At 46.2% G+C, this 54702-nt stretch carries 68 protein-coding genes and 1 tRNA gene (2 of these 69 running past the window's edge); 53 read left to right on the plus strand and 16 right to left on the minus strand.

All coding sequences use genetic code 11. The features are described 5' to 3' along the window. The 3 genes in view from parC to rraB are tightly spaced (at most 15 nt apart) and all read left to right on the plus strand, a layout consistent with a single transcriptional unit that may run on beyond the window. A protein-coding gene (gene parC, locus CWC33_RS08760) for a DNA topoisomerase IV subunit A (RefSeq protein ID WP_100691629.1) crosses the window boundary here: on the plus strand, nt 1-1624 show its 3' portion. The gene continues 614 nt to the left of window position 1, outside the view; only the last 1624 of its 2238 coding nucleotides appear in the window; its start codon lies off the left edge, out of view; it ends in the stop codon at nt 1622-1624. 15 nt (nt 1625-1639) lie between these two features. Beyond that, entirely contained in the window at nt 1640-2365 is a 726-nt protein-coding gene (locus tag CWC33_RS08765) for a 1-acylglycerol-3-phosphate O-acyltransferase (RefSeq protein ID WP_100691630.1), read from the plus strand. Next, on the plus strand, nt 2362-2745 hold the full coding sequence (gene rraB / locus CWC33_RS08770; RefSeq protein ID WP_100691631.1) for a ribonuclease E inhibitor RraB: 384 nt from the start codon (nt 2362-2364) through the stop codon (nt 2743-2745). The genes CWC33_RS08765 and rraB overlap by 4 nt, the downstream gene beginning before the upstream one ends. Nucleotides 2746-2765: 20 nt before the next feature. On the opposite strand, the gene CWC33_RS08775 is transcribed toward rraB, so the two are convergent. The 4 genes from CWC33_RS08775 to pepA all read right to left on the minus strand — a co-directional run bounded on the left by CWC33_RS08775 (nt 2766) and on the right by pepA (nt 8142). Then, complete coding sequence (locus CWC33_RS08775) at nt 2766-3203, minus strand: hemerythrin domain-containing protein (protein ID WP_100691632.1); 438 nt, start codon at nt 3201-3203, stop codon at nt 2766-2768. Between the two features lie 125 nt (nt 3204-3328). Beyond that, the gene (locus tag CWC33_RS08780; RefSeq protein ID WP_100691633.1) at nt 3329-6178 is read right to left on the minus strand and encodes a valine--tRNA ligase; all 2850 of its coding nucleotides are present in this window, start codon (nt 6176-6178) and stop codon (nt 3329-3331) included. Between the two features lie 7 nt (nt 6179-6185). After that, nucleotides 6186-6635: a DNA polymerase III subunit chi gene (locus CWC33_RS08785; protein WP_100691634.1), complete on the minus strand. Its 450-nt coding sequence runs from the start codon at nt 6633-6635 to the stop codon at nt 6186-6188. A gap of 1 nt (nt 6636) precedes the next feature. Next, nucleotides 6637-8142 carry a leucyl aminopeptidase gene (gene pepA / locus CWC33_RS08790; protein WP_100691635.1) on the minus strand — a complete coding sequence of 502 codons (1506 nt, stop codon included), beginning with the start codon at nt 8140-8142 and terminating at the stop codon, nt 6637-6639. Nucleotides 8143-8277: 135 nt separating this feature from the next. Between pepA and lptF the strand changes: the two genes are divergently transcribed. Beyond that, nucleotides 8278-9384, plus strand: coding sequence for an LPS export ABC transporter permease LptF (lptF, locus tag CWC33_RS08795; RefSeq protein WP_100691636.1), 1107 nt, complete (start codon nt 8278-8280; stop codon nt 9382-9384). Between the two features lie 2 nt (nt 9385-9386). Further along, complete coding sequence (gene lptG, locus CWC33_RS08800; RefSeq protein WP_100691637.1) at nt 9387-10457, plus strand: LPS export ABC transporter permease LptG; 1071 nt, start codon at nt 9387-9389, stop codon at nt 10455-10457. Between the two features lie 20 nt (nt 10458-10477). Here lptG and CWC33_RS08805 read toward each other — a convergent pair whose 3' ends face one another. Next, nucleotides 10478-10987, minus strand: a complete 510-nt coding sequence (locus CWC33_RS08805; RefSeq protein WP_100691638.1) for an RDD family protein — start codon at nt 10985-10987, stop codon at nt 10478-10480. 205 nt (nt 10988-11192) lie between these two features. On the opposite strand from CWC33_RS08805, the gene CWC33_RS08810 reads away from it, so the two are divergent. The 9 genes from CWC33_RS08810 to CWC33_RS08850 all read left to right on the plus strand — a co-directional run bounded on the left by CWC33_RS08810 (nt 11193) and on the right by CWC33_RS08850 (nt 19295). After that, nucleotides 11193-11277: transfer RNA gene (locus CWC33_RS08810), tRNA-Leu, on the plus strand. Between the two features lie 186 nt (nt 11278-11463). After that, nucleotides 11464-12150, plus strand: a complete 687-nt coding sequence (locus CWC33_RS08815) for a hypothetical protein (protein WP_100691639.1) — start codon at nt 11464-11466, stop codon at nt 12148-12150. A gap of 29 nt (nt 12151-12179) precedes the next feature. Continuing rightward, nucleotides 12180-13079, plus strand: a complete 900-nt coding sequence (locus CWC33_RS08820) for an LPP20 family lipoprotein (protein ID WP_157803486.1) — start codon at nt 12180-12182, stop codon at nt 13077-13079. Continuing rightward, nucleotides 13076-14203 (plus strand): hypothetical protein, encoded by a 1128-nt coding sequence (locus CWC33_RS08825; RefSeq protein WP_100691641.1) that lies wholly within the window; start codon nt 13076-13078, stop codon nt 14201-14203. The genes CWC33_RS08820 and CWC33_RS08825 overlap by 4 nt, the downstream gene beginning before the upstream one ends. Then, nucleotides 14200-15585, plus strand: a complete 1386-nt coding sequence (locus CWC33_RS08830) for a hypothetical protein (RefSeq protein ID WP_100691642.1) — start codon at nt 14200-14202, stop codon at nt 15583-15585. Before CWC33_RS08825 ends, CWC33_RS08830 begins: the two co-directional genes overlap by 4 nt. Before the next feature lie 9 nt (nt 15586-15594). Further along, nucleotides 15595-16881, plus strand: a complete 1287-nt coding sequence (locus CWC33_RS08835; protein WP_232709782.1) for a hypothetical protein — start codon at nt 15595-15597, stop codon at nt 16879-16881. After that, nucleotides 16878-17594, plus strand: coding sequence for a hypothetical protein (locus CWC33_RS08840; RefSeq protein WP_100691643.1), 717 nt, complete (start codon nt 16878-16880; stop codon nt 17592-17594). The genes CWC33_RS08835 and CWC33_RS08840 overlap by 4 nt, the downstream gene beginning before the upstream one ends. Then, nucleotides 17557-18684 (plus strand): transglycosylase SLT domain-containing protein, encoded by a 1128-nt coding sequence (locus tag CWC33_RS08845; RefSeq protein WP_198511817.1) that lies wholly within the window; start codon nt 17557-17559, stop codon nt 18682-18684. The genes CWC33_RS08840 and CWC33_RS08845 overlap by 38 nt, the downstream gene beginning before the upstream one ends. Nucleotides 18685-18686: 2 nt before the next feature. Next, complete coding sequence (locus tag CWC33_RS08850; RefSeq protein WP_100691645.1) at nt 18687-19295, plus strand: hypothetical protein; 609 nt, start codon at nt 18687-18689, stop codon at nt 19293-19295. Between the two features lie 35 nt (nt 19296-19330). Here the strand turns inward: CWC33_RS08850 and CWC33_RS08855 are convergent, their stop codons facing one another. After that, the gene (locus CWC33_RS08855; protein ID WP_100691646.1) at nt 19331-19918 is read right to left on the minus strand and encodes a hypothetical protein; all 588 of its coding nucleotides are present in this window, start codon (nt 19916-19918) and stop codon (nt 19331-19333) included. A 576-nt stretch (nt 19919-20494) separates the two neighbouring features. On the opposite strand from CWC33_RS08855, the gene rnr reads away from it, so the two are divergent. The 11 genes from rnr (at nt 20495) to dnaB (ending at nt 29113) form a co-directional block, all read left to right on the plus strand. Further along, complete coding sequence (rnr, locus tag CWC33_RS08860; RefSeq protein WP_100691647.1) at nt 20495-22786, plus strand: ribonuclease R; 2292 nt, start codon at nt 20495-20497, stop codon at nt 22784-22786. Between the two features lie 3 nt (nt 22787-22789). Next, nucleotides 22790-23536, plus strand: a complete 747-nt coding sequence (rlmB, locus tag CWC33_RS08865; protein ID WP_100691648.1) for a 23S rRNA (guanosine(2251)-2'-O)-methyltransferase RlmB — start codon at nt 22790-22792, stop codon at nt 23534-23536. After that, nucleotides 23526-23957 (plus strand): signaling protein, encoded by a 432-nt coding sequence (locus CWC33_RS08870; protein ID WP_100691649.1) that lies wholly within the window; start codon nt 23526-23528, stop codon nt 23955-23957. Before rlmB ends, CWC33_RS08870 begins: the two co-directional genes overlap by 11 nt. Before the next feature lie 136 nt (nt 23958-24093). After that, nucleotides 24094-24444, plus strand: coding sequence for a 30S ribosomal protein S6 (gene rpsF / locus CWC33_RS08875; RefSeq protein WP_088767680.1), 351 nt, complete (start codon nt 24094-24096; stop codon nt 24442-24444). A 19-nt stretch (nt 24445-24463) separates the two neighbouring features. Further along, nucleotides 24464-24763, plus strand: a complete 300-nt coding sequence (gene priB, locus CWC33_RS08880) for a primosomal replication protein N (protein WP_100691650.1) — start codon at nt 24464-24466, stop codon at nt 24761-24763. 10 nt (nt 24764-24773) lie between these two features. Continuing rightward, the gene (gene rpsR, locus CWC33_RS08885) at nt 24774-25001 is read left to right on the plus strand and encodes a 30S ribosomal protein S18 (RefSeq protein WP_011235166.1); all 228 of its coding nucleotides are present in this window, start codon (nt 24774-24776) and stop codon (nt 24999-25001) included. A gap of 41 nt (nt 25002-25042) precedes the next feature. Continuing rightward, complete coding sequence (gene rplI, locus CWC33_RS08890; protein ID WP_100691651.1) at nt 25043-25495, plus strand: 50S ribosomal protein L9; 453 nt, start codon at nt 25043-25045, stop codon at nt 25493-25495. A 133-nt stretch (nt 25496-25628) separates the two neighbouring features. Next, complete coding sequence (locus tag CWC33_RS08895) at nt 25629-26153, plus strand: RNA polymerase sigma factor (protein ID WP_100691652.1); 525 nt, start codon at nt 25629-25631, stop codon at nt 26151-26153. Beyond that, nucleotides 26146-26661, plus strand: coding sequence for a hypothetical protein (locus tag CWC33_RS08900; RefSeq protein ID WP_100691653.1), 516 nt, complete (start codon nt 26146-26148; stop codon nt 26659-26661). Before CWC33_RS08895 ends, CWC33_RS08900 begins: the two co-directional genes overlap by 8 nt. 13 nt (nt 26662-26674) lie before the next feature. Next, nucleotides 26675-27637, plus strand: coding sequence for a DUF4097 family beta strand repeat-containing protein (locus CWC33_RS08905; protein WP_100691654.1), 963 nt, complete (start codon nt 26675-26677; stop codon nt 27635-27637). Nucleotides 27638-27721: 84 nt separating this feature from the next. Continuing rightward, entirely contained in the window at nt 27722-29113 is a 1392-nt protein-coding gene (gene dnaB / locus CWC33_RS08910; RefSeq protein WP_100691655.1) for a replicative DNA helicase, read from the plus strand. A 13-nt stretch (nt 29114-29126) separates the two neighbouring features. On the opposite strand, the gene CWC33_RS08915 is transcribed toward dnaB, so the two are convergent. The 4 genes from CWC33_RS08915 to zur are packed head-to-tail and all read right to left on the minus strand — an operon-like array spanning nt 29127 to nt 32893. Beyond that, on the minus strand, nt 29127-29597 hold the full coding sequence (locus CWC33_RS08915; protein ID WP_100691656.1) for a chemotaxis protein CheX: 471 nt from the start codon (nt 29595-29597) through the stop codon (nt 29127-29129). Between the two features lie 3 nt (nt 29598-29600). Continuing rightward, complete coding sequence (locus CWC33_RS08920) at nt 29601-30107, minus strand: DUF6702 family protein (protein WP_100691657.1); 507 nt, start codon at nt 30105-30107, stop codon at nt 29601-29603. Next, the gene (locus CWC33_RS08925; protein ID WP_100691658.1) at nt 30097-32427 is read right to left on the minus strand and encodes a M1 family metallopeptidase; all 2331 of its coding nucleotides are present in this window, start codon (nt 32425-32427) and stop codon (nt 30097-30099) included. The genes CWC33_RS08920 and CWC33_RS08925 overlap by 11 nt, the downstream gene beginning before the upstream one ends. 25 nt (nt 32428-32452) lie before the next feature. Beyond that, nucleotides 32453-32893, minus strand: a complete 441-nt coding sequence (gene zur, locus CWC33_RS08930) for a zinc uptake transcriptional repressor Zur (protein WP_088767689.1) — start codon at nt 32891-32893, stop codon at nt 32453-32455. A gap of 216 nt (nt 32894-33109) precedes the next feature. On the opposite strand from zur, the gene dusA reads away from it, so the two are divergent. The 15 genes from dusA to CWC33_RS09005 all read left to right on the plus strand — a co-directional run bounded on the left by dusA (nt 33110) and on the right by CWC33_RS09005 (nt 42652). Beyond that, nucleotides 33110-34069: a tRNA dihydrouridine(20/20a) synthase DusA gene (dusA, locus tag CWC33_RS08935; protein WP_232709871.1), complete on the plus strand. Its 960-nt coding sequence runs from the start codon at nt 33110-33112 to the stop codon at nt 34067-34069. 180 nt (nt 34070-34249) lie between these two features. Continuing rightward, a complete protein-coding gene (locus CWC33_RS08940) occupies nt 34250-34516 on the plus strand; it encodes a hypothetical protein (protein ID WP_100691660.1) in 267 nt (88 codons plus the stop codon). A gap of 168 nt (nt 34517-34684) precedes the next feature. Then, nucleotides 34685-35905 carry a dipeptidase gene (locus tag CWC33_RS08945; protein ID WP_100691661.1) on the plus strand — a complete coding sequence of 407 codons (1221 nt, stop codon included), beginning with the start codon at nt 34685-34687 and terminating at the stop codon, nt 35903-35905. Nucleotides 35906-36127: 222 nt separating this feature from the next. Continuing rightward, nucleotides 36128-36439: a 30S ribosomal protein S10 gene (rpsJ, locus tag CWC33_RS08950; RefSeq protein WP_008488677.1), complete on the plus strand. Its 312-nt coding sequence runs from the start codon at nt 36128-36130 to the stop codon at nt 36437-36439. A 38-nt stretch (nt 36440-36477) separates the two neighbouring features. Continuing rightward, nucleotides 36478-37116 (plus strand): 50S ribosomal protein L3, encoded by a 639-nt coding sequence (rplC, locus tag CWC33_RS08955; protein ID WP_088767693.1) that lies wholly within the window; start codon nt 36478-36480, stop codon nt 37114-37116. A gap of 18 nt (nt 37117-37134) precedes the next feature. Next, nucleotides 37135-37740, plus strand: a complete 606-nt coding sequence (rplD, locus tag CWC33_RS08960) for a 50S ribosomal protein L4 (protein WP_100691662.1) — start codon at nt 37135-37137, stop codon at nt 37738-37740. After that, nucleotides 37737-38039: a 50S ribosomal protein L23 gene (gene rplW / locus CWC33_RS08965; protein ID WP_088767695.1), complete on the plus strand. Its 303-nt coding sequence runs from the start codon at nt 37737-37739 to the stop codon at nt 38037-38039. The genes rplD and rplW overlap by 4 nt, the downstream gene beginning before the upstream one ends. 14 nt (nt 38040-38053) lie before the next feature. Further along, a complete protein-coding gene (gene rplB, locus CWC33_RS08970; RefSeq protein ID WP_088767696.1) occupies nt 38054-38878 on the plus strand; it encodes a 50S ribosomal protein L2 in 825 nt (274 codons plus the stop codon). 16 nt (nt 38879-38894) lie between these two features. Next, the gene (gene rpsS, locus CWC33_RS08975; RefSeq protein ID WP_026860408.1) at nt 38895-39173 is read left to right on the plus strand and encodes a 30S ribosomal protein S19; all 279 of its coding nucleotides are present in this window, start codon (nt 38895-38897) and stop codon (nt 39171-39173) included. Between the two features lie 13 nt (nt 39174-39186). After that, complete coding sequence (gene rplV, locus CWC33_RS08980) at nt 39187-39519, plus strand: 50S ribosomal protein L22 (RefSeq protein WP_053954203.1); 333 nt, start codon at nt 39187-39189, stop codon at nt 39517-39519. 10 nt (nt 39520-39529) lie between these two features. Next, nucleotides 39530-40210: a 30S ribosomal protein S3 gene (rpsC, locus tag CWC33_RS08985; protein ID WP_088767697.1), complete on the plus strand. Its 681-nt coding sequence runs from the start codon at nt 39530-39532 to the stop codon at nt 40208-40210. Nucleotides 40211-40221: 11 nt separating this feature from the next. Next, nucleotides 40222-40635 (plus strand): 50S ribosomal protein L16, encoded by a 414-nt coding sequence (gene rplP / locus CWC33_RS08990; RefSeq protein ID WP_053954205.1) that lies wholly within the window; start codon nt 40222-40224, stop codon nt 40633-40635. Continuing rightward, nucleotides 40635-40826 carry a 50S ribosomal protein L29 gene (gene rpmC, locus CWC33_RS08995; RefSeq protein ID WP_053954206.1) on the plus strand — a complete coding sequence of 64 codons (192 nt, stop codon included), beginning with the start codon at nt 40635-40637 and terminating at the stop codon, nt 40824-40826. The genes rplP and rpmC overlap by 1 nt, the downstream gene beginning before the upstream one ends. Beyond that, nucleotides 40826-41089, plus strand: coding sequence for a 30S ribosomal protein S17 (rpsQ, locus tag CWC33_RS09000; RefSeq protein WP_058576141.1), 264 nt, complete (start codon nt 40826-40828; stop codon nt 41087-41089). Before rpmC ends, rpsQ begins: the two co-directional genes overlap by 1 nt. A 156-nt stretch (nt 41090-41245) precedes the next feature. Next, nucleotides 41246-42652, plus strand: a complete 1407-nt coding sequence (locus CWC33_RS09005; RefSeq protein ID WP_100691663.1) for a hypothetical protein — start codon at nt 41246-41248, stop codon at nt 42650-42652. Between the two features lie 33 nt (nt 42653-42685). On the opposite strand, the gene CWC33_RS09010 is transcribed toward CWC33_RS09005, so the two are convergent. From CWC33_RS09010 to CWC33_RS09035, 6 genes are read right to left on the minus strand one after another with little or no spacing between them, the layout of a single operon-like run. Beyond that, complete coding sequence (locus CWC33_RS09010; protein WP_100691664.1) at nt 42686-43063, minus strand: Na+/H+ antiporter subunit G; 378 nt, start codon at nt 43061-43063, stop codon at nt 42686-42688. Between the two features lie 12 nt (nt 43064-43075). Beyond that, nucleotides 43076-43345 carry a K+/H+ antiporter subunit F gene (locus tag CWC33_RS09015; RefSeq protein WP_088767700.1) on the minus strand — a complete coding sequence of 90 codons (270 nt, stop codon included), beginning with the start codon at nt 43343-43345 and terminating at the stop codon, nt 43076-43078. After that, nucleotides 43339-43827, minus strand: a complete 489-nt coding sequence (locus tag CWC33_RS09020; RefSeq protein ID WP_100691665.1) for a Na+/H+ antiporter subunit E — start codon at nt 43825-43827, stop codon at nt 43339-43341. Before CWC33_RS09020 ends, CWC33_RS09015 begins: the two co-directional genes overlap by 7 nt. Next, a complete protein-coding gene (locus tag CWC33_RS09025) occupies nt 43820-45343 on the minus strand; it encodes a monovalent cation/H+ antiporter subunit D (RefSeq protein ID WP_100691666.1) in 1524 nt (507 codons plus the stop codon). The genes CWC33_RS09020 and CWC33_RS09025 overlap by 8 nt, the downstream gene beginning before the upstream one ends. Then, nucleotides 45343-45678, minus strand: coding sequence for a Na+/H+ antiporter subunit C (locus CWC33_RS09030; protein ID WP_058576147.1), 336 nt, complete (start codon nt 45676-45678; stop codon nt 45343-45345). The genes CWC33_RS09025 and CWC33_RS09030 overlap by 1 nt, the downstream gene beginning before the upstream one ends. Further along, on the minus strand, nt 45678-48467 hold the full coding sequence (locus CWC33_RS09035) for a monovalent cation/H+ antiporter subunit A (RefSeq protein ID WP_100691667.1): 2790 nt from the start codon (nt 48465-48467) through the stop codon (nt 45678-45680). The genes CWC33_RS09030 and CWC33_RS09035 overlap by 1 nt, the downstream gene beginning before the upstream one ends. 276 nt (nt 48468-48743) lie before the next feature. On the opposite strand from CWC33_RS09035, the gene rplN reads away from it, so the two are divergent. The 13 genes from rplN to rpsM form a co-directional block, all read left to right on the plus strand. Further along, nucleotides 48744-49112 (plus strand): 50S ribosomal protein L14, encoded by a 369-nt coding sequence (rplN, locus tag CWC33_RS09040; protein ID WP_053954214.1) that lies wholly within the window; start codon nt 48744-48746, stop codon nt 49110-49112. Between the two features lie 10 nt (nt 49113-49122). Continuing rightward, nucleotides 49123-49437 (plus strand): 50S ribosomal protein L24, encoded by a 315-nt coding sequence (gene rplX, locus CWC33_RS09045; RefSeq protein ID WP_088767704.1) that lies wholly within the window; start codon nt 49123-49125, stop codon nt 49435-49437. Between the two features lie 20 nt (nt 49438-49457). Continuing rightward, on the plus strand, nt 49458-49997 hold the full coding sequence (gene rplE, locus CWC33_RS09050; RefSeq protein WP_088767705.1) for a 50S ribosomal protein L5: 540 nt from the start codon (nt 49458-49460) through the stop codon (nt 49995-49997). Nucleotides 49998-50008: 11 nt separating this feature from the next. Beyond that, a complete protein-coding gene (rpsN, locus tag CWC33_RS09055; protein ID WP_053954217.1) occupies nt 50009-50314 on the plus strand; it encodes a 30S ribosomal protein S14 in 306 nt (101 codons plus the stop codon). A 26-nt stretch (nt 50315-50340) separates the two neighbouring features. After that, on the plus strand, nt 50341-50733 hold the full coding sequence (rpsH, locus tag CWC33_RS09060; protein ID WP_053954218.1) for a 30S ribosomal protein S8: 393 nt from the start codon (nt 50341-50343) through the stop codon (nt 50731-50733). 14 nt (nt 50734-50747) lie between these two features. Further along, nucleotides 50748-51281, plus strand: coding sequence for a 50S ribosomal protein L6 (gene rplF / locus CWC33_RS09065; RefSeq protein ID WP_088767706.1), 534 nt, complete (start codon nt 50748-50750; stop codon nt 51279-51281). A gap of 9 nt (nt 51282-51290) precedes the next feature. Then, nucleotides 51291-51644 carry a 50S ribosomal protein L18 gene (rplR, locus tag CWC33_RS09070; protein WP_100691668.1) on the plus strand — a complete coding sequence of 118 codons (354 nt, stop codon included), beginning with the start codon at nt 51291-51293 and terminating at the stop codon, nt 51642-51644. Nucleotides 51645-51653: 9 nt separating this feature from the next. Then, entirely contained in the window at nt 51654-52154 is a 501-nt protein-coding gene (gene rpsE, locus CWC33_RS09075; RefSeq protein WP_088767707.1) for a 30S ribosomal protein S5, read from the plus strand. Nucleotides 52155-52160: 6 nt separating this feature from the next. Beyond that, nucleotides 52161-52343 (plus strand): 50S ribosomal protein L30, encoded by a 183-nt coding sequence (rpmD, locus tag CWC33_RS09080; RefSeq protein ID WP_053954222.1) that lies wholly within the window; start codon nt 52161-52163, stop codon nt 52341-52343. A gap of 3 nt (nt 52344-52346) precedes the next feature. Further along, complete coding sequence (gene rplO / locus CWC33_RS09085; protein ID WP_053954223.1) at nt 52347-52781, plus strand: 50S ribosomal protein L15; 435 nt, start codon at nt 52347-52349, stop codon at nt 52779-52781. A gap of 5 nt (nt 52782-52786) precedes the next feature. Beyond that, on the plus strand, nt 52787-54115 hold the full coding sequence (gene secY / locus CWC33_RS09090) for a preprotein translocase subunit SecY (protein ID WP_088767708.1): 1329 nt from the start codon (nt 52787-52789) through the stop codon (nt 54113-54115). 24 nt (nt 54116-54139) lie between these two features. After that, entirely contained in the window at nt 54140-54253 is a 114-nt protein-coding gene (gene rpmJ / locus CWC33_RS09095) for a 50S ribosomal protein L36 (RefSeq protein ID WP_074668972.1), read from the plus strand. Between the two features lie 119 nt (nt 54254-54372). Then, nucleotides 54373-54702, plus strand: partial view of a 30S ribosomal protein S13 gene (rpsM, locus tag CWC33_RS09100; protein WP_053954225.1) — the 5' portion only. 27 nt of this gene lie beyond the right edge of the window; the window shows 330 of its 357 coding nt (coding positions 1-330); it begins with the start codon at nt 54373-54375; its stop codon lies off the right edge, out of view.

Raw genomic sequence — 54702 nt, forward strand, 5'->3', positions numbered from 1 at the left:
AGACATCATGGATGTGCTAAAAGGGCCAGACTACCCGACTGATGCAGAAGTCATTACGCCTGCCGAAGACATTAAGAAAATGTACGAAACCGGTCGCGGTAGTATAAAAATGCGAGCGTCTTATGAAGTAGACGACGGTGAAATTGTGGTTACTGCGCTACCACATCAGGCTTCCGGCGCCAAAGTGCTGGAACAAATTGCGCAACAAATGCAGGCGAAGAAGTTACCGTTGGTGTCTGATTTACGTGATGAGTCGGATCATGAAAACCCGACACGCTTAGTGATTGTTCCCCGCTCCAATCGCGTTGACACGGAACAACTGATGAATCACTTGTTCGCAACCACTGACTTAGAAAAACAGTACCGCGTTAACTTGAATATTCTGGGGCTGGACGGCCGTCCGCAAGTTAGGCCGTTGGTGGGACTTTTAAAAGAATGGCTCGAGTTCCGTCAGCAGACGGTCACCCGCCGCTTGCAATACCGTTTAGATAAAGTACTGGCGCGTCTTCATATTTTGGAAGGCTTGCTCATTGCGTATCTAAACTTAGACGAAGTTATTGAAATTATCCGTACGGAAGACAAGCCTAAAGAGGTTCTGATGTCGCGCTTTGCGCTGTCAGACAAGCAGGCAGAAGCCATTCTTGAGCTGAAATTACGGCACTTAGCGAAGCTGGAAGAGCAGAAACTGAAAGGTGAACAAGACGAGCTGAGCAAGGAACGTGAGCAACTTGAAAAAATTCTGGGCTCAGACCGTCGCCTGAAAACGTTGATTCGCAAGGAACTGCTTGCCGATGCCGAAACTTATGGTGATGAACGTCGCTCGCCGTTGGTTGAGCGTAATGAAGCAAAGGCATTAAGTGAGCGCGATCTCACGCCGGCAGAGGCAGTTACCGTTGTACTGTCTAAGAAAGGCTGGGTGCGTAGCGCGAAAGGCCATGATATTGACGGTGAGAAGCTTAGTTATAAATCGGGTGACAGCTTCCTTGGGTCAGCCGAAGGGAAAAGCAACCAGCCAGTTGTATTCATTGATAGCTCAGGCCGGAGCTTTTCGTGCGAAGCTCATTTGTTGCCATCGGCGAGAAGCCAGGGCGAACCACTAACCGGGCGCTTCAGTCTGGTGTCAGGTGAAACGGTAGAGCATGTACTGATGGGGAAAGACGACAGCTGCCTGCTGCTTGCATCGGATGCTGGTTACGGTTTTGTCTGCCAGTTTAGTGATTTAGTCAGTCGTAACAAAAATGGCAAGGCGATTATTACCTTACCAACCGGTTCAAAAATACTCTCTCCGACATCGGTTAACAGCATTGAAAATGACCGTGTTATCGCTGTATCAAATGAAGGTCGTATGTTGGTTTTCCCGGTAGCTGATTTACCGCAGCTCAGTAAAGGGAAAGGGAACAAAATTATTAATATCCCAGCGTTAAGAGCTCAGTCGCGGGAGGAGTATGTGGTGGCCTTGGCGACAGCCGCACCGGACAAGGCGGTAACGTTAATGGCCGGAAAACGCAAACTGACCTTGAAGCCGGCTGATCTCGAGCACTATCTGGGTGAGCGTGGACGCCGAGGGAATAAACTGCCCAGAGGCCTTCAACGAGTCGACGATATTGTCGTTGAAGATGAGTAAGGCTGAGGGTTTGTTATGTTAGCGGTGCTGAGGTGGTTGTTTCTAGGTGGATTTATCGTTGTTTTTGGTGTCGTTGGCTGTTTATTTTGTATTATTCGGCCCTTTCATCGAAACAACACCTATCGGTTCGCCCATATCTTTGGTTGGGCGACTCGAGTGCTTGGGTTGAAGATTGAAGTAACACGGCACCCCGATATTGAACACGGTGGCCCTTATGTTTTTGTCTGTAACCACCAGAACAGCTGGGAGATATTCACGATAGCCGCGATGCTGCCAAAAAATACGGTCACTTTGGGTAAGAAAAGTCTGCGTTGGATACCGTTTTTTGGCTGGCTGTACTGGCTGGCCGGTAATATTTTTATCGACCGTAAAAATGCGGGTAAAGCACACGGTACAATTGCTCAAACAGCGAACGCGATAAATCAGCGAGATATCTCGGTGTGGATGTTTCCGGAAGGCACCCGCAGCTATGGCAGAGGACTATTGCCCTTTAAAAATGGTGCTTTCCATACAGCGTTTCGGGCTCAAGTCGATATTGTTCCTGTTTGCGTGTCAGAGCTGCATGGTAAAATTAAAATGAACCGTTGGAACAATGGTGTATTAAAAGTCGCTTTTCTTGAGCCTATTCGCATCGCAAACTACCAGAAAGAGAACTTGCGCGACTTAAGCCGCCACTGCCATGACATTATGGACAGCAAAATTAATCAGTTAAACGAACAAGTGAAGAAGGAAAGCGAATGAGCCAGTCTCTGAATGAGCTACTTGAGCAAAGCGAACAAACTATTAACGCACTCATCAGTGACGGTGCTGAGCCTGACGTTCTTTATGAGATTGAGCACCATCTTGCTTCTACAGACTTTACCAAGCTAGAGAAGGCCGCAGTGGAGTTGGTTAAGCTAGGATACCATGTAGATGATGCTGATGAGTTTGATGACGAGCAGGGTAAGCGCTGGTTTGCATTCATCGCTGCAACGGATGCGGAACTCGATAATAATGTGTTAGCGCGTCAGGTAAGAGAAATTGCGGATGTTGCTGAAGAGTGCGATGTTGAATATGACGGCTGGGGCACCATGCTGGATGACGATGAACTGGATGAAGAATACGATGATGGAGAGGAGTGATCCTCTCCACCGTCAATTTGTTACAGCCCTTTTTCTTTCATCATTTCTCGATACTCTTTACCTAAAGACTGCTTTTCAGAGTCCTCTAAAACCTTTCCAGCTTTCTGGAAGAACCCTTGTTCCTCGTCTTCCAAATGATGCAGTACTTTATGCTTTAGGTTTTTAAGGTGTTGCAGCCAACCGGGAGACGACATATCCGTTTTTTCTAAGGCCTCAATAAGCTCGTCAATTTCATGGTGTTCAGCAATGCCGTGGCGAGACATATCAATGGTCGTATCGTCTTCAATTAGCGGGTTATAAAAATAACGTTCCTCCGCAGCCGCATGCTGCTCCAACTGTACTTTTAATTGCTGGTAATACTGTTCACGCTCAGGTTCATTGCCTGACGTGTCGAGTAAAAGATCCAATAATTGACGCTGCTTGTCATGATCAACTCGTAATTCTTCAAAAATAGTCATGGCTTTCTCCCTAGCTATGGTATTCGTCGATATAAAGGTTGTTACGAGCCAATGACAAAAATAGATTAAATGCAGACAAAAACGCCCAGCCAATTGGCCGGGCGTTAACTATCAGTCAAACTCTATTAAAGAGCGTTGATTTTCTCCTGTTGCTCTTTAAGCTGTTTTAAAGTTGCTTCAGCCTCAGCAAGCTTTTCACGCTCTTTTGCTATAACGGCTTCAGGCGCTTTACTCACAAAGTTTTCGTTGCTGAGTTTACCATTAAGGCGCTGCCATTCTTTCTCAGCCTTTTCAATAGCCTTCTGCAAGCGTTGTAGCTCAGCGTCCTTGTCGATTAAACCAGCCATTGGAATGTGCAACTTCAAGCTATCAACCAGTGCCGTCATGCTGGCAGGTGCGCCATCATCGCTGTCAATAAACTCAATAGATTCAAGCTTGGCCAGACTGCTCAGGAAGCTCTCATTATTCTCGATACGCCCCCTGGCCATCGTATCCGCGTTCGACAGCAGTAATGGTAATGGCTTATTCGGCGATAAGTCCATTTCACCACGAATGTTACGAACAGCCAGAATTACCCGTTTCAACCACTCCATATCAAGCATGGCTTGCTCGTTAACGGAGCTTTGTATCTGTGGAAATGGCTGCAACATAATGGTATCGCCTTCAACGCCCGCCAATGGTTTAACACGCAGCCAAATGGTTTCGGTGATATACGGCATAATAGGATGCAGTAACCGCAGTAACTGTTCAAGAATGCTAACCAGCGTGTGTCGAGTCCCTCGTTGCTGAACATCGGTGCCGTTTTGCAATACTGGTTTGGTTAGCTCCAAATACCAGTCGCAGAATTGGTTCCAGGTAAATTCGTAAGCAATGGCTGCGGCTTGGTCGAAACGGTAACTATCGAGCGCTTGTCGGAACTCTTTCACGGTGCTGTTAAAGCGCGCAATAATCCATTCGTCGGCCAGAGACAATGTCATGTCATCACCGCTTTGGCCACAGTCGTGCTCTTCGGTGTTCATAAGTACAAAACGGCTGGCGTTCCAAAGCTTGTTGCAGAAGTTGCGATAGCCTTCCAGGCGTTTCATGTCCCAGTTGATATCACGACCCGTTGAGGCCAGTGCCGTCAACGTAAAGCGCAGCGCGTCGGTACCGTGTGCTGTAATGCCTTCCGGGAATTCAGCGCGAGTACGTTTTTCAATTTTTTCGCGCATTTTCGGTTGCATCATATTAGCGGTGCGCTTGGCGACTAGTTCGTCAGCGCTAATACCGTCAATCATGTCCAGAGGATCCAGTACGTTCCCCTTAGACTTAGACATTTTCTGACCTTCTTCGTCACGAATAAGGCCAGTAACATACACCTTCTTGAAAGGTACCTGAGGTTTGCCCTCATCGTCCTTCATAAAGTGCATGGTCATCATGATCATACGGGCAACCCAGAAGAAAATAATATCAAAGCCCGTCACCAACACATCGGTAGGGTGGAAGGTCTTTAAATCGTCAGTATTTTTTGGCCAGCCCAATGTCGAAAATGTCCACAACGCTGAAGAGAACCAGGTGTCCAAAACGTCTTCGTCTTGCTGCAATGCGGTGTCGCCAAGGTTATGTTTTTGACGAACTTCCTCTTCGGTGCGCCCGACGTAAACATTGCCTTTATCATCGTACCACGCCGGTATCCGGTGCCCCCACCAGAGCTGACGTGAAATACACCAGTCCTGAATGTCTCGCATCCAGCTGAAGTACATGTTCTCGTACTGCTTTGGAACAAACTCGATACGACCGTCTTCTACGGCTTCGGTGGCTTGTTTCGCCAATGGTTCAACACGCACATACCATTGGTCAGTTAGGTGAGGCTCAATAGGCACACCACCACGGTCGCCATAAGGAACTTTGTTGGTGTGCTTTTCAATCTTTTCCAGTAGTCCAAGCTCTTCGAACTCGTCAATCAGCTGTTTGCGCGCCTCAAAACGCTCTTTTCCGGCGTACTGACTCGGCAAGGTTCCGTCAAAACCGTCAAGTTCTTCCATGGCTTCGCCGGTACTGGTGTATAAGCCTGCTTTTGCCATGACATGTGCGGTGTCATCAAAAATAGAGATCATGCCGGTTTGGTGGCGTTTACCAATCTCGTAATCGTTAAAGTCATGCGCTGGCGTTACTTTCACGCAACCAGTACCAAACTCACTATCTACATGGTGATCGGCCACGATAGGAATTCGGCGGTTTACGATAGGCAGGTTAATGTGCTTTCCGACTAAATGTCCGAAGCGCTCATCGTCTGGGTGTACGGCAACGCAAACATCGCCTAACATGGTTTCCGGGCGCGTAGTCGCAACAACAAGGTGGTCTTTGCCGTCTTCTGTCGTAGCGTCATCAGCGAGCGGATAGCGTAAGTACCAGATGGAGCCCTGTTGTTCTTTGTTTTCGACTTCCAAATCTGAAATCGCGGTTTGCAATGCCGGATCCCAATTCACCAGGCGCTTGCCCCGATAAATTAAGTTTTCTTCGTGCAGTTTTACAAACACTTCGCGAACGGCGTCAGACAAGCCTTCGTCCATGGTAAAACGCTCGCGGTCCCAGTCTACCGAGTCGCCCAGGCGACGCATCTGCTGAGTGATGGTACCGCCGGACTGATGCTTCCATTCCCAAATTTTGTCAATGAAGGCGTCACGTCCTAACTCTTGGCGTGTTTGGTTTTGAGCGGCTAACTGACGCTCCACGACCATTTGTGTTGCAATGCCGGCGTGGTCTGAGCCCACCTGCCAGAGAGTGTTTTTACCATCCATACGCTGATAGCGAATGAGCGTGTCCATAATGGTGTGCTGGAATGCGTGCCCCATGTGCAGACTGCCCGTAACATTGGGTGGGGGAATCATAATGGAGTAAGAGTCGCCTTGACCGCTTGGTTTAAAGTACCCTTTTTCTTCCCATTGTTGGTAAAGGTTTTGCTCTATGTCTGCGGGGGAATATGTTTTATCCATAATGACCTTACTTCTGTTCGGATATCAGGGGTACGGTGTGCATTTGGCAACCGCGAGCCCGGTAATGTTTGTAACGTTCTCTGGCAACTGCTTTGCCATCATCTGAAGCAGGCACAATGTCATACAGTTGCTGACTTTGCTGTGCCTGTACAGGTACTTCATTGGCTAAGTTGAATAGCGCGTAGCCTGGTCGTGTTGATCCAGGCTCGCTCTGCGGCCAGCCAATTTCCACCGGTGAGCCGGTCGCGGCGCCTTCACCTACTAGATTATGAGGAATAAAGGCATCTGCAGGCCGCTGCCATAATAACTCATCTAACGCTTCAGCCTGAGCCTGGTTTTGAGCCCAGACCCGTAGCCGTTTATGTTTTCTGTAAAGTTCAGCGATCTTATCGCAAATTAACGCAGTTTGCTCATCCTCTGACGCTTCCGGCATCAGAAAAAACGTAGCTGAGGGCATATTATTCGACCGCCTCGTTCGAGCATCGGTTAATTAAGAACTGGGTCAATAACGGCACCGGGCGCCCGGTAGAACCTTTTTCTTTGCCGCCTTGCCAAGCTGTGCCGGCGATATCCATGTGCGCCCAGTTGTACTTTTTGGTGAAGCGAGACAAGAAGCAGGCCGCTGTTATTGTGCCTGCCTCACGACCACCAATGTTGGCCATATCAGCAAATGGGCTGTCGAGCATCGGCTGATATTCGTCCCATAACGGCATCCGCCATGCTTTATCGCCACTTTGCTGGGCGGCATTCAGAATTTCGTGAGCAAGCGGGTTGTGTTGACTCAGTACCGCTGAAGCGTGACTTCCCAGAGCAATAACGCAGGCACCGGTGAGTGTCGCCAAATCAATAACTGAGTCGGGCTCGAAACGCTCTACGTAGGTGAGTGTATCGCATAGTACCAGACGACCTTCTGCGTCAGTATTCAGGACTTCTACCGTTTGCCCACTCATCGTGGTTAGAATGTCACCCGGGCGATACGCTTTGCCGTCGGGCATATTTTCACAGCCGGCGACAGCGCCAATGACATTTACTGGAAGCTGCAATTCAGCCAGTGCCTGCATCGCGCCTAATACACCGGCGGCACCGCCCATGTCGTACTTCATCTCATCCATATTGGCGGATGGTTTTATTGAAATACCGCCGGAGTCAAATGTTAGACCTTTACCGACCAATACGATTGGTGCTTGATCATCAGGAGCGCCTTTATAATGCATTAAAGTGAGCACTGATTCATGTTCTGAACCTCTGCCAACCGCTAAGTAGGCGTTCATGCCCAGCTTTTCCATCTCAGCTTCTTCAACCGTTGTGATGCTTAAATTATCGTAGTTTTCGGCCATTGCTTTGGCTTGCTCAGCGAGATAGCGGGGCGTACAAATGTTCGGTGGCATGTTAGCAACGTTACGGCACACGTCCATACCAGTAGAGACGGCCAGACCGTGCTGCACGGCTTGCTCACCTAACGTGAGTTCTTTTCGGCTGGGCACATTAAAGACTAATTTGCGCAGCGGACGGCGCGGCTCTTCTTTCTTACTTTTTAATTCATTGAAGTTATACAAGGCCCCACGCGCAGCTTCCACAGCTTGTCTGACTTTCCAGTAGGTATCGCGACCTTTTACGTGCAGTTCACTTAAAAAGCATACCGCTTCCATGGAGCCGGTTTCGTTTAATGTATTTATGGTACGTGCGATAATTTGACGATACTGTCGCTCGTCGAGCTCGCGTTCTTTACCACAGCCAACCAGCAGTACTCGTTCAGCTAAAATATTGGGAACGTGATGCAATAACAGAACTTGCCCCGATTTCCCCTCTAAGTCACCGCGGCGCAATAAGTTGCTTAAATAGCCATCACTGACCTTGTCCAGCTGTTCTGCCACACCCGATAACCGACGGGGTTCAAAGACACCTACGACAATACACGCAGAACGTTGTTTTTCCGGATTACCACTTTTGACGCTGAACTCCATGACAGTGCTCCTGTTTCAGGTGGCTTTAATGCCTGCTATAGTTTAGCTCTTTAGACATTTTGTTGTTAAAATAACAAGTTTACTTAAAAATCGCAGCTATTCCAGTAAAAACCTAAGTTACATGAGTGATTGTTAGTGCGCATATTTCGGTATTTAATCAGTGAAACACTAAAGTCACAGCTTGCTGTGCTTTTTATTCTGATGGCTATTTTTGTCAGTCAGAAGTTTGTACGTGTCTTGTCGGATGCTTCTGAGGGCGATATTCCCGGCAGTGTCATTTTTCAATTGTTATCGCTGAATTTACCAGCATTACTGGCGTTAATTCTTCCGCTCAGTTTATTTCTGGGTATTTTGCTGGCTCATGGGCGCATATACGCTGACAATGAAATGACAATCTTGCATGCTTGTGGTGTCAGCGAATGGTATGTGACTCGGGTGACATTGGTTCTATCGTTGATTCTGGCATTGGTGACCGGCGCATTGACTTTATGGTTAGTACCCTGGGCGCTAGAGCAGGAACAACAAGTTGAAGAAAAAGCCCGTTCGGAGAGTGGTCTGACGGCGCTAATGCCCGGACGCTTCCAACAAGCCAGTAACCAAAAAGCGGTTATTTTTGTGCAAGACGTTAACGAAGACGGTCAGCTTGAGGAAATCTTTGTTGCTCAACATAGCCACGAAGGGGATGAGTTACGCTCAGGCAGTGTCGTGATGGCTAAAACGGGGAATGTGATCAGTGAAGACAGTGGCTCTCAATGGCTAGAGTTGGGTGAGGGGCATCGTTACTCCGGCGATCAGAACAGCTATCAGACCATGACTTTTGACAACTATCGCTTGCAAATAAAGGAACAGGAAACGGATAGCCAGGCCCGAAAACTGGAGAACTACTCAACACTGGAGTTATTGGAAACACCGGGTAATGCAGCGGTCGCAGAATTCCAATGGCGAATCGCAATACCTTTGGCTATGCCGTTATTAACGCTGATAGCGGTTCCCTTAAGCCGAGTAAATCCAAGGCAAGGAAAATTTGCCCGTATGGCGCCTGCGTTTTTAATTTATCTTGGTTACTTCCTTGTGCTTATGGCCGCGAAAGCTGCAGTAAGAGATGGTGTTATTCCGTCGTTGATAGGACTTTGGTGGATTCATTTCATTTTGTTGATTTTTGGCTTTATTTTAATTGGTAAAGGTCGGCCGTTGGGCTTAAAGCTCTTGTCACGTTTCAGTGTCCGGAATAAGCGAGGTTAACGATGTTGAGCATTCTGGATAAGTACATTGGCCTGACGGTATTAAAAACTTCCTTAATGAGTCTTGCTGTTCTAACAGGACTGTCTGCACTGATAAGGTTTGTGGAGCAGTTAAAGGCAGTAGGGCGGGGGAGTTACGACACTCTCGATGCAGCATTATTCGTGTTTTATAGTTTACCTCGTGACGTCGAATTGTTTTTTCCTATGGCGGCGTTGCTTGGCGGGTTAATTGGTGTTGGCTTGTTGGCCAGCAACTCTGAATTAGTGGTGATGTTGGCGGCAGGCCGCTCCCGGCTCAATATCATAGCGGCGGTAATGAAAGTCGCCATTATTATGATGGTCGCTGTCATGGCTATTGGTGAATGGGTGGCTCCTCCTATGGAATCGACAGGCCGGGCCATTCGTTCGCAGGAGATTTCCGGAGGCAGTCTAATTTCAGCTCAGCAAGGTGTCTGGGCAAAGGATGGGTCAGACTTTATCAATATCGGTGAAGTTGAAGATACGGGGCGCCTTAATAACGTTATTATTTATGATTTTGACGAAAGTCGTAAATTGCAGAAAGCGACCTATGCGCAAACCGCGCTGTTTATAAATGGTGCCTGGCGTATGCAAGATGTAGTGATTACCGAGCTAGGTGAAAGTCGAGTCAATTCAACCAGAAAAAGTAGTGTTCAATGGCAGTCAACGTTAACGCCCGATAAATTAGGTGTGGTTACCATAAAGCCTGAGTCGCTCTCGATTTCCGGGCTATTAGATTATTTGAACTATCTGGAATTAAATCAGCAGTCCGCAAAACGTTATGAGCTTGCGTTATGGCGTAAATTGCTAGCCCCCATAACCGTTGCTGTCATGCTGCTGGTCGCGCTTTCGTTTATCTTTGGACCACTCCGCTCCACTACCATGGGAGCTCGTATTTTACTTGGGGTTATTACTGGTTTTGGCTTCCACGTTAGTAATGAGATATTTGGCCCGCTAGCGCAGGTCTACCAAATACCGGCATTTCTTGGGGCATTGCTACCGAGTATTGTCTTTGCCGGCTTGGCAGTTTACTTCATGCAGAAAAAAACGGGATAAAACATACAATGGAACGAGGGTTAGAGCTCGTTCCAGTAAAATAATTGATTCGCTTCTTTGGATAAGGTTACAACCTCTGTACCAGCTGCATAATCATGCCAGGCTCGGCGATTTTTAAAGTCGACCAAAACCCACAGGTTTCCAAGCCCTGCACAGCAAGTCAGTAGACGAATAATGGTCTGTTTTAATGTTAAGCGGCTGCCATCGCGGTTTTGTAATTTAAGACGCCAGGCTCTCATACCAATGGTTTGGCCTGAGCGTTTCCAGAACCAACCAAAGAAGATAGTTAATACACTGATTAGGTAAATGCTGTACCACGGTCCCTGAGCAAGCCATCCGGCATGATCCATTCCTTCTGTCAGCTGAACCCAATCTAACGCGGTTAAGGCAGCGGCCAAGCCTAACGCCAACGCTGACGCGAGCATGATAATAGCGACAGCCACCAAAAAGTCGTATACCCAGGCCGCTAAGCGACGGAGGAAACCTGCGCTTGGAAAACTGGCGTGTAATTCTTGAGCGTTTGATGTCATTGTTGAGTGTTAGCTGTTTTTGATGGGTACTATACTAACACGGTAGATGGCGGGTGACATTAAGTGCCGTTTCAACGCAATGTGGTTAATGAATCATCAGTCAGAAGGGAGAAAGACACTTTTCGATAATTTTCGCTTGATTAGCTAAGTATCGCGGGTATAATCCCGACCCGTTACCTTCCTTGGTAACTCACCCCGCAAAATTGGCGCTGTGGTGGAATTGGTAGACACGCCTGATTCAAAATCAGGTTCCTTCGGGAGTGACGGTTCAAGTCCGTCCAGCGCCACCATATATAAATCCTTTATTTACGTTAATAGCTTTCAGTCATTCGAGAGCCGATTTCTCGATCTTGTTTAAAAAAATTTAAAAATTGATTGATCCTTCTTAACGCTTTCTTTACATTCACCATTATGGCTTGACTAAGCCTATGTAATAAAAATGTTGATTTGGCTCAAGGCCTCTGAGGGAAAGTATTATGAAAAAATGGATCGTTGCACCACTAGCCGCTGTTGTACTCAGTGCGTGTATGTCTACTTCAAATGAAAACGCCGCGACTTTAGACAGAAACCAGGCCGTTGCTGACCTTTCTGTGCAAATGGAAGAGCTCGGGTTTAGCCGTGTTGAAATTCAGCCGGGTGTTGATGAGTTTTTAAATATCTGTGCCTCTATCCTGGAGCGCCAATACAACGTTATGGGTGAGTATCGTACTCAGACAGAAAACTACGTTGATGTACAAGCATTTTTAACGGCTCATCAGGGAAAATCAGAAGAAGAATTGCGAGCTGCGATCATAGCGTTTGACGAAAAAGCTCAAACGGAAGACGAAAAAATAGGTCCAAAACTGACCGCTTATAACTCAGCAATCGAAGGTGTATCTGAGCAAAATACGAAATTAGCGACAGAAATTACCTTGCAACTAGCACAAGCTGCGATCATTTTAAGTGAGCACTCTACCACTGTTGCTAAGGCGGGCAGCTTAGGTCTGGTTTCAGGATGGATGAGCGGTAACGAACAAACTGCCGACAACAACCTTGGTTTGGCTATCCTGCGTGCAAAAGATCAAATCGATTTAGCATCTGACGCCAACGAAATTATAACCCTAGAGCAAGAAACCATTGAAGCTATTAATTCGCTTCAAGAAGAGTTAGAAGCTAAAGGGTAATGTCTATCCGTTATTGGGTGGTCATAATTATGACCACTTTCAGCTTTTCTATAGCCGCGCAAGAGCTGCCGGACTGGGTTTTCAAATCAGAAAATACCAGCGGGCAACTAATAGCTGTTGGTAGCGGTTCGTCGAATTCTGAAGCGAAACGCGCCGCAATAGCAGAAATTATTGCTCAAGTCAGTCAGTCGGTGTCTGCTGAAAGCGTCTCTGTTTTTGAAAAGACGCCCGCAGAAACATCTCAATACTTTAAACAGTCGGTTATCAGTAGCACGCTTTCAATTGATGTGAATAAAGTGACTGTGACTAAGCAGTTTGTTGATAAAGCATCGGGCGTGAACTACGTGCAGGCGACTCTTAGTAAAGATGAGGTGGTTCGATTTCTTCAGGATGAGCTGACTTCCCTGGCAACGCTGAATTTTCCTGCTCAGTCATCCGCGGTTGATAAGGTGCTTTGGGCATTGAAGTATCGGGAAGCGAACAACTACGGATTGAGGCTTGAAAGAGCTCTGACCGGTTTGGACGCAGCCAATGATACGCTTAAAAATAAATTTCGAGACAATTTAAGTAAGGTCGCTGAGGTATGGCAGCGTTATGGTGTTCGAGTTATCGCTGACAGTTCGCTGCAACATCTTGCGGGAACCATTGATAAGCAACTCCCCTCCGCGACAAAAACGGTTTTATGGTTACAGCTGAAGCCAAGCCATAAAACCAGACAGTACCAGGGCGCTTATCAACATAAATTGGATTTGAGCGCAGAGTTAACTCAGCCTCAGTCTCCTTTCAGAGTGTTTAGGCAAGAGCATATTTCTGTTGTCGGAACGGGCGCATCGGCAAACATGGCTCGAAACCATGCCTTAGAACAATTGCGTTCGATTTTAGATACCCCTATACAAAACTGGCTTTTTGAAAAAGGAAGTGAATTATGAAGTTAGTGACGAAACTCACTATCACAGCATTGGCTGTTTTATCTCTTAGTGCGTGTCAGACGCGTCAAGCTGACCAAACACAAACTGCGAAAGTATCGAACCGGGCGTCAAATGCCAGTGTTGCTCGTAGCGCTTATAATTTTGATGATCAGGATATTAAAGTTCCTGCGTACTTTGATACTCAAGGACTACAGAATTGTACTTTCAATCCAGCGACAGAGTCTGATGCTTGCCCGCTTAAGAAGCCAACCGTTCGCATGTACTTTGCAGGTACCGATGTTGGTGGAGAAGGTCAGGGTGTAGAAGCGTTGCGTCAATACGATGATAAACAGCTGCTATTTATGCTGGAAAACCAATTCGCAGGGATTAACCGCTTTAGAATCATAACCCGTGATGACGATGTTATATCTCAGGAAAAGCAAATATTCATGGAGCAGCAGGGAGCTAAAGCTCTTGCGAAAAGAGCGGGTAGCCAGAAAGTGTTAAAACCCGATTTTATTGTCAAACTAGACACGCTCCGTACAGTGAAAAGCGAAGGTTCAATTACCGGTTGGATGGATTACACTTTAGAACTTACCACGGCGGTGTTGAATCCGTTCACACGCGAGCTAATGTCTTACCCGAATTTAGGGAAAATTCGGGTTAAATCGGAAGACGTGCGCGAACGTAGTGAACTGAAGTATGTGATGGTTAATAACCGTTATGAAACAGGCTTTCGTTACCACGATCCTGCGCACGTTAATGCGGTGATTAACGATATGACGTCTCGCGGTATCGATATTTTGCTGACGCGTATGCTTTCAGAAATGCCGGCAACGGCTCAGGTTCTAGGTATTAAAGGTAATCAAGTGAGTTTGGATCGCGGTCAGAACGCCGGTGTATTACCCAATGAGACTATGATTATTTTTCAGTACGAGGCTGGTTTTGTTGAGCCTATTGGAGTCGCCAATGTAAACCCTTCACACAATAGTGCCATTGGTGAAATTGCGGTCTGGAAGAACAGCGATTTAGCGGATCGAATTGAGCGCTCGGCAGCGAATGGCATTTATCGCCCTTCAAATGGCACCAAGATTTTTGCGGTTTCCGTTGGCACCCCTGCAGGGTTTTTGGAGTCTCGCACATGAGGAAACTAGCACTTAGCTTTGGTGTGCTAGCCAGTGTAGCGTCATGCAGCGTATTAGCTCAGGTTTCTCTGAGCTCAATGCGCGGTATTGAAGCGGAAGCTTGCGCCTATGGGCGTGGAGCGCCTGCGATAGAGTCGGCAAAAATGGATGCTCTGTCGCAAGTTGCACAGTTTCTGTCATCACCTAAGTTGCTAGCGCAACAGACGTCAAAGGAAGATATTGATACAGAGACATCGACCTGGGTTCGAGAGTTAAGCGACCTGCAGCAACAAGGTCTGAGCATTCAGCAAATGCCTGTTGATATTTCGTCCCCTCGTCTTCAGGGCAGTGATACCTGTGTCACTGTTCGCTTAAAAACAGGCAGCTTGCCAAAATCGAGCGGTCAAGCGGATGGTGGTGACTGGGATGCTGCAGCCGAGAATGTGTTAGTGACGGTTATAGGCGAAGGCTGGCCGGATAACGAAAACGGCCGTACGGCGCGCACCCAAGCAGAAATGGATGCATTAAAACGTGCAGTCTCACAAGTCGTTGGTATGTGGCTGACTCAGCAGAATACTCAGTTTTCAACGACCGAGGAGTCTTCGAGCGAGAGCGGTGATGAGTTCTCGGTGAACGAAGTGATTTCTCAACAGTTGCATACAAGGTCTCAGGGACTCGTTAAAGAATGGTCTTTGTTGGATAGTCGTAAGCTACCTAACAATGGTGTTGAGGTTACCATTAAGGCCGTTGTTGAAAAGCAGCCTATTGCCCAAGCTGCCAATGATGTGCTGATGGCTATTGGTTCGCCGCGCGTGAATGTTCAAGCGCCTGAACCACTACGTAGCTTGCTGAAAGACTGGCTTGCAGAGCAGGGTATTGAATATAGCCCTCACGCCAACTTGGTAATTAACGCTGACTCGGTTCTTCGAGAACGAGGCGCCAACAGCCGGCTGCAGCTCAGTGTAACGATAGAAGATCTATCGGGTCAACAATATGGGCTTTGGCGAAATGAGCCAAGCTTACTCTCTTTGCCGACAAGTGCTCGGGTCGAACATGACCTTATTGATGTGCACCTTGCTACTCCCGAGCAGCAGCAGTCGCTACGCAAAACGCTGAAAAAGTCGTTCAACCAGGTTGTCGCACAAGGCGGCATGGTTCGCGATATTTTTATACATACGCGCTACTTAGCTCAGCCCGATAAGTTGTCTTCTATTTTGTCGACATTGGGCGGTGTGAAAGACGTGGTTGTTAATAGCCAGGGTGACTATTACAGAGCTAGCTTGCGATATGCCGGAGCAACCGGTGAATTAGTCGCTGCTTTGCATCAGTCTATGCGGCCGATAGCGGCACAAAGTTTACCAAAAGCTCAAATAAACAATGAATTTACTATTCGGTTTGATTAAGGAAAATACATGATGAAACGTTCGCTTTTAACTTTAGCACTGTTGGCTGCATTACCAACATTCGCACAAGACTTTGATTTAACTGACATGACTCCGGCACGCCCGGGGCAGAATGTAGAGTCTGCGGATGTCGTAACTAAAGGTAATGTGGTTGTCGGCAAAGACGAGAAAACAGCAGTTAAAGCAGCGCACCAACAGCTGGTCGACGAAAACCAGGATGGTATTCGATTGGTGCAGGTAGGCAGTGGGACTGGTATTTTGTCTATTGGCAGCTCGAGCTATAACACCTATGACAATATGAATGCGACGTTGCTTTCTAAACGTGGCGCGTACAATCAAGCGGCGCTAATTGCGAAGAAGCAACTCATTGAAAATATGAATGGTATTGAGCAACTTTGCGAGAATGCTGTGCAAACTTCAATGGATGTTATTGATACGGGCTCTGACTCCGTCGCTAATGAGTCAACAGCAATGCTGGAAAACTGTGCTGAGTCAGTGTCTGGCTCTCTATCTGGCTATGTCACTTTTGACGTTTATGACAATGTTGATGAAAAGACCGTTCGGGTTAGCCTAATTTCTACTCCTAAAACACGAGCTCAAATTCGTGATAGCCATGGTGCTGTTGCCGTAACGACTGACCCGAATGAAGTATTCAAACAGGTAGTTGCAGATATTAACAGCGGTGTTTTACCGCCGATGGGAGCCAAAATTTTAACGCACGCTGAAACAGGTGAAGTGATTTTAATGGGTTATGGCTCTGCGATAATCCGTGACAACAGCAATGCGCGTGTCGCACGTAAATTAAAAGATGCAGCTAAACGCCAATCACAAACACGTGCTCGTTCAGCTTTATTGGGAACTATGCAGGGAGATGAAGTTTACTGGCAAGGTAGTTTCAGTGAAGATCAGGTGGAGTCCAATCAGCAGTTTGAGTACGGGGGCGACCCTCGTCTTGAAGATCCTACAACAGCGAAAAAACTAGACAGTGAACGTACGGTATTTCTGAACCAGATGAAAATGTCCGACGAATATGGCGCTGTAACCAAAGGTCAACTTCCTCCAGGTGTCAGTAATCGGAGCTTTACGAGCGAAGATGGTCACTGGATGTATACTGTTTCGGTTTATTCTCCGTCTTTAGAAGCTGTGTCACGTGAAGCTAAACGTGAGATGGAAGCCGGCGGTACAGCTAATCCAAGCAGCTCAGGCCGTAATATTCGGGTCTATGGTGGCCAAAACGATGAAGCGGCGAACCCACAAGGGGCGTCAGGCAAAGTTTCGGATGAAGATAACCTATGATGAAATGGTTCATTGCATCGCTGGGGCTTTTGTCTCAGCTTGCTTTAGCCTCAGAGCTACCCGAACTGAGTCGGTTTGAAAAGGAAGTTTCAGGTAACGAAGCGAGAGTAAAAACCGACGCAGAGTTGCCAAGTCAGGTATGGCAAAAAGCATGTCGTAGTGCTCTTACTATGCCACTTCGTGAGAAAGTTAGAGAGCTCTTAGGTGAACGCGTTAGCGCTACTGTTCCAGACGACGTTTCTTTCCTTCAGGCAAGCATAGATGAGTTCAACTCATGGAATGATTCAGGGTGGCTTCATTGTGCCGGTGAGTCTGAAATAAAAGATTGGTCGTTAAATATTGCCGGTCTGGCAGTAAGAGTGGCTTGGTTTTTAGCTCAGAATAAAAGGTTTGATGAGATAAAGCCCTATCTTAGAGAGGCATTATCACACACTTACTCCTCAGCTGATGCAGTAGCGTTAATTGCGAAGCTGGCGCCAGAATCGCAACGGTTAAATTATCTGGATGCAAACCTTAATAAAAATGCACTGACTTTAAATGCGGCGAAATACGCTGTGTCATCGATTTGGTTTTCTGATGGTCGTTGGCAGTCTGTTATTGACGTAACCAGCAGCTGCGACTCAATAGAATGCCGTCAGTTAAAGCTTAATGCTGAAGAACAGAAGGAACGGGAAGATGCTGAAAAAGCCGACGATCTATCTAGCTATTTTTAGCTTCAGCGTTAGTGTTGCAGTTGCGCAAGACGATGCTGAATTTGAACAGTATCTTAAAGAGCAGCAGGCTGAGTTCCAAAAGTTTCAGAATAAGCGCGAGCAAGAGTTTCAAGCATTTGTCGAGCGGTGGAAAAAGGCAGAGCAAGCGTATAAAAATGAAATTTCTGAAAAATGGGAGGATGCTAAATTACCCGATAAAAAGCGTTGGGTGGAGTATTCAGAAGATAAAAATCGTCGAACTATCGTCGACTATGAGAACAATACTATAACAGTCGAGGTATTGGGTGAAACCGATGATAGCAATGTATTAGGAACTGCCAAATCTGAAATTAAGCGTCTGAATGAAACGTCAGCTGAAGAAGCTGCAGAATCCGACCCTATTATAATTAATGCTGGTATGGCAGTTAACAACCGTTCTCAACAGCAACCGAAAAGGTCTGAGTCATTGCTGGGGTATAAAGTCGACGAACAAAAGGCGTCTCAGCAAAAAGTAAGACGCTCAGGTAATCGAGCGTCAGTGACGATTAAGATGCCAGATACCGCATTGTCTGAACGTGTTAAACGAGTACTACCCGCAGCTGAAACTTATGCGCTTCAATGGGGACTCCCTACAGAGTTAGTTATTGCCGTTATTCACACTGAGTCTAGCTTTAACCCGTTAGCCCGCTCCCATATTCCCGCGTTTGGTTTAATGCAAATAGTGCCGACTTCAGCGGGAAAGGATATAACGCAATTTCTCCATGGCCAACAGCGCTTATTAAGCCCGGAATATCTGTTCGATCCGAATCGCAATATTCAGGCAGGAAGTGTGTACTTCCATTTATTGCTAAATCGTTATTTTAAAAATGTCCGCAATAGCCAGTCTCGCTTTTACATGGCAATTGCCGCATATAATACGGGGCCGGGTAACGTAGCGCGGGCAATGACCAATACAACGTCGCTAAAGAAAGCGAGTAAGGCAGCTAATCAAATGTCACCTGCGCAGGTTTACCAGCATCTAATGACCTATTTGCCGGCAACCGAAACAAAGAACTATTTAACAAAAGTCACTGAGCGTGAAGCTCATTATCAACAAGCACTGGGTTTATAACTATGAAAAAACACATACTTACTATTGGCGTTTGCTGTGCGTTAGCTGCGTGTGCATCTCAGCCCAAGCAAACGGAAACACAAAGATCTTCAGCACAGGCTAATAGTCAAATGCAGGCTGTTACGGGTAACCAGCAAGACTCTGCGCCGGGCTGGGTATTTCTTCCTAAATCTGATAAAGGGTTAGCATCATCAGCTTGTGTTGACTGGTCAGGGAATATGGCCGTTGACAGACCTCAGGCAGTTGCTGCAGCACGTGCAGACATGGCACAGCAAATTAGCATTAAGGCAAGCGTGTTGGATAAGTTGTATAACAGAAAGCTACAAGCTGAAGGCAGAAGTGATGTTGGTTCAACGTTTGAACAAGTCACCAAACAAGTTTCAAGTGAAACGTTGGAAGGCTCAACGCCTCAGGAAATTTCTCTAGCGCAAATAGACGGCAAAAAGTACTTGTGCGCTTTGGTTGTAAAAGAGGACACTCGCGAGACTTTTAATACCCTAGTTGAAGAATCAGGCCGCGCACTTGACCCGCAGTCAAAGTCTGCGCTTTATGAAGAGTTTCGAACTCAGAAAGCAATGAAAGAGCTAGAGAAAGAGCTGGAAAACCTGTAAAAAGAGCCCCCGAGGGGGCTCCTACGTCAAGACTATTAGTCAATAAGCTCTTTGTGAGTCACCGCAGAGATGATCTCAGCAAAAGTAGAAGGTAAGTGAAAGACATTGACTGATTCGCCGGTTAACTCGGCTATCTTTAATGAAGAAATGATTCCGTACACTTCCCCATCACTGATGACGACAATAAAGTCTCTCCCGCTAGATTTTAATGTCGCTGCGGCGTCACCGATTCGAGACTTCTGAACATCTTTGAGACTGACTTGTGGTAAAGCTGACAAAGGTGTCATTAAATCCTTTGCGGTTAACTCTTCCCAGAAAGTCTGAGTGCTTGTTGTCGTTTGGGTCGCTTTTCTCCCGTGAAGTTCTCTAAGGGCTAAAACCCCTATTATTTGAGAGTTGCGGTTATGGATACAGGCATAGCGCTGAGACTGTTTACGCATACTGTTTTCCGCATCCATAAGTGTTGTGCTTTCCGATAACTGTACCGGTGATGACACATCAAAGTCATCCATTACGCGAAGTGCGCTGTCTGTCCAGCTTGCCGTCTCGTTATATTGCGAGCGGCTATGAAGCATCGCTTTATCTTCATCAGAAGACCATTGAATCTCTTTAAATTCACTCATTGTGTTACTCCTTTAAAAAATAAATTTTGTCTTTTTTAAAGGAAAAAAGGAGGCTCTCTCGGTCTATACCATCTTTTAGCTTCGACTGATGATACTAGGCGTAGTGATAAGGTTATTGCCGTGGGAAGATGTAAATGATTGTATGTCGGTGTGTCGACCAGTGCTTTGTCATACTCATCGCCGTCTTGCGCTGATCCCGCTTCAAGTGATAGCTGGACTGGTACTGTAACGGTCAGCGTGTCTTTATGGGAGGAGACCCCAGGCGCATCAATCGACGACGGCAACGAATAGGTAACCAGGCTGAAGACAATGATTAACAAGCACACACAGAGTCTGCCTAGTGCACAGACTGGCGATGATGTTCTGTTGTTTGGCGCGATTTGCTTCATATCATTAAGTACAGCCTTACTTCTATATTGATCCAAGTTAAAACATCTTGTGTCACTCAACAATCTATTTTTTGAATTAATTTAGGGGGCAAACGCTCAAAATACAAGCAAACACTGACAATGCCTTCCACAGCACGTATACTGTTGAGCATCGGTACTTTAACCGAACAACATTAAATAGGATTCTATGTCAGATAATAAAACAATGCCCGAATACGAAGTCGAAATTCCAAGTCGCGAGCAGCTACTGCAGTTAGTGAAAGATAACCAGAAGCCTGTGCCTTTTGATGAGTTTATTCGCGTTTTTAAACTTGATGACGAGCGACAGTCGATTGGTCTTAAGAGACGTTTGCGAGCGATGGAGCGAGACGGGCAACTGATATACAGTAAAGCCAATGCATATGGTCTACCCGAGCGTATGGATCTTATTAAAGGTCGTATCATTGGTCACAAGGACGGTTTTGGATTCTGCCAGCCAGACGAAGGTGGTCCAGATTTATTTATTCCTCACCATCAAATGTACTCTGTCCTTCATGGCGACCGTGTATTAGTCAAAAAAAGTGGTAAAGACAGTCGCGGTAAGACAGAAGGGCGAATTGTTCGAGTGACAGAGCCGCGTGACAGTAATATCGTTGGGCGTTATTTTATCGAGCATGATCTCGGCATTGTCGTACCGGATGACAATCGCATTAGCCAGGACATTTTAATTCCCGACGCCGACAAGAATGGTGCCCGCCATGGACAGCTTGTTGTGGTTGAAATTACGCGTCGGCCCAGCCGCCGTACCAGCCCTATCGGACGAGTTACGGAGGTTTTGGGTGAGCACATGGCACCTGGCATGGAGATTGAAGTCGCCATTCGCGAGCACGACATTCCTAACGAATGGCCAAAAGGGATTGATAACGAGCTGTCGAAGTACAGTGAAGAAGTGCCCAAAGAAGCTTATGAAGGCCGCGTGGACTTACGAGAACTGCCATTAATTACCATCGATGGTGCGGATTCGCGTGACTTTGATGACGCGGTCTGCTGTATGCCTGAAGAAAAGGGCTGGCGTCTGTGGGTTGCGATAGCAGACGTGTCTTATTATGTGCGTCCTGATACTGCTTTGGACAAGTCAGCGACAGAGCGCGGTAATTCGGTTTATTTCCCGAATAATGTGATTCCGATGCTACCGGAGAAACTCTCAAACGGTCTTTGTTCACTCAACCCGGATGTTGACCGGTTATGCATGGTTGCAGAGATGGAACTAGGCCCGAGAGGTAAGCTAAAAGCGTCACAGTTTTATCCTGCGGTTATGAAAAGCCATGCAAGATTAACGTATGACAAAGTGAAAGATATTCTTGACGGTGACAAAGAGCTAAGAGAACAGTATGAACCGGTTCTTGGCAACATAGAAGAATTGCGAAAGCTGTATAATGCGTTAAGTGCGGCACGAAAACGTCGTTCAGCTATTGAGTTTGACACTCAAGAAACGCGTTTTATATTTAATGCTCAACGCAAGATTGAGCGCATTGAGCCGGTTAAGCGTCACGTTGCACATAAAATAATTGAAGAATGCATGATTATGGCAAATGTGGCGGCCGCTCAGCTAATAGAGTCGGATAAAGAAGTGGGGGCCTTATTCCGCGTTCACGAAACGCCGAGCGATGAACGTCTGACTAGCTTCAGAACGTTTCTTGGCGAGCTTGGCCTGAATTTAGGCGGAGGCGAAGAACCGACTCCCAGAGACTACGCGAAGCTACTGGATGAAGTAAAAGACCGCCAGGATCACGAATTGATTGAAACTATGTTGTTGCGTTCTATGCAGCAAGCGGTCTACCAACCAGATAACAAAGGCCATTTCGGCCTGGCGCTGAAATCCTACGCGCATTTCACATCACCGATTCGCCGTTATCCAGACCTCATTTTGCATCGTGCGATTAAGTCCATATTGCGTAAGCAAAGCGGCAGTGAAGGTGGTCTAGTGGGGGCTTGGGCCTACTCAGAGACACAGTTAGATGAGCTTGGTGTGCATACATCGATGACTGAGCGCCGCGCGGATGATGCGACACGACAAGTTGATGAGTGGTTGAAGTGTGAATTTATGCTTGACCATATTGGTATGGAGTTTGACGGTGTCATATCGTCGGTGACGAACTTTGGCTTGTTTATCCGGTTGAGCGACTATCAAATTGACGGTCTGGTTCACATTAGTAATTTAGACAATGACTATTATCATTTTGACCAACAGAAGGGAATGTTGATTGGCGAGAACAGCCGCAGTGTGTTCCGTCTGGGTGACAGCGTAAAAGTAAAAGTTAAAGATGTGAACCTGGATGATCGTAAAATTGACTTAACCTTGCTGGAGGCAACCAGTCCGAGTGGCAAAAAACGCGATATGCCAAAGAAAGGTTCGGGCAAACCGAAAGGTAATCGCTCGTCGAAAAATAAGCGGGGAGGCCAGCGCAAAAAGACCTCTCACAACAAGAACCGGAAATAATCAATGAGTCAGAAAGTTACTGTTTTTGGTTTGCATGCCGTTAAGGCAATTCTAAAGAATCATCCTGACCGTTTGGTTGAGCTTTATGTTTCAAAAGAACGTCAGGACGATGCGGTGAAAGAGATCGTCAACGAGTGTTATGCCACTGGTATTCGACCACAATGGGTGCCAAAGCAGGCACTTGAGAAGCGGTCTGAGGGAGGCAATCATCAAGGGGTTGTGGCGACAGTACACTCTCCGCCTACATTGACAGAGCATGACTTACCGCAGTTAATTGATAGTTCAGAAACATCGTCGCTGTTTTTAGTGCTTGATGGTGTGACTGACCCGCATAATCTTGGCGCTTGCTTGAGAACGGCCGACGCAGCAGGTGTAACTGGCGTTATCGTGCCGAAAGACAAGTCCGCTCAAATCACACCAACGGTGCGAAAAGTGGCGTCTGGCGCTGCTGAGCATGTGCCTTTAATTGTGGTGACTAACTTAGCCAGAACTCTGCGCGACCTGCAAGAGCAAGGCGTTTGGGTGTACGGCACTGCCGGAGAGGCGACAAAGTCAGTTTACGATATCGACTTCAGAGGTCCGGTGGCTATAGTGATGGGCGCTGAAGGCAAAGGCATGCGCCGTATTACCCGTGAAACTTGTGATGAGTTGATAGCTATTCCGCTGAGCGGTAGTGTCAGTAGTCTGAATGTGTCAGTTGCCAGCGGTGTTTGTCTGTTTGAAGTGGTGAGGCAGCGCAGTGGATCTTAAACGAAAGCTGATTCCTGTTGGCATTGCACTGGCGATGGTTGCGGTGTTGTTTATTAGTTGGACGCCTAATTGGGATAGCCCGGAATGGATGCGTTCGACGAAGCCTTTTGTTTCTTTTGATTTTAATTTAGACAACGCCGATAGCCGAGCCGCAAAAGAATTGGTTATTGATATAAAAAACCGTTTACAAGTGCGGCACGAGTGGCATGTTGTTAAAGAAAAAGAGTCACAGTGGCAAGTACAAACAACAGTAACCGAAGATGCGGCTAGTGTTCAGTTAGACGCGTCAGTCTTCAAAGAAGGAAAACCGGTTGATCACCTAATTGTTCGTGGCGAAAAAGCCGTTGCTAACGAATTAGCTGACCGGCTTGTTTCTCTTCTGAGTTCCCGCATAGAAAAAGCCCATAAAGACGCCGACTAAGTTGCAGTTGACGTTTTTTTTTGATAGTATCGCGCGGCTTAAATCAGCCATTGTATAAACTACTAGTTGAGTTCCTTGCTTCTACGTCAGTGCGGCTGAGCTGAACCGAGGCTATACGAACCAAAAGGAAACTGTAATGCGTCATTACGAAATCGTATTTATGGTCCACCCGGACCAAAGCGAGCAAGTACCTGGCATGATCGAACGCTACAGCGAAACGATCAAGCAAGGTGGTGGTCAAATCCATCGTTTAGAAGACTGGGGCCGTCGTCAATTGGCTTACCCAATCAACAAGCTGCACAAAGCGCACTATGTTCTTTTGAACATTGAAGCGTCAGCAGACGTTGTGGAAGAGCTTGAAACTGCATTCCGTTTTAACGATGCAGTCTTACGCAACATGATCATGCGTAAGAAAGAAGCGATTACTGAACCTTCGCCGCTGACTAAGCCGAAGGAAGATCGCAAAGGTGACAGTGAAGCTGCGTAAAGCAAGCTGACCATACACTATGAATCGACTGCATTTAACCGGAACTTTAAGCAAGGCTGCCAAGCTGGAAACTAGCCCATCGGGTATAGAACATTTGCAGTTAGTGATTGAGCATCGGTCGATGCAACCCGAAGCGGGTATGAATCGCCAGTCTTATGTGCGAATTCAAGTCGTTTTAAGTGGTGAAGGTTTACAACACTGGTTACAAAAATTGACGGTGGGTTGTGAAGTTCTGGCAGAAGGATTTCTGCACAGACACGAAGACAATAGCGGTACGCCGCGCTTGGTACTTCACGCTCAGCATCTAGAATTGATTTAAGGAGACCATCATGGCTCGTTTTTTCCGTCGCCGTAAGTTCTGCCGCTTTAAAGCAGACGGCGTAAAAGAAATTGATTACAAAGATATCGCTACGCTTAAGAACTACATTACCGAAACCGGTAAAATCGTTCCTAGCCGTATTACTGGAACATCTGCTAAGTATCAGCGTCAGTTAGCGCGCGCAATTAAGCGTGCCCGTTATTTGTCACTGCTGCCTTATACTGATTCACATCAGTAAGCTAGCGCGGTTCGATTACCAAAAGTAGAGGTAGCGAGAAAATGAACATCATTTTATTAGACAAAATTGCTAACTTGGGAAGCCTTGGCGATCAAGTAAGCGTGAAATCTGGTTATGCACGTAACTTCCTTTTCCCTCAAGGAAAAGCAGTACCTGCAACTAAAAGCAACATCGAGCTGTTCGAACAACGCCGTGCTGAGTACGAAGCAAAATTAGCTGACGACTTAGCCGCAGCAGAAGCGCGCGCTGAAAAAGTTAACGCGTTAGATGCGGTTGTTATCGAATCTAAAGCGGGTGATGAAGGTAAATTATTTGGCTCAATCGGTACTCGCGACATTGCTGATGCAGTAACTGCTGCTGGCGTTGAAGTGAAGAAGAGCGAAGTATTAATGCCGCACGGAACTATCCGTGAAGTAGGCGAATTTGACATCGAATTGCACTTGCATGCTGATGTATTCGCAAATATCACTCTGAAAGTTGTTGCTGCTGAGTAATATCAGCCAATAAACGACTTGAAAAGCTGCCTTCGGGCAGCTTTTTTTTTTGCCAATGAAAAATCTCATGTAAACCTTTCTGGTTCGGCAAACGTCTAAACCCTAAATAATAACAGAAGCGACGGAGAGAACAGTGCAAGCAGACCCCGATGAGCAGGACATCATTGAGGCTATAAATGGTGATGTTAGGGCGTTCAAGCGACTGTATGAGCGACATTTAAACCATGTTTATGGGCTGGTCTTCCGTTTGTGTGGTGACCGCGCAATGGCTGATGACTTAACTCAGGATGTATTTGTACAGTTGTGGGAGAAGCTGAGCAGCTTCCGCTTTGAATCGAAATTCAGCACATGGTTATACAGTGTTACGAGTCATATTTGCCTGAGTGAGTTGCGTCGGCAAAAACGGTGGTTTCAACGCTTTAAGAACTCGCCAAAAGACGGCGTAGAGCTAGCGGATAAAGGAGATGCCGACTTGAGTAGATTGGATACTCTGTTATTCCGGTTGCCGGAGCAGGCTCGTCAGGTGTTTGTGTTACACGCGTTAGAAGGTGCACCGCATCAACAAATTGCGAATGTTCTGGGAATTGCCGTTGGGACGAGTAAGGCCCAGTTTCACCGCGCCAGAAAGAGTCTTGAGGAGTGGCTGGAAAATGACTAACAACAACCAGAAAACTGCGTTAGAAAGCTTAATAGAGCAAACGAATGACAAGGCTCCGGCACCACAGAAAGACTTATGGCCAGGCGTTGAGTCTCGCATTCAATTGAAAAGGACCGTGGCGAAGCCCGTGCGCGCTTTCTGGTATGGAGCCGTTGCTGCAAGCTTAGCAATTCTGACTTTCTTGGGTGGCTGGCAATTGAGTCTTAATGAGACTAATCAACCAACATCGGCACTGTATAAAATTGCTCAGAAGATGAATAGTGATCAGAAACAACAGGTAGCACAACTGAAATCAGGCTACCTGCAATCAGGTTATCAGTATGACGCCAGTCAACTGCTAAGTGAGCTAGACGAGTTGGAAATGGCCCGAGAGGAAATAACACGAGCTTTAAAAAACAGTCCTTCTGAACCAGAGTTGCTGGATCTCCTTATTTGGGTCAATCAACAGGAACTGAACTTGATAAATCAGTCGTATCAACCGAAAACAAAACGACTTCAGGAAATTTAACCAGGAGAATCTCATGAAAACGTTCATTACTTTACTGAGCAGCGCTTTGCTTTTAATAACCTCATCGGTTTTAGCGCAAGATAAAGTCGATAAGGAGTTGGCGGTTTCAACAACTAGCCGGCTGTCTATCGATAACATGCGCGGAAAGCTGGAATTGGTCACCTCTGACAGCGATAACGTCAGAGTGGTTGGAACTCTTGATGAAGACGCCGAGGACTTCATTTTCGAACAGCGTGGTAACACCGTCTATATTGAAGTAAAAACGCCTCAAAATAAGGGCTTCAGTTTTTCTTCGTCAGACTCTGAAGGCTCAGATTTAAAAGTTTATGCGCCGAAGTCAATGGATATTGATATTAAGGGCGTTTCCATGGATGTCTCCGCAGCAGGTTTTACGAATGACTTTGATATACGCCTCGTGAGTGGCGACATCGTTATTAATAACATTAGCGGACTTGCTCATCTAAAAACCGTCAGTGGTGATATTACCGCGAAAGATATGAGTGGTAATGGTAGCTTTGAAACGGTTAGCGGCGACATCATCGATACTGAAAGTAAGTCCACTGAAGGTTCATACCAAGCGGTTAGTGGTGATATTACGGTGGAGTCGAGCCGTCTTTCTGACATTACTTTGCAGACAGTGTCCGGGGATATTGATGCCACCTTAGGGTTATTGAAGAAGGCGAAAATGACGACAGTCAGTGGCGATGCTCAGTTAATTGCTGAACTGGCTGAATCAGCTCGGGTTGAGGCGAAGTCTGTCAGCGGTGACGTTGATTTTGGCTGGAGAGGTGATTTGCATGCTAACTTCTCAATTAATTCAAATGCGGGCGGAAAGATCACAAACCGTCTAACGGATGACAAAGTAGAAAAGGCTGAGTGGGGTCCGTCATCGACATTAGAGTTTAAAGTTGGTAATGCGACCTCCGACGTTTCGGCAACGACTGTTAGCGGAGAAATAACATTAAGCAAAGAGTAGCTTAGAGCGCAAACGAGCTTTCTAATTAAGAGGGGATTTTGTATAGTACTCCCCTCTTTTTTATTTCCTATCTTAGGTTTTTCGATGGCAGAGACAGCAAAGAAACGAGACGTATCCGTTGAAGCATTGCGCTCAGCGCCGCATTCAATTGAGGCGGAGCAGTCGGTTTTAGGCGGGCTTATGCTCGACAACGACGCATGGGATCGTGTTTCCGGAAGTATTATTGCTGATGATTTCTACCATCGTGCTCACCGGCTAATATTTAAAGCGATGAACGAATTGGCTCAGCGCAGCCAACCAATGGACTTGGTCACGGTCTCTGAGCTATTGGAAAGCGGCGGCGAACTAGAACAGATTGGTGGTTTTGCCTATCTTGGTGAAATTGCCAAAAACACGCCTAGTGCCGCAAATATATTAGCTTACGCAAATATTGTGAGAGAGCGGGCCATTGTCCGGGACATGATAGGTGCTGCTAATGAAATCGTGGAAGCAGGCTATGATAACCAGGGTCGAACCAGCGCACAGTTATTAGACGAAGCTGAGACCAAAGTTTTGCAGATTGCTGAAAAACGTGTCAGCTCTAGTGAAGGCCCCCAGGGTATTAATCAAATTCTGGAGCGAACCGTTAGCAAAATAGAGCAGCTGAGTAAGCTTAAGAATAATAATGGCGTTACCGGGGTATCGACTGGCTTCACAGACTTAGATCAAATGACAGCCGGGTTGCAGCCTTCAGACTTAGTCATTGTTGCTGCGCGACCATCAATGGGTAAAACCACCTTTGCGATGAACTTGGCTGAAAACATAGCGCTTAATGATGACAAACCGGTCTTAGTTTTTAGCTTAGAAATGCCGGCTGAACAGTTGATGATGCGTATGCTGGCGTCATTAAGCCGTGTCGATCAGAATAAGGTTCGTACTGGCAAACTAGAAGATGATGATTGGGCTCGAATCGCATCCGTGATGAACATGCTAAACGACAGAAACAATATCTATATCGATGACTCGTCAGGCCTTACGCCGAACGAGGTTCGTTCTCGTGCGAGACGGGTTTATCGAGAGCACAAAGGTATTTCGATGATTATGGTGGATTACCTTCAGTTAATGACGGTGCCCGGGATGTCTGAAAACCGAACGTTGGAAATTGCGGAGATATCACGCTCATTAAAGTCGCTTGCTAAAGAACTTAAGGTTCCGGTTGTTGCGCTATCGCAGCTAAACCGCTCACTTGAGCAACGCTCAGATAAACGCCCTGTGAACTCGGACTTGCGTGAATCCGGCTCAATAGAGCAGGACGCGGACGTGATCATGTTTATTTACCGGGACGAAGTTTACCACCCGGATTCAGCTGAAAAAGGAATGGCCGAGATTATTATCGGTAAACAACGTAATGGGCCTATTGGTAAGGTAGACTTGAAGTTCCACGGGCACTTATCCAGGTTCGATAATTATGCCCGTGCAGCAGACGACCGTTACTAGCCGCCGGTTTCAATCATTTGATTTTGTCGAAGCAAATCTCGATGTAGGCTTTGCCCGCAACATGGTTGAACGGCATTATAAGTTTAGAGCCTTCTGACTTATGTGAAATGGTATGGTCTTTCCCTGACACAACGATTGGGGTGGCCATATCAAAGTCGTAGCCATTTTCACCTAACGTCTTCTTGGCGCCCCCTGTAACCATATTGGTAATTTCACCAACCATGTCACAGACATCTTCGTTAATGCTATCAGGTAATTCACCAAGCATTTTATTCATAATTTCACAAGCAAGGTTCTCTTCAAAAGAAATAGAAAATGACCCTTTTATTTGAGGACCTACCATGCCGATAATCCCGGATACATCGCCACGAGCATACTCGTCCTTCTTTAACTGAGCTTTGCCTGGTTTCAATTCCATTTGTGCCATCATCGACAAGACATTTTGCAACGCTTGAAGAAATGGGTTTACAAACTCGGCATTCATTATTTAATCCTTACTCTCTTTCTGGCAGTTGATAATATCAGTTCTGTTTTCATCCGTTAATATCAGACTGCGGTTTCCGTATTCATCAACAATGTTGATAGTATTGACTTGTGCGGAAAAAGTGTCGAATAACAGGGTATTAGAAACCTCCCAACCGCATAAATTTTTTTGTTCAGGAAGCTCTTGGTAGACCCATATTTTCTGATAGTCAGCCTCAAAACCAACCCATGTCAGGTTCACCTTTTCGCCATCAACATTTTTGATTGAAAAATTATCGGTAACCCAGCGCTTTAAAACCGCTTCCGCATTGTCTTTATCAAGGCTAAAGCGTTCGCCCGCAAGCTTGCTTAACGCGTGTTGAACATCATGTAACGTATACTGGTGAATAAACTCTACAGCACCTGTATTTTGGTTACTGCTTATTTCAGTCAGTCCGAAAAAATAACGGTGTGCCAACGCCGGAAGCGTCAGCACAACACCTAGTAAAGCAATAAAGACTTTAGCTTTCATCGTCAGACTTCAACTTTTCGTCGTAACGCTCCATCAAACTGTCTTTACGGTCATCGCGCTTAAACAGTTCAATTCTTGACGGAATGGCACGTGCAGGCCAGTAGTTATTCGTTGTATCAACGTCAGCAGTTTCCCAGTTAGGGTCAACGACAACCTGAGTTAAGGTTTTATCGCGTATTAATAACTTGCTTACTTGCTCTGGTGAACGTCGCCATATTTCTGCTGGAATGCGAACATGCTCTTTGCTGCCGTCCTCATAGTGTAGATCGAGCAAAATAGGCATGACTAAACCACCTTGGTTTGAAAAGTCGAGAACATAGAAATTACTGCCATTTTTTAGCATTTCTTTTTGTTCGTCACTTAACCCTTTTAATAGCTCACTGTATTCATTTCTGTCGGCATTAGTGACGGTAAACTCGTCGTGCTCATTATAGAAATCGGCTAAGTGAGGTTGCTGATGTATTTTATAATTAACATCGGCGTTGCGCTTAGTGGTTAACGACGTCGGCTCCTGTTCTTTTTGCTCTTGCTGCCAAGCTTTCTCTATTTCCGGATCTTGCGTGTTGATGGTTAGCAAGTGAACGTTGTCTAAGGCTATATCAACATGATCGGTTGAGTAGAACCAGCCTCTCCAGAACCAGTCCAGATCAACACCAGATGCATCTTCAAGTGTGCGGAATAAATCTTCTGGTGTAGGACGTTTAAACTTCCAGCGGTAGGCATATTCACGGAAAGCGAAGTCGAACAATTCTCGTCCAACAATGGTTTCACGTAAAATATTAAGTGCCGTCGCAGGTTTACCATAGGCGTTGTTGCCAAACTGGAGGATAGACTCTGAATTCGTCATAATCGGCATTTGGTTAGCGCTTGCCATATAACTCGTTATGTTACGAGGTTCACCGCGCCACGAAGGATAATCTTTTTCCCATTTTTGCTCGGCTAAGAACTGTAGGTAGGTATTAATTCCTTCGTCCATCCAGGTCCACTGACGCTCGTCAGTGTTAACGATCATTGGGAAATAAATATGGCCAATCTCGTGGATGATGACTGAAATCAGACCGTACTTTGTGCGCTCCGAGTAGTACTTATTGCCAGTGTCTTCATCCACGTAAGGGCGAGGTCCATTGAAGGTGATCATTGGGTATTCCATACCACCAACAGGCCCGTTCACAGAAATAGCGACTGGGTATGGATAGTCGAAGCTATAGTCGTTGTAGTGCTCAATGGTGTGAATAATTGAGGCCGTTGAATAGCGCTCCCAAAGTGGATTACCTTCTGCCGGATAAAATGACATTGCTAAAACATCAGTGTCATTTTTCTTATAGCCTTGCGCATCCCAAATGAATTTGCGAGAAGAGGCCCAGGCAAAGTCACGCACTTTGTCCGCTTCGAAGATCCAGGTTTTGGTATCGTTCGTGCCTTCCTTTTCATTTTCCAGCGCTTCGTCTTGAGTAACGATTTTTACTGGCTCATCGGAACTGCGAGCAACTTCCAGGCGCTGCCGTTGCGTTGATGTCAGTACATCTTTGGGGTTTTGTAGTACGCCTGTTGAAGCAACGATATGGTCAGCAGGAACGGTGATTTCGACGCGGTAGTCGCCAAACTCTAATGCGAATTCACCATTGCCAATGAACTGCTTATTCTGCCAGCCCTCAACATCGTAGTAAGCGGCCATGCGAGGGAACCACTGTGCCATTTCATACAGGTAATTACCATCGTCCTCGAAGTATTCGTAACCGCCACGACCGCCGAGTACGTCCGCTTCAATAATGTTAAAAGCCCAATTAATATTAAAAGTAACGCTTTCACCACTTTCTAGTGGCTCATCTAAGTCCAAACGGAGCATAGTGTCGTTGACGTAATGGGCCAGCGGATCGCCGTTGTCATAGCTAATTTCTGTCAACTCGTAACCAGCCGGGAAGCTCTCTTGTGTCATCATACTTTCCATACGGGAAAAGCTGATGCGCTCCGGTTTACTGGTACTGTCTGATTGCGGACCTATAGAGTCTTTGCGGAATCGGTTTTGATCCAGTTGAACCCACAAATAGCGCAAAGTATCAGGTGAGTTATTGGTGTAAGTGATAGTACTTTGTGCGGTAATGCTTTGGTTTTCATCATCAAGCTGCACCTTGATATGATAGTCAGCTTCTTGCTGCCAGTATTCATGTCCAGGAGCGCCTGAAGCGGTTCGGTAAACATTAGGGCTGCGAAACTTGTCGTCATTGAGTTGACGAAACTTGTCTTCAAATGCCTGGGCATGGCTTGCTTGGCTGGTAGCCAATAAAACCGTTGCTGTTAACGCATAATTATATAACTTCATAGTAAAGACCTGTTTAGTTTTTATTCTAATGGCATTTCGTGCACAAGCCATGTGCTTCAATGGTTTGTTGTTCAACTTTAAAGCCTTGAGCTTCAGCTTGGTGCTTTAGCTCGTCGTAAACTCCTTCCGATTGAATCTCCTGAACATCGCCGCAGGAATCACAAATAAGCATTTGTACGGGGTGTTGATGATCGAAATGAGTACACAGCACAAAGCTGTTAGAAGAGGTTATTTTATGAACAAAGCCTTGTTCCTGGAGAAAGTCCAGTGCCCTGTAAATAGTAGGCGGCTTAGCGTTTGGCATCACTTCCCGAAGCTCATCGAGTAGGTCATAAGCGCCAATTGATCCGGAGTGCTCAGCTAAAATAGCGAAAACCTCACGTCGGGCAGTGGTTAGCCTTGCTCCTCGTTTTTGACAAAGAACTTCAGCTTTTCGAATTAGTCGTTGTGCTTCTTGACGAGTCATTAGCCTGAATATTTAAAAAAAGTTAACGCCATTGTAGTGAGTTTTGACGTTAAGTGAAAGGCTTTTGCTATAAGCCGCAAGAGGCTTGAGACATCTCAATTTCGATGCTGATAAACACACATCTTTACGGTAGAATATTGCGCTTCGTAAAGTAGTGACAAATAAGGAATACAGGCAGTGGCAAAAACATACAATTACCAATTATCCGTAGCCCCGATGCTGGATTGGACCGATCGCCACTGCCGGTACTTTCATCGTCTGCTGACGAAGGAAACGCTGCTTTATACCGAAATGGTTACGACCGGTGCCATTATCCATGGTAGTCAAGACTTTCTGGAGTATAACGAAGAGGAGCATCCGGTCGCTTTGCAATTAGGCGGCTCTCGGCCGGCAGACATGGCAAAGTGCGCGGCATTAGCCCAGGAACGCGGTTATGACGAAATTAATATCAATGTCGGATGTCCGTCGGACCGTGTTCAAAATGGTAGCTTTGGGGCTTGTTTAATGGCCGAGCCGAAGATCGTTGCAGAATGCGTGAAAGCAATGAAGCAAGTGGTCGACATTCCGGTAACTGTCAAAACTCGCTTAGGTATTGATGAGCATGACAGCGATGACTTTCTATATGCGTTTACGGACACGGTTGTAGAAGCCGGAGCAGATCAACTCACCTTGCATGCCCGAAAAGCCTGGCTTCAGGGGTTAAGTCCCAAAGAGAATAGGGACATTCCTGAGCTACAATATGATCGGGTGTATAAAGCACAGGAACGCTATAAAAACTTACCGGTGGCAATTAATGGCGGTATCACAACCGCCGAAGCGATAACCCAACATTTGCAACAAGTGCATGGCGTTATGGTAGGTAGGGCCGCCTATCAGAACCCTTGGTTGCTAACGACGTTCGACGCGCTTATCGGTAAACAAGCGCATTCATTGACGCGAGAAGACGTCGTCGACACGATGATCCCATATGTGAATCAACACATAGCCAATGGCGGTAGAGCATGGCATGTGGTTAGACACATGCTGGGTCTGTTTCAGGGACTTCCGGGTGGTAAACGCTGGCGTCAGTATTTGAGCGTTAAAGGGCCTAAAGCGCAAAGTGGAGAATCACTTTTAAACGGCGCGTTAGATTTCAAAAATGATCATAGAAAGACGATGAGCGAGTTAATGACGTAAATCGCTCACACCTTTATAAAAAACTCACCAAAAAGTGGTCTATTTCGCCACCGAAGATTAACGTTATTTGCATGGAAATATAATAAATCTATATTTTTCATGGTGTTATGGTTTTGGCACAACCTTTGAATTACTTATAGCGACTTAACTAACGCAATGACTAATTCAAAGGAGAAAATCATGAAAGCGTTAATTATCGGTGCAGTCAGCGGTGTTATGTTGTTCAGTTCATCTGCTTTTGCTTCAGACAAGCAAGAAACATCTCTTTCGGAAGAGATACAAGCCCAAGTCACGCAAATGACAATTGAAGGTCTTCAGTTGATTAAGGAAACCGCAGTGTCATCTATGCAAGAGTGGGCCTCAGAAGCGCTTTCTTTCGAAGTAGCAGCTGCAGAGCCAGCTAAAAGCGAGCAATTAAAAGATACTAAAGCTAAGCAAGTCCAGTAAGGTGAAATATGATTATTTTTGAGCCTTGGTGGGTTGGCTGGCTAGCAGCTCCAGTAATAGGGACGTTAGTTATCGGAGCTGCAATGGGATTGAGCGCATCAATGATGCGACAAGGATAGACTTTTGCTAATCTGCGTATATCTCTAAAAACAATAATGAGGAATACGCATGTTAAAGTCATTACTTGCTGCATCCGTTTTGGTTGCTGTAACGGGTTGTGCAACCGCCAGCCAATCATCATCTAACGAACAAGAAACGCAATATCAGGCTTCTGAAAAAGCGATTGATTTGGCACATGAGTATTTGCTTATTGATACTCATATTGATGTTCCGTATCGCATCCGTGACAAATGGGACGATGTATCCGTTGCGACCGAAGACGGTGATTTCGATTACCCACGAGCGGTAGAAGGGGGACTCGATGCGCCATTTATGTCCATTTATATACCGGCATCTTATGAAGAGAGTGGTGGCAGTATTCAGTTGGCGCATGAACTAATAGACGGTATGGAAGCTTTGGTCGCTCGTGCGCCGGACAAGTTTGCGATGGCATACAGCACAGAAGATATTCGTGAAAACAAAGAAAAAGGTCTAATGTCGATAGCGCTCGGGATGGAGAACGGAACCCCTATCGAAGGTGATCTCGATAACCTGCACATGTTCTACGAGCGCGGTATTCGCTATATTACTCTAGCGCACTCGTTATCAAATCATATTTCTGACTCCTCCTATGATATTCGTCGTAAATGGAATGGTCTCAGCCCTTTCGGCAAAAAGCTGGTAAAGGAAATGAATAAAGTCGGCGTCATGGTCGATGTGTCTCACATTTCTGATGAAGCATTCTATCAGGCAGTTGAAATTAGTGATGTACCAGTCATTGCTTCTCATTCATCGTTACGTAAGTACACGCCTGGCTTCGAACGAAATATGAGCGATGATATGCTAAAAGCTTTGGCAGAGAACGAAGGGGTCATTCAAATTAACTTTGGCTCGTCATTTTTGGCGAAGCAGGCTAATCGTTACCGCGACATGATGAAAAAGCGTATCAACGCAGTAAAAGAGCAATTCGGAGAAGACAGTGAGGAAGCGAAGCGTCGCATCGCCGAGATTGAAGCAAATAACCCGTATCCGTATGCAACACTGGAAACTGTCTTAGACCATATCGATCATGTAAAAGAGTTGATCGGCGTCGAGCATATTGGTATTGGTTCAGACTATGACGGCGTTGGAGATTCATTACCGGTTGGGCTAAAGGATGTTTCCGATTACCCAAACCTGGTTCAGGGATTGCTCGACCGAGGTTACTCTGAAAAAGAAATTCAGATGATTCTGGGCGAAAACTTAATGCGTGTCTGGAAGTCTGTCGAAGACTACGCCGAGGCGCACTAATTAAGAGCTTTTAAGCCTTGACAAAAGGCCGTGAATCCGTATAATTCGCGGCCACTCCATGAATTTTAAGCGCAAGCTTATTATTTATTGGGGTTCGACAACAGTCCCGATTGGGGACTGAACGGTTGACGTAGAATATCGCACCCCCGGTATGTGCCAGGGAGGTTGCGATTTTCTGTGCTCTTTTTTAAATGCTCTTTTTATTGAGGCTTTGATTTATTTATGGCTAATCAAAGAATTCGGATTCGTTTGAAAGCGTTCGATCACCGTCTGATCGACCAGTCAACTGCAGAGATCGTAGAAACTGCAAAACGCACTGGTGCTCAGGTACGTGGTCCTATCCCACTGCCAACACGGAAAGAACGCTTCACCGTGCTGATTTCTCCACACGTGAATAAAGACGCGCGTGACCAGTACGAAATCCGCACCCACAAGCGTCTGATTGACATCATGGATCCAACTGACAAAACCGTAGACGCGCTTATGCGTTTAGATTTGGCAGCTGGTGTTGATGTACAAATCAGCTTGGGTTAAGTGGGCAGTAATAGGATTACACACGAGAGGTTTTAACAATGGCTATAGGTCTAGTCGGTCGTAAAGTAGGAATGACGCGTGTCTTCCAGGAAGACGGCGCTTCTGTTCCTGTTACTGTGATCGAAGTGCTGGCGAACCGTGTGACTCAGGTTAAATCTGAGGACACAGACGGTTATCGTGCCCTTCAAGTGACCACAGGCGAGAAGAAAGCAAGCCGTGTAACCAAGCCTTTAGCAGGTCATTACGCTAAAGCTGGTACAGAGGCAGGTCGTGGTCTTTGGGAATTCCGCCTGGAAAATGGCGAAGGCGAAGACTACGCAGTTGGTGCAGAGCTGACTGTTGAAGTTTTGGCAGAAGTTAAGAAAGTAGACGTTACTGGTACCTCTAAAGGTAAAGGTTTTGCTGGTGCTGTTAAGCGCTGGAATTTCCGTACGCAAGACGCTACTCACGGTAACTCATTGGCTCACCGTGCGCCGGGTTCAATCGGTCAAAACCAGTCGCCTGGTAAAGTATTCAAAGGCAAGAAAATGGCTGGCCAAATGGGTAATGAACAAGTCACTACGCAATCACTTGAACTTGTTCGAGTCGATGCCGAGCGCAACCTTTTATTAATCAAAGGTGCGGTACCGGGAGCTACCGGTGGTGATGTTATCGTTAAACCTGCGGTCAAGGCATAACGTCTGAGGAGAATAGTGATGGAATTAACATTGAAAGACGCAAAAGGCGCTCTTGAGGTTTCCGAAGCTACCTTTGGACGTGAGTTTAATGAAGCCCTTGTCCATCAAGTAGTTGTAGCATACGCTGCAGGTGCTCGTCAGGGCACTAAAGCTCAGAAAACTCGTTCTGAAGTAGCAGGCGGCGGTAAGAAACCTTGGCGTCAAAAAGGCACGGGTCGTGCTCGTGCGGGTACTATTCGTAGTCCAATTTGGCGTTCTGGTGGTGCAACGTTTGCGGCTAAACCGCAAAACCACAGCCAGAAAGTTAACAAGAAAATGTACCGTGGTGCGATTAAAAGCATCCTTTCTGAACTCATTCGCCAAGAGCGTTTGATTGTTGTTGAAAAATTTGGTGTTGAAGAGCCAAAGACTAAACAACTGGCTGCAAAGCTAAAAGAAATGGATATGAACGATGTGTTAATCGTAACCAAAGAAGTTGATGAGAACCTATTTTTAGCGTCTCGCAACTTGCATAAAGTAGACGTGCGTGACGTTCAGGGTATTGACCCTGTCAGTCTGATTGCTTTCGAAAAAGTATTGATGACTGCAGACGCCGTCAAGCAGCTTGAGGAGGTGTTATCATGATGCGCGAAGAACGTTTGCTTAATGTGATTGTAGCACCTCACGTTTCGGAAAAGTCGACAATGACTGCTGAAGACAACAACACGGTTGTATTCAAAGTGGCTGTTGATGCGACAAAAGCCGAAATCAAAGCAGCTGTCGAAAAACTTTTTGAAGTTGAAGTCAAAAACGTACGTACCGTCAACGTGAAGGGTAAAACCAAGCGTACCGGTTTCCGTTTCGGAAAACGTAGCGACTGGAAAAAAGCGTATGTTGCCTTGAAAGAAGGTGCTGACATTGACTTCGCTGGCGGCGCTGAGTAACAGGAGGAATAAACATGGCTGTAGTTAAAAGTAAGCCTACGTCTCCGGGTCAACGCCACAAGATAAAAGTCGTTGGTCAGGAACTGTATAAAGGCAAGCCTTACGCACCATTGCTGGAAAAGAACAGCAAATCTGGTGGTCGTAACAATAACGGTCGTATTACGGTTCGTCACATCGGCGGTGGTCATAAACACCACTACCGTATTGTCGACTTCAAACGTAATAAAGACGGCATTCCTGCAAAAGTGGAACGTATTGAATACGATCCGAACCGTTCAGCAAACATTGCTTTGGTTCTGTATGCAGACGGTGAACGCCGTTACATTTTAGCGCCTAAGAACTTGAACGTGGGTGACCGCATTCAATCTGGTTCAGATGCGCCTATCAAACCAGGTAACACTTTGCCAATGCGTAATATCCCAGTGGGTAGTGTTGTGCATGCTGTTGAGTTACAGCCTGGTAAAGGTGCGCAGATGGCTCGTTCAGCTGGTGCATATTGCCAAATTTTGGCGCGTGATGGTGCTTATGTAACCATTCGCCTGCGCTCTGGTGAAATGCGTCGTGTTCAAGCTGAAGGCCGCGCTACTCTTGGTGAAGTTGGTAACGCAGAACACATGCTGCGTCAATTGGGTAAAGCCGGTGCAAACCGCTGGCGTGGTATTCGTCCTACCGTACGTGGTGTGGCGATGAACCCAGTTGATCACCCACATGGTGGTGGTGAAGGCCGTACTTCTGGTGGTCGTCACCCTGTAAGTCCATGGGGCACGCCGACCAAGGGCTACAAAACCCGTAAGAACAAGCGTACTGATAAATTCATCGTACGTCGTCGCAACAAATAAGAGTTGAGGATTAAACATGCCACGTTCTCTTAAAAAAGGTCCATTTATTGACCTTCACCTGCTAAATAAGGTGGAGAAAGCGTTGGAAGCCGGGGATAAAAAGCCAATTAAAACTTGGTCCCGTCGTTCAATGATCATCCCTGATATGATCGGTTTGACTATCGCTGTTCACAACGGTCGTCAACACGTTCCGGTTTTCGTCTCAGACGAAATGATCGGTCATAAACTGGGCGAATTCGCACCAACCCGTACTTATCGCGGCCATGCTGCTGATAAGAAAGCGAAGAAACGGTAAGAGGTAGAGAGTGATGGAAGCAATTGCTAAACACCAATTTGCCCGCGTTTCTGCTCAAAAGGGCCGTTTGGTCGCAGACCAAATCCGTGGACTTCCAGTAGAAAAAGCGCTGGATATCCTGGCATACAGCCCGAAAGCAGCTGCTGGCTTAATTAAGAAAGTTTTAGAGTCAGCAATCGCGAACGCGGAGCACAACGAAGGTGCGGACATCGATGAGCTGAAAGTTGCTAAGATCTTCTTAGACGAAGGTCCAACAATGAAGCGCATCAAGCCACGTGCGAAAGGCCGTGCCGATCGTATCTTTAAGCGCACCAGCCACATTACTGTGGTCGTGTCGGATAGCTAGGAGATAAATTATGGGTCAGAAAGTACATCCTAATGGTATTCGCCTAGGTATCTCCAGACCATGGAATGCAACCTGGTATGCGAATACAAATGAGTTTGCTGATAACCTACACAGTGACCATCAGGTACGTAAGTTCCTGACAAAAGAACTGCGTAACGCATCAGTATCTCGTATCGTAATTGAACGCCCAGCTAAGAGTGTTCGTGTGACTATTCACACTGCGCGTCCTGGCGTTGTTATCGGTAAGAAAGGTGAAGACGTAGAAAAGCTGCGTAAAGAAGTTCAGAAATTGACAGGCGCTCCGTCGCAAATCAATATCTCTGAAGTACGCAAGCCTGAACTGGATTCACAGCTTGTTGCTGACAACATTGCTGGTCAGTTAGAGCGTCGAGTTATGTTCCGTCGTGCAATGAAGCGTGCTGTACAGAACGCTATTCGCTTAGGTGCTAAAGGTATCAAAGTTGAAGTTAGCGGTCGTTTAGGCGGCGCAGAAATCGCACGTACTGAGTGGTATCGTGAAGGTCGTGTACCTCTGCATACATTACGTGCAGATATTGATTACTCGACTTCAGAAGCGAACACCACTTACGGTATCATCGGTGTGAAGGTCTGGATTTTCCGTGGCGAGGTTTTAGGTGGCCTGCCAACAGAAGAAAAGCCAGCTCCTAAGCGCGGCAAAAACCGTAAGTAAGGAGAGACGATATGTTACAACCTAAGCGTACAAAATTCCGTAAGGTTCACACAGGCCGCAACCGTGGTCTGGCGCAGTCTGGTAACAAAGTCAGCTTCGGTTCATACGGTTTAAAAGCAACTGACCGTGGTCGTATGACTGCACGTCAAATCGAAGCCGGCCGTCGTGCAATGACTCGTCACGTTAAGCGTCAGGGTAAAATCTGGATCCGCGTATTCCCAGACAAACCTATTACCAAAAAGCCTTTAGAAGTTCGTATGGGTAAAGGTAAAGGTAACGTTGAATACTGGGTTGCTCAGATTCAACCAGGTCGCGTTCTGTATGAAATGGACGGCGTTCCTGAAGAGTTGGCACGTGAAGCGTTCCGCCTGGCGGCACGTAAACTGCCTTTCAAAACAACCTTTGTGACTCGGACGGTAATGTGATGAAAGCAAGTGAACTGAAAGAAAAAACCGTTGAGCAGCTGCAAGAAGAATTGCTGAACCTACGTCGTGAGCAGTTTAATCTGCGCATGCAGGCGGCAACTGGTCAGCTGAATCAGACTCACATGATGAAACAAGTGCGTCGCAATATCGCACGTGTTAAAACCATCTTAAATGAGAAGGCAGGTGCGTAATGGCTGAAGAAAAACGTGTTCGTACTCTGCAGGGCAAAGTTGTCAGCGATAAGATGGATAAAACCATCACTGTAGCTGTTGAACGTCGTGTAAAACACCCTGTTTATGGGAAGTACATCACGCGTACAACTAAGGTACACGCGCATGACGAAGACAACCAAGTTAAACAGGGCGATACCGTGATTGTTCGCGAATGTCGTCCTCTGTCTAAGAATAAATCTTGGACATTGGTTGAAATTGTAGAGCGTGCAACTGTTGTCTAAACGCAGATAACGAAGTAGAAAATAAAAAGGCCTCCCTTGCGGAGGCCTTTTTTTTGATCTAAACCTTTACTTAGTAAGTACAAATATCTGAATTTAAAATAGAATTATTTCAGATAAATAGCGTAGTCATTACGCCTTACCTGTAAGGAGACATGTATGTCTAAAAGTCTTTTCTTAGCCGCAACTATGCTTGCTGCGTCTCCGGTGCTTGCAGCTCCGCAAGATGGAGGCTCCGTCAAAGATGAAATTCAAGCACTAAAAGAGCGCCTCGCTGAGCTTGAAAAGCGTTTGGCAGAAAAGGAGCAGGAGGAAAAAGAAAAACTCGTTGTTGTTGAAAAACGCGAAGTGAATAAAGATACAGCAGCAAAAGAAACAACAAGGACTCGTACCGTCGCCTATGATACAGGCGTTCAAGCTCGCTTAGATAAACTTGAGAAAAAAACGGAAGAGAATGAAAACTGGCCGATTAAAATTCATGGTGCGGTACGTTTCCAATATGAATATAACGACTATAACTCGGGCAATGAAAATCGTGGCGGTGACTTAGATTTTGATATCTTCCGTCTTAACTTCGACGGCGAAATTGGTGACGTGATTCTATCTGCTGAGTACCGCTGGTTCCATTATATGGATGTGGTTAAGCATGCGTGGTTCGGTTACAACTTCACTGACAACTGGCAAGGCCAGGTGGGTGTGGTGAAAGTGCCTTTTGGCAATATGCCTTATAACTCCCACAGCTATTTCTTTAATTCTACCTTTTACGTTGGTTTAGAAGACGAACACGACAACGGTGTTCGTTTACGCTACCGTAGCGACGACTGGCACTTTGATATTGCTTATCACAAGTCAGACGAGCAAGGTGGTGTTGATGGTTCTACCAGCGACCGTACAGCTCGTTATAACTATGACACGGTAGGTATTCGCGCACCCGGACAAGGGGCTTATGACACGCCGGCGTTGCCAATCGGTGAGAGTAATAGTTATGCATTGCGTGGCGCACATATCTTCACCTTTAGTGATGACCATAATTTAGAACTTGGTTTATCAGCGCAAGGTAACAATTATTACTCCGGAAGTGCGGCGGATGGCTTCTCTGCTTTACAGCAATTCGAAAACCAAAATGTGGGTAATCGTTTCGCGTGGGGAGCGCACGGTAACTACAATAACGGTCCGTGGAATGTACAGCTCCAGTATGCAGATTATGAGTATGACTTAGATGTTGAGAACACAGGCGTTTATATGGGGGCTTACGCCTATTACGACGCAATTCCAACTGAGGCGAAGATCTACACTGGTAACGTTGCGTACACATTACCGGTAGAAATAGGACCAATTACCAGCCTGACATTCTACAATGACCATAGCATTATTACTGATAAAGCAGGTTATCAAGAAGATACTTGGATGAATGTATTAGGCGTAGCTGTTGCAGCCGGCGGTGGTTTCTACACGTATGTAGACTTCGTTAGAGCAAAAAACCAACCATTTATTGGCGGCAATATAGCTACAGATAGCGGTGAGGTTAATAACCGATTCAATATCAACTTTGGTTATTACTTCTAAGAGAAACCAACGTTAAGAAACAAAAACCGACTCTCAGGAGTCGGTTTTTTCATGCTCGTAGGCATCACCTTCTTTGCGAAGGTCTCTGGTTTTATGGAACATTCTAAGCTCAGTATGTAAAGCTGCCTTGGCCATTATATGAGCACTAATAGGTGCCGTTAAGAATAGAAAAATCGCAATGAGTAGTTCACTCAAAGACAGTCCATTTTGCAGGCTCATTACAATAATTGTGGCGATAACAATACCACCGATACCGAGGGTCGTATTTTTGGTTGGTGCATGAAGTCGCGTAAAAAAGTCGGGCAGAATCGCGAGTCCTAAAGAGCCGATAAACGCAAAAACAGCGCCCAGTAGAATAAAGAAGCCGACTAGCCATTGACTCCATACAGGTAATTCGTTTAACGCATCCATAATATGAATCCTTTATTCTATAAGGTCACCGCGTAAGAGAAACTTACCCGCGGCAATAGTCCCAACAAAGCCGAACATCGCAATGAGCAATGCGGCTTCGAAATAGGTTTGAGTGTTTTGATACAGACCCAGCAATAAAAGCAACGCCAGAGAATTTATGTAGATAGTATCTAACGCTAAAATCCGATCAGGAAGATCAGGACCTTTAATGAGGCGCCAGAAATTCATCAGTATTGCCAGGCTAAACAGCAAAAACGCAATTTGCAGTAAGGTACCTAACATTGGAATATCTCCTTTAATCGGCGTTCGTAGCGGTGACGAATTATTTTAATTACCTCGTTGGGATCCTCCTCCGAGAAAGCGTGTATCAAAATACCTTTTCTCCCGCGAGTGATTTCACAAGAAACGGTACCTGGCGTCAGCGTTATGGTACTTGCCAGAATGGTTACCGGCAGTTCTTCTTTCATATCCAGCGGGAAAACGAAAAATGCCGGTGTAATAGAACGTCTTTTGCCGACAATTAGCGCAGCAACTTTAAAGTTCGCAATGATAATGTCGTAAAGCAAAATGAAGAAATAGATAACGGCTAGGTGCGGCTTCTTTACTCTAGCAAAGCTTGGCCAAGCTGGCTTGAACAAAATAGGAATAAGTAGGGCGAAGATAAGCCCCAACAAGACCACCCCAGCACTGACTGAATTAAACAATAAAAGCCAAATAACCAGCAAAAACAGGCTTAACATGGGCGCCGGTAACAGTTTATTCATCTGACACCTCCGGTGCTTCTAAAACCCAGTTTGGATAGTCTTCAGTACGCTCAAGCTGCTCAGCTACTGACTGAGTGTACTGTTGTATTGGGTTTGCAAATACAGTCATCAATAATGACAGCAGTAATAGACTTGCGATTGAAATTCGTTTACCCAAAGCCGCCGATTGATCGGATGGTTTTCCCGATAGTGTGTGCCAAATCATTTTACTGCCTGCCCGAGTAACGGCCACCAGCATAATGAAAGTGGCGCCTATAATGGCAGCCCATAACCAAAAGTTATGGCCGTTAGCACTAGCCGACTCCAGAATCATCAATTTACTCACAAAACCAGAGAGGGGGGGGAGTCCAATTATGGCGACGGCCGACACGAGGAACATGACTGCATAGGTCGAGTGGTTCGCCATCTTTTTGCCCGAGACGATGCGGGAAGCGGTCTTCCCCCTTTCAAAGGCCATAACATCTGCAAGAAGGAACAGTGCCCCTGTTATAAATGTTGAATGAATCAAATAAAACAGTGCAGCGCCGGTTGTCTGAGTGGAGAACAGGCTGTAAGCGGTCAATATGGTTCCCACAGAAATAACAACCAAGTAGGCAACCATTAAGCGGAGGTCACGAGCGGCCAATATACCAACGGCGCCTGCAAGCATAGTCAATAAGCCCATTACCCACAACCAGTCGTGGGCGACAAGAGCGAGTTCGTTGGCGTCGGCACCGAATATCAAGGTGTAGACACGAATGATTGAGTAAATCCCAACTTTAGTCATTATTGCGAATAGAGCCGCAACGACGCCGCTGGTTGTCGAGTACGCTTGCGGTAGCCAAAAATGAAGTGGCAGTAATGCAGCTTTCAACCCAAATACGATGAGTAACATAAGCGCGCCGGCTTTTGCGAGCACTGCTTGATCGCCACTTAACGCCTGTATTTTAACGGCCATATCAGCCATGTTTAAAGTGCCGGTGACACCGTATAAGGTTCCTACGCTTATCAAGAAAAGAGCGGAACCCAATAGGTTCAATAAGACATAGTGAAGGGTCGCCCTTACTCTAAACTTACCGCCACCGTGCATAAGCAGAGCGTAAGAAGATATGAGCAGCACCTCAAAGAAAACAAATAGGTTAAATAAGTCACCTGTGGCGAAAGCCCCCATTATGCCCATTATCTGAAACTGAAAGAGTGCATGAAAGTGAGAGCCAAGATTGTCTTCAGAGTAACAGCCATATACAAGTACCGGAAGCGCAAGTATGGCAGTGAGCAGCATCATCATGGCGCTAAGCTTATCAACCATAAGAACAATGCCGAAAGGTGCCTCCCAATTACCCAATAAGTAGACCAGCATCTCTTGAGAGTTAACCTCAATAACCAAAAATGCGCTCGCCACCAGTGTCAGAATACTTGCACCAAGGCCAATTGCCCGTCTTTTGGGCTGCGGTCGATCACCCCAAGGCAACAACTGCAATAACGCCGTAAATAGCGGAATAAGAATTGGGAGTATCGCTAGGTGTTGATGCCACATCAGCGGTTGTCCTCCGAGTTACTGTCACTGACTTCATCTGTGCCGACTTCGCCCCGAGTTCTAACGGCCAGAATGATGGAATAAGCGGTCATTGCGAAACCTATTACGATGGCTGTTAGTACTAGCGCTTGTGGCAAAGGGTCCGCATAACTGTCACTGGTGCCAAGTATTGGTGCACCATCTATCGTTAATCGACCAGTTGAAAATAAGAATAAATTGACCGCATAAGACAGCATCGTGATTCCAACGACAACGGGAAAAGAGCGCCCTCTGAGAATAAGAAATACGCTACAGGCTGTAAGGATACCGACGGTGACTGAATATAATGTTTCCATTAGTTGCCCTCGTGAGTTGGACGGTGGCGTGTCGTCATTTTGCCGAAATTACTTAAAATCATCATGGTGGCGCCAATAACTGTAAGGAATACGCCTAAATCGAACAGGAGTGCGGTAGCAAATTCCCATTTACCGACAACAGGCCAGTCCAAGTATGTAAACCAGCTAGTGAGGAACGGTTTATTAAACAGCCAACTTCCCAGGCCGGTGAGTGCTGCTGTCATGACCCCAATAGACATGAGCGATTGATAATTAATATTGAATCTTTCTTTAACCCAATCAACGCCATTTGCAACATACTGAAGAATCATTGCAGATGCGGCAATAAGCCCAGCAATAAACCCTCCTCCGGGTAAGTTATGGCCACGCAGGAATATATAGACAGCAACGACCATTGCCATCGGTAAGATTAAGTTGGCGACGTTCGTTAGCATTAATGGATGTTTAATACGGTGCCATGGTCGGCCGTCAACATCACTTGAAGGCATAAACGGCTTAAGTTTGTTAAGCAGTTTGTGTATGCCGGCTGCAGCGATAGCTAAGACGGTTATCTCACCAAGCGTATCAAAGCCACGAAAGTCGACGAGAATAACGTTGACAACATTAGTACCACCGCCGCCAGTTTTCGCGTTAGCAATAAAGAAGTCGGAAATTGACTCTGCTGGAGACGTTAAAATTGCGAAGTTTAATGTGGCGACAATACCGCCGATAAAGCTGGCAATGATGATATCGCGAAAAACTCGGTGACCGCTTGATGCTCTATTCGTTTTTTGTGGCATAAAAAAGAGAGCCAGTATCATCAGAATGATGCTCACAACTTCAACGACTAATTGGGTCATAGCCAGATCGGGTGCTGAGAAGTGAGCGAATGCTAACGAAACCATTAACCCCACAACAGAGAGCATCATAAGCATAACAAAACGGTTGCGATGCAGTGTAGCCGTTCCGAAAGCGGCTCCGATTAGCACTATGGCGCCAACCATCGAAACGGTATCGATCGGTTGTTGAGGTGAGCTGCCGGTAAGGGCGCTAATATCAATAAGCGAGGGCAGTAATATGACAATGACGCTGATTAAAACAAACGCCATATACCGTTGCAGAGAGCCCGTATCCAATTTGTCAAACAGTTGCGATGAAGCATCACTGGCTTTTTGAACGATTCGTTCAAAGTTATGCTTTGCGTCCTGACCGTCAAACTGTCTATTGAAAGTAAATAACTGGTCTCTGGCAATGTAAATTAGTATCCCTGCAACAACTGCAATTGCACTCATTAACAGAGGAATATTAAAGCCATGCCATAATGAGAGCTTGACGTTTGTTTGAGTGTTTGTGACAGCGGTCACTGCGGAATTTAGCAGGTCCGACACTATTGGCATTGGCGCGAGGCCTATAGCAATACAAAGTAGCGCTAATAATGCAACCGGTGCAGACATCATGCGTGGTGGGTCATGTGGCTTTTTAGGCAGTTCCTTATATTCACCGTTAAAAAACACATCGTGAATAAAACGAATTGAATAGGCTACGGAAAGGGCCGCCCCCACAGTGGCAAGAACCGGTACAAACCAGGATAAGCCCCCAAACAAGTGCTGTTGGGCAGCTTGATCAAGGAAAAGTTCTTTTGACATAAAACCGTTAAAGGGTGGGATACCAGCCATCGACGCCGCCACAACCATAGCCAGGGTTGCAGTAATTGGCATCAGGCCCATCAACCCCTGAAGCTTGCGCATATCACGTGTGCCTGATTCATGGTCAATAATACCGGCCGTCATAAACAGTGCGGCCTTAAAGCAGGCGTGATTAATAATATGGAACATCGCAGCTATAACCGCCGCTTGTGAGCCAACGCCTAAAAGCATACAAATCAAACCGAGGTGACTGACTGTTGAAAATGCTAACAGTCCTTTCAAATCATGCTTCAATAGTGCGAAGTAAGCGCCGACTAACATGGTGATTAAGCCGGTGACTGTAACAATGGTCAACCAAAGCTCTGTTCCTGCCATGACCGGGTGGAACCGGGCCAATAGGAATATCCCAGCCTTTACCATAGTAGCAGAGTGTAAGTATGCACTGACTGGTGTTGGAGCTGCCATTGCGTGTGGCAACCAAAACTGGAATGGGAACTGTGCTGACTTGGTAAAAGCTCCAAGCAATAAAAGAACAAGCGCTGCGGTGTAATACTCGTGGTTCTTTATAACGTCTGCCGATGCAACGATATCGTCAAATTGATAGCTTCCTGCAATGTTTCCTATAATCAGTAAACCAGCTAGCAAGGCCAATCCGCCAGCGCCTGTTGTTGCTAATGCCATACGAGCCCCGCGTCGGGCATCGCTGCTGTGAAACCAATAGCCAATAAGGAGAAATGAAGAAATACTGGTCAGTTCCCAAAACGCCCACATAAGCAAAATATTGTCTGCCATGACAATGCCGAGCATTGAAGCCATAAAAAGGAGTAAGCAGGCATAGAATCTTGAGTCGTCGTCTTCGTAAGATAGGTAATAGTGGGCATAGCCAATAATAAGGACACCGATACCTAGTATCAACGAACAAAATAAAAGTGAGAGGCCGTCGAGACGAATAGCAAAGTCGAGACCAATAGACGGTAGCCACTCAATGAAATGTTTAGGAATGTTGCCGGACAATGTTTGTGGCGCATAGCTTAATAAAATAGCTATGCCAGTTAGCGGTATCAGCAGTGTGACGCCGGTTTTTATCAGTCGTGGCGTTTGTTTTAGTAATAAAGGTAATAACGCACCAAACAGTGGCGCCATGATGATAATGAGTAAATTCATAGGCTCATCCGTTGTCTCATTGCTAACGCTTTTGTAGCCACTAACTAAATGAAAATTAACTGTAAACGATGTACGAATTTACCATTCTAACGGATGACTGCCAATATAATCTCGTCTGTTATAATCCGTTGTTCATCCAGTCTTACGAAAAAAAGTGAGATTGCCCTACCACATCTAATTTTTATCTGTTACAATTCGCCGCCCTTTTTATAAGGGAAAAACCAAAGGCAGCACGACCCGAGAGGGTCTGTTTTTTTAACTAAGCGGGGCACTGAAATGATCCAAATGCAAACTACCCTGGACGTTGCCGATAACTCCGGCGCGCGCAGCGTACAATGTATTAAGGTTCTAGGTGGTTCGCACCGTCGCTACGCAAACATCGGCGATATCATCAAAGTTACTGTCAAGGAAGCAATTCCGCGCGGTAAGGTGAAGAAAGGTGATGTTGTGAATGCGGTGGTCGTTCGCACCAGAAAAGGCGTCCGTCGTCAAGACGGGTCGGTCATCCGTTTTGACCGCAACGCGGCTGTGTTGTTGAACAGCAACCAACAGCCCATTGGCACTCGTATCTTCGGTCCGGTAACTCGTGAGCTGCGTTCAGAGCAGTTTATGAAGATTATCTCGCTGGCACCAGAAGTACTATAAGGAGTCAATTATGGCGGCAAAAATTAAACGTGATGACGAAGTAGTCGTCCTGGCAGGTAAGGACAAGGGCAAGCAAGGCAAAGTCCTGAAAGTTCTTACTGATAAAGATCGCGTTATCGTCGAAGGCGTTAACGTAGTCAAGAAACATCAGAAGCCAAACCCGGCTTTAGGTGAATCTGGCGGCATCGTAGAACAAGAAGCACCAATTCATGTTTCTAACGTTGCGATCTTTAATCCAGAGACAGGTAAAGCAGATCGTGTTGGTTTTCGTGTTGAAGACGGCAAAAAAGTCCGTTTCTTCAAATCGAACAACGCAATCATTTAATTTAAACTTGGAGTTTTACGATGGCGAAACTGCATGATTTTTATAGAGAATCGGTAGTTCCTGGACTGATGAAAGAGTTCAGCTACAACAGCGTCATGCAAGTCCCTCGGATTGAAAAAATCACCCTTAACATGGGTGTTGGTGAAGCTCTGGCTGACAAAAAAGTACTTGATAATGCAGTCGCAGACTTAGAGGCCATTTCTGGTCAAAAGCCTGTTCGTACTGTTGCACGCAAGTCTGTCGCCGGTTTCAAAATCCGTGAAGGCTTCCCGATTGGCTGTAAAGTAACTCTGCGCGGCGAGCGCATGTGGGACTTTTTGCAACGTCTAATCTCGATTGCAATCCCACGTATCCGTGACTTCCGTGGCCTCAACCCTAAATCGTTTGACGGTCGTGGTAACTACAGCATGGGTGTTCGTGAGCAGATCATCTTTCCGGAAATCGACTATGACAAAGTCGACAAGGTACGTGGTCTGGATATCACCATTACCACTAATGCTGGCACAGATGACGAAGCTCGTGCTTTGCTAGCTGCCTTTAACTTCCCGTTCAGAAAGTAAGGTGTAGAGTTATGGCAAAACAGTCAATGAAAGCGCGTGACGTGAAGCGAGCTAAAATCGCTTCAAAATACGCAGAAAAACGCAACGCACTGAAAGCGGTCATTAATGACGTAAATGCATCAGACGAAGAGCGTTGGGAAGCAGTTCTGAAATTGCAGAAGCTCCCACGTGATGCCAGTCCGTCACGTCAACGTAACCGTTGTCGTATTACTGGTCGTCCTCATGGTTTCCTTCGTAAATTCGGCATGAGCCGTATTAAGGTCCGTGAGATGGCGATGCGCGGTGAAATTCCTGGCTTGAAAAAAGCTAGCTGGTAAGCCACGAATCACGGGAGAAAGCAAATATGAGCATGCAAGATCCAATTGCGGATATGTTCACACGCATTCGCAACGCTCAAGGTGCTAATAAAGTAACGGTTAAAATGCCGTCTTCTAAGCAGAAAGTGGCGATTGCTCAAGTTCTGAAAGAAGAAGGTTTTATTACGGGTTACAGCGCTGAGAGCACTGCTAAACCTGAGCTTGAAATCGAATTGAAGTATTTCGAAGGCAAGCCAGTAATTGAATCAATCGAGCGCGTTAGTCGCCCTGGTTTGCGTATCTATAAGAAGCGCAACGAGCTGCCTAACGTAATGGGTGGCCTTGGCATCGCAGTTGTTTCGACGTCTAAAGGCCTGATGACCGATCGTGCCGCTCGCCAAGCTGGTCTTGGTGGCGAGATCATTGGTTACGTAGCGTAATTAGGAGGTAGGAAATGTCACGTGTTGCTAAAGCACCTATTGAAATTCCTGCTGGCGTTGAAGTTACGCTAAATGGCCAGGAAGTCACGATTAAAGGTGCTCAAGGCTCACTGAGTCGTGTTGTAAACGATGCAGTTGAACTGGTTAAAGAAGACAGCGAATTACGCACAAACCCTCGTGAGGGTGTCGCTAATTCAACGGCTCAAGCTGGTACAGCTCGCGCATTGTTACAAAACATGGTGGTCGGAGTCACTAAAGGATTCGAACGTAAGTTACAGTTGATGGGTGTTGGTTACCGTGCGCAAGCACAAGGTAAAAAATTGAACCTAACTCTGGGCTTCTCGCATCCTGTGGAGTTCGAAATTCCAGAAGGAATTACTATCGAAACTCCGACTCAGACTGAAGTCGTCGTTAAAGGTGCAGATAAGCAGTTAGTCGGTCAAGTTGCCGCTAACATTCGTGCATACCGTAAGCCAGAGCCTTACAAAGGTAAAGGTGTACGTTATGCTGACGAGCAAGTGCGCCGTAAAGAAGCCAAGAAAAAGTAGGGTAATACGATGGACAAGAAAGCAGCTCGCTTACGTCGTGCTACTCGCGCACGTAAACAAATTGAAGAGTTGGGTGCAAATCGCCTGGTCGTTCACCGTACACCACGGCACATTTACGCACAGTTGATCGCACCTAACGGTTCTGAAGTGCTGGCAGCCGCATCGACTGCAGAGAAAAGTGTTCGCGAAGGGCTTAAATCTACGGGTAACGTAGACGCAGCTAAAATCGTGGGCAAAACTATCGCTGAACGAGCGATTGAAAAAGGCGTTAAAAGCGTTTCTTTCGATCGTAGTGGTTTCAAATACCACGGTCGCGTAGCAGCTTTGGCTGACGCAGCTCGTGAAGCCGGACTTCAGTTCTAGGAGACGAACATGGCAAATGTAGAAGCTCAAAATGGTGAACTGATTGAAAAGTTGATTACAGTTAATCGTGTAGCAAAAGTTGTTAAAGGTGGTCGTATCTTTAGCTTCACTGCACTGACTGTAGTTGGCGACGGTAAAGGAAAAGTCGGTTTTGGTTATGGTAAAGCGCGTGAAGTTCCTGCTGCTATCCAAAAAGCAATGGAAAAAGCACGTCGCAACATGGTTACCGTTCAACTGAAAGGCGAAACTTTACAGCATCCTGTTAAAGGGCGTCACTCAGGTTCACAGGTATACATGCAGCCTGCGTCAGAAGGTACAGGTATCATCGCCGGTGGTGCGATGCGTGCCGTACTAGAAGTTGCAGGTGTTCATAACGTGCTGTCAAAAGCATATGGTTCAACCAACCCAATCAACGTTGTTCGTGCCACGATCAAGGCGCTGAACGACATGAAGTCGCCTGAACAAGTAGCGGCTAAGCGTGGATTGCGCGTTGAAGAGATACTGGGGTAGTGAACAATGGCGAAAAAGACAATCAAAGTAACACAGACGCGTAGCTCTATCGGTCGTTTGCCGAAGCATAAAGCTACACTACGTGGCTTGGGTCTCCGCCGCATTGGTCACACAGTAGAGTTGGAAGACACTGCTGCAGTCCGCGGTATGGTGAACCAAGTAAATTATATGATTAAGGTGGAGGGATAAATGATGGAATTAAATAATCTTTCTCCCGCACCTGGTGCAAAAAGCAGCAAAAAGCGCGTTGGGCGCGGTATTGGATCAGGTCTGGGTAAAACCGGTGGTCGTGGTCACAAAGGGCAGAAATCTCGCTCTGGTGGCAGCGTCAAGCCAGGTTTCGAAGGTGGTCAAATGCCAATCCAGCGTCGTCTGCCTAAATTTGGTTTCACTTCTCGCAAGGCTATGACCACTGCGGAATTGAACTTGGCAGAGATCGCGAAAGTCGAAGGTGACGTTGTTGATTTAGCAACGTTAAAAGCTGCAGGCTTGATTCGTAAGAACATTTTGGCTGCTAAAGTCATTAAGTCTGGCGAAATCAGTCGTAAAGTGACTGTTAAAGGTCTGAAAGTCACCAAAGGCGCTCGCGAAGCTATTGAAGCTGCTGGCGGAAAAATCGAAGGATAGAGCAAATGGCTAAACCAGGATTGGAATCAAATCGAGCGCAAGGTGGCTTGTCGGAACTTAAGCGTCGCCTGTTGTTTGTGTTAGGAGCGATTATCGTTTTCCGAGCGGGCTCCTTTGTGCCTATTCCTGGTATTGATGCCGCTGTACTCGCTCAGTTGTTCGAACAGCAAAAAGACACCATCGTTGCCATGTTTAACATGTTCAGCGGTGGTGCTTTAGAACGTGCGTCAGTGTTCGCATTGGGTATCATGCCGTATATTTCGGCCTCTATTATTATGCAGCTGGCTAGTGTGGTTCACCCGCGCTTAGCTGAAATTAAGAAAGAGGGCGAGTCTGGTCGTCGTAAGATTAACCAATATACGCGTTGGGGTACTTTGATACTGGCAACGTTTCAGTCGATAGGTATAGCCACTGGCTTACCTAATTTAATGCCTGGATTAGTTATAGATCCTGGCTTCGGCTTTTACTTTACTGCTGTTGTTAGCTTGGTTACTGGAACAATGTTCTTAATGTGGCTAGGTGAACAAATCACTGAGAGAGGTATTGGTAACGGTATCTCTATCCTGATATTTGTGGGTATTGTAGCAGGATTGCCCTCGGCTATTGGTCAAACATTTGAACAAGCACGCCAAGGCGATCTGCACTTGCTATTATTGCTATTAATTGGGGTTGTTGTAGTAGCAGTCACTTACTTTGTTGTTTTCGTAGAACGTGGCCAACGTCGTATCGTTGTTAACTACGCAAAGCGTCAACAAGGTCGTAAAGTATTTGCTGCACAAAGCACGCACTTGCCATTAAAAGTAAATATGGCTGGTGTTATTCCTCCAATCTTTGCATCGAGTATTATTTTGTTTCCGGGAACTATCGCTACCTGGTTTGGTTCAGGTGAGGGTGTTGTCGCCGACTTTTTACAACAAGTGTCGATGACATTGTCTCCCGGTCAGCCGCTTTATGTGTTATTGTATGCGGCTGCAATTATTTTCTTCTGTTTCTTCTATACTGCGTTGGTATTTAACCCACGCGAAACAGCTGACAACTTGAAGAAATCCGGCGCTTTCATCCCAGGCATACGCCCGGGTGAACAAACGTCGCGTTACATTGACAAAGTAATGACTCGTTTGACCTTAGCAGGTGCTCTGTACATTACCTTTGTCTGTTTGGTTCCTGAGTTTATGATGATTGCTTGGAACGTTCAGTTCTACTTCGGCGGTACATCGTTATTGATTATCGTGGTTGTCATCATGGACTTTATGGCACAGGTACAGACTCATATGATGTCTCATCAATATGATTCTGTGCTTAAAAAAGCTAATCTTAAAGGCTACGGTCGATAAGGTTAGGTAGAACGGAGAGTAGCAATGAAAGTTCGTGCTTCCGTGAAGAAAATCTGTCGTAATTGTAAGATCATCAAGCGTAACGGTGTAGTTCGCGTTATTTGCTCTGATGCGAAACACAAACAACGACAAGGTTGATTCGAAGGAAAGGTCGGCGGCTTTATAGTCGCCGCCTTGAAGTATTTGCAATTCGGCAATCGGTTGAGTATCCTAACGGGCTTTTCAACTGATGCCTACAAATTAAAGGAGACGTGTTAGTGGCCCGTATCGCTGGCATTAACGTTCCTGACAATAAACACGCAGTTATTGCCTTAACTGCTATCTATGGTATTGGGCGTACTCGCTCGCAGCAAATTTTAGCTGCAACGGGTATCGCTGAAGATACTACGATTGGTTCATTGTCAGAAGACAAACTGGACGCGCTTCGTGACGCAGTGTCGAAATTCGCAGTCGAAGGTGACTTGCGTCGTGAAGTATCTATGAACATTAAACGTTTGATGGACCTCGGATGTTTCCGTGGACTTCGTCATCGTCGCAGCCTTCCTCTACGTGGACAGCGCACTAAAACAAATGCGCGTACTCGTAAA

This window comes from Idiomarina sp. X4 (assembly GCF_002808045.1).
In the GTDB taxonomy this organism is placed as follows: Bacteria; Pseudomonadota; Gammaproteobacteria; order Enterobacterales; family Alteromonadaceae; genus Idiomarina.

Coding starts and splice junctions, on each gene's coding strand:
- CWC33_RS08765 (WP_100691630.1), top strand. CDS start 1,640: ATGTTAGCGGTGCTGAGGTGGTTGTTTCTAGGTGGATTTATCGTTGTT.
- rraB (WP_100691631.1), top strand. CDS start 2,362: ATGAGCCAGTCTCTGAATGAGCTACTTGAGCAAAGCGAACAAACTATT.
- CWC33_RS08775 (WP_100691632.1), bottom strand. CDS start 3,203: ATGACTATTTTTGAAGAATTACGAGTTGATCATGACAAGCAGCGTCAA.
- CWC33_RS08780 (WP_100691633.1), bottom strand. CDS start 6,178: ATGGATAAAACATATTCCCCCGCAGACATAGAGCAAAACCTTTACCAA.
- CWC33_RS08785 (WP_100691634.1), bottom strand. CDS start 6,635: ATGCCCTCAGCTACGTTTTTTCTGATGCCGGAAGCGTCAGAGGATGAG.
- pepA (WP_100691635.1), bottom strand. CDS start 8,142: ATGGAGTTCAGCGTCAAAAGTGGTAATCCGGAAAAACAACGTTCTGCG.
- lptG (WP_100691637.1), top strand. CDS start 9,387: ATGTTGAGCATTCTGGATAAGTACATTGGCCTGACGGTATTAAAAACT.
- CWC33_RS08805 (WP_100691638.1), bottom strand. CDS start 10,987: ATGACATCAAACGCTCAAGAATTACACGCCAGTTTTCCAAGCGCAGGT.
- CWC33_RS08815 (WP_100691639.1), top strand. CDS start 11,464: ATGAAAAAATGGATCGTTGCACCACTAGCCGCTGTTGTACTCAGTGCG.
- CWC33_RS08820 (WP_157803486.1), top strand. CDS start 12,180: ATGACCACTTTCAGCTTTTCTATAGCCGCGCAAGAGCTGCCGGACTGG.
- CWC33_RS08825 (WP_100691641.1), top strand. CDS start 13,076: ATGAAGTTAGTGACGAAACTCACTATCACAGCATTGGCTGTTTTATCT.
- CWC33_RS08830 (WP_100691642.1), top strand. CDS start 14,200: ATGAGGAAACTAGCACTTAGCTTTGGTGTGCTAGCCAGTGTAGCGTCA.
- CWC33_RS08835 (WP_232709782.1), top strand. CDS start 15,595: ATGATGAAACGTTCGCTTTTAACTTTAGCACTGTTGGCTGCATTACCA.
- CWC33_RS08840 (WP_100691643.1), top strand. CDS start 16,878: ATGATGAAATGGTTCATTGCATCGCTGGGGCTTTTGTCTCAGCTTGCT.
- CWC33_RS08845 (WP_198511817.1), top strand. CDS start 17,557: ATGCTGAAAAAGCCGACGATCTATCTAGCTATTTTTAGCTTCAGCGTT.
- CWC33_RS08850 (WP_100691645.1), top strand. CDS start 18,687: ATGAAAAAACACATACTTACTATTGGCGTTTGCTGTGCGTTAGCTGCG.
- CWC33_RS08855 (WP_100691646.1), bottom strand. CDS start 19,918: ATGAGTGAATTTAAAGAGATTCAATGGTCTTCTGATGAAGATAAAGCG.
- rnr (WP_100691647.1), top strand. CDS start 20,495: ATGTCAGATAATAAAACAATGCCCGAATACGAAGTCGAAATTCCAAGT.
- rlmB (WP_100691648.1), top strand. CDS start 22,790: ATGAGTCAGAAAGTTACTGTTTTTGGTTTGCATGCCGTTAAGGCAATT.
- rpsF (WP_088767680.1), top strand. CDS start 24,094: ATGCGTCATTACGAAATCGTATTTATGGTCCACCCGGACCAAAGCGAG.
- priB (WP_100691650.1), top strand. CDS start 24,464: ATGAATCGACTGCATTTAACCGGAACTTTAAGCAAGGCTGCCAAGCTG.
- rpsR (WP_011235166.1), top strand. CDS start 24,774: ATGGCTCGTTTTTTCCGTCGCCGTAAGTTCTGCCGCTTTAAAGCAGAC.
- rplI (WP_100691651.1), top strand. CDS start 25,043: ATGAACATCATTTTATTAGACAAAATTGCTAACTTGGGAAGCCTTGGC.
- CWC33_RS08900 (WP_100691653.1), top strand. CDS start 26,146: ATGACTAACAACAACCAGAAAACTGCGTTAGAAAGCTTAATAGAGCAA.
- CWC33_RS08905 (WP_100691654.1), top strand. CDS start 26,675: ATGAAAACGTTCATTACTTTACTGAGCAGCGCTTTGCTTTTAATAACC.
- dnaB (WP_100691655.1), top strand. CDS start 27,722: ATGGCAGAGACAGCAAAGAAACGAGACGTATCCGTTGAAGCATTGCGC.
- CWC33_RS08915 (WP_100691656.1), bottom strand. CDS start 29,597: ATGAATGCCGAGTTTGTAAACCCATTTCTTCAAGCGTTGCAAAATGTC.
- CWC33_RS08920 (WP_100691657.1), bottom strand. CDS start 30,107: ATGAAAGCTAAAGTCTTTATTGCTTTACTAGGTGTTGTGCTGACGCTT.
- CWC33_RS08925 (WP_100691658.1), bottom strand. CDS start 32,427: ATGAAGTTATATAATTATGCGTTAACAGCAACGGTTTTATTGGCTACC.
- zur (WP_088767689.1), bottom strand. CDS start 32,893: ATGACTCGTCAAGAAGCACAACGACTAATTCGAAAAGCTGAAGTTCTT.
- dusA (WP_232709871.1), top strand. CDS start 33,110: ATGCTGGATTGGACCGATCGCCACTGCCGGTACTTTCATCGTCTGCTG.
- CWC33_RS08940 (WP_100691660.1), top strand. CDS start 34,250: ATGAAAGCGTTAATTATCGGTGCAGTCAGCGGTGTTATGTTGTTCAGT.
- CWC33_RS08945 (WP_100691661.1), top strand. CDS start 34,685: ATGTTAAAGTCATTACTTGCTGCATCCGTTTTGGTTGCTGTAACGGGT.
- rpsJ (WP_008488677.1), top strand. CDS start 36,128: ATGGCTAATCAAAGAATTCGGATTCGTTTGAAAGCGTTCGATCACCGT.
- rplC (WP_088767693.1), top strand. CDS start 36,478: ATGGCTATAGGTCTAGTCGGTCGTAAAGTAGGAATGACGCGTGTCTTC.
- rplD (WP_100691662.1), top strand. CDS start 37,135: ATGGAATTAACATTGAAAGACGCAAAAGGCGCTCTTGAGGTTTCCGAA.
- rplW (WP_088767695.1), top strand. CDS start 37,737: ATGATGCGCGAAGAACGTTTGCTTAATGTGATTGTAGCACCTCACGTT.
- rplB (WP_088767696.1), top strand. CDS start 38,054: ATGGCTGTAGTTAAAAGTAAGCCTACGTCTCCGGGTCAACGCCACAAG.
- rpsS (WP_026860408.1), top strand. CDS start 38,895: ATGCCACGTTCTCTTAAAAAAGGTCCATTTATTGACCTTCACCTGCTA.
- rplV (WP_053954203.1), top strand. CDS start 39,187: ATGGAAGCAATTGCTAAACACCAATTTGCCCGCGTTTCTGCTCAAAAG.
- rpsC (WP_088767697.1), top strand. CDS start 39,530: ATGGGTCAGAAAGTACATCCTAATGGTATTCGCCTAGGTATCTCCAGA.
- rplP (WP_053954205.1), top strand. CDS start 40,222: ATGTTACAACCTAAGCGTACAAAATTCCGTAAGGTTCACACAGGCCGC.
- rpmC (WP_053954206.1), top strand. CDS start 40,635: ATGAAAGCAAGTGAACTGAAAGAAAAAACCGTTGAGCAGCTGCAAGAA.
- rpsQ (WP_058576141.1), top strand. CDS start 40,826: ATGGCTGAAGAAAAACGTGTTCGTACTCTGCAGGGCAAAGTTGTCAGC.
- CWC33_RS09005 (WP_100691663.1), top strand. CDS start 41,246: ATGTCTAAAAGTCTTTTCTTAGCCGCAACTATGCTTGCTGCGTCTCCG.
- CWC33_RS09010 (WP_100691664.1), bottom strand. CDS start 43,063: ATGGATGCGTTAAACGAATTACCTGTATGGAGTCAATGGCTAGTCGGC.
- CWC33_RS09015 (WP_088767700.1), bottom strand. CDS start 43,345: ATGTTAGGTACCTTACTGCAAATTGCGTTTTTGCTGTTTAGCCTGGCA.
- CWC33_RS09020 (WP_100691665.1), bottom strand. CDS start 43,827: ATGAATAAACTGTTACCGGCGCCCATGTTAAGCCTGTTTTTGCTGGTT.
- CWC33_RS09025 (WP_100691666.1), bottom strand. CDS start 45,343: ATGTGGCATCAACACCTAGCGATACTCCCAATTCTTATTCCGCTATTT.
- CWC33_RS09030 (WP_058576147.1), bottom strand. CDS start 45,678: ATGGAAACATTATATTCAGTCACCGTCGGTATCCTTACAGCCTGTAGC.
- CWC33_RS09035 (WP_100691667.1), bottom strand. CDS start 48,467: ATGAATTTACTCATTATCATCATGGCGCCACTGTTTGGTGCGTTATTA.
- rplN (WP_053954214.1), top strand. CDS start 48,744: ATGATCCAAATGCAAACTACCCTGGACGTTGCCGATAACTCCGGCGCG.
- rplX (WP_088767704.1), top strand. CDS start 49,123: ATGGCGGCAAAAATTAAACGTGATGACGAAGTAGTCGTCCTGGCAGGT.
- rplE (WP_088767705.1), top strand. CDS start 49,458: ATGGCGAAACTGCATGATTTTTATAGAGAATCGGTAGTTCCTGGACTG.
- rpsN (WP_053954217.1), top strand. CDS start 50,009: ATGGCAAAACAGTCAATGAAAGCGCGTGACGTGAAGCGAGCTAAAATC.
- rpsH (WP_053954218.1), top strand. CDS start 50,341: ATGAGCATGCAAGATCCAATTGCGGATATGTTCACACGCATTCGCAAC.
- rplF (WP_088767706.1), top strand. CDS start 50,748: ATGTCACGTGTTGCTAAAGCACCTATTGAAATTCCTGCTGGCGTTGAA.
- rplR (WP_100691668.1), top strand. CDS start 51,291: ATGGACAAGAAAGCAGCTCGCTTACGTCGTGCTACTCGCGCACGTAAA.
- rpsE (WP_088767707.1), top strand. CDS start 51,654: ATGGCAAATGTAGAAGCTCAAAATGGTGAACTGATTGAAAAGTTGATT.
- rpmD (WP_053954222.1), top strand. CDS start 52,161: ATGGCGAAAAAGACAATCAAAGTAACACAGACGCGTAGCTCTATCGGT.
- rplO (WP_053954223.1), top strand. CDS start 52,347: ATGGAATTAAATAATCTTTCTCCCGCACCTGGTGCAAAAAGCAGCAAA.
- secY (WP_088767708.1), top strand. CDS start 52,787: ATGGCTAAACCAGGATTGGAATCAAATCGAGCGCAAGGTGGCTTGTCG.
- rpmJ (WP_074668972.1), top strand. CDS start 54,140: ATGAAAGTTCGTGCTTCCGTGAAGAAAATCTGTCGTAATTGTAAGATC.